Origin of the sequence: Coprococcus ammoniilyticus, assembly GCF_025567345.1 — a bacterium.
GTDB classification, from domain to species: Bacteria; Bacillota; Clostridia; order Lachnospirales; family Lachnospiraceae; genus Coprococcus; species Coprococcus ammoniilyticus.
In genome coordinates, this window is record NZ_JAOQJS010000007.1 from 57,672 (window position 1) to 115,342 (window position 57,671).

General features: G+C 40.5%; 43 protein-coding genes and 3 pseudogenes (2 of these 46 cut by a window edge). 4 read left to right on the forward strand and 42 right to left on the reverse strand.

What is annotated here, in order from left to right; all coding sequences use genetic code 11:
• From OCV60_RS11875 to OCV60_RS11925, 11 genes are all read right to left on the reverse strand, one after another.
• Nucleotides 1–1,190, reverse strand: partial view of a SulP family inorganic anion transporter gene (locus tag OCV60_RS11875; RefSeq protein ID WP_118662440.1) — the 5' portion only. 925 nt of this gene lie to the left of the window's left edge; only the first 1,190 of its 2,115 coding nucleotides appear in the window; the start codon lies at nucleotides 1,188–1,190; its stop codon lies off the left edge, out of view.
• 149 nt (nucleotides 1,191–1,339) lie between these two features.
• Nucleotides 1,340–2,683 (reverse strand): acetyl-CoA hydrolase/transferase family protein, encoded by a 1,344-nt coding sequence (locus tag OCV60_RS11880; protein ID WP_021943417.1) that lies wholly within the window; start codon nucleotides 2,681–2,683, stop codon nucleotides 1,340–1,342.
• A 36-nt stretch (nucleotides 2,684–2,719) separates the two neighbouring features.
• Nucleotides 2,720–3,787 (reverse strand): iron-containing alcohol dehydrogenase family protein, encoded by a 1,068-nt coding sequence (locus OCV60_RS11885; RefSeq protein WP_192919814.1) that lies wholly within the window; start codon nucleotides 3,785–3,787, stop codon nucleotides 2,720–2,722.
• 315 nt (nucleotides 3,788–4,102) lie between these two features.
• Nucleotides 4,103–5,836, reverse strand: coding sequence for an ABC transporter ATP-binding protein (locus tag OCV60_RS11890; protein WP_262530235.1), 1,734 nt, complete (start codon nucleotides 5,834–5,836; stop codon nucleotides 4,103–4,105).
• Nucleotides 5,833–7,623, reverse strand: coding sequence for an ABC transporter ATP-binding protein (locus tag OCV60_RS11895; RefSeq protein WP_262530236.1), 1,791 nt, complete (start codon nucleotides 7,621–7,623; stop codon nucleotides 5,833–5,835). Before OCV60_RS11895 ends, OCV60_RS11890 begins: the two co-directional genes overlap by 4 nt.
• 94 nt (nucleotides 7,624–7,717) lie before the next feature.
• Nucleotides 7,718–8,323: a TetR/AcrR family transcriptional regulator gene (locus tag OCV60_RS11900; protein WP_262530237.1), complete on the reverse strand. Its 606-nt coding sequence runs from the start codon at nucleotides 8,321–8,323 to the stop codon at nucleotides 7,718–7,720.
• Nucleotides 8,324–8,471: 148 nt separating this feature from the next.
• Complete coding sequence (locus OCV60_RS11905; RefSeq protein WP_262530238.1) at nucleotides 8,472–10,364, reverse strand: InlB B-repeat-containing protein; 1,893 nt, start codon at nucleotides 10,362–10,364, stop codon at nucleotides 8,472–8,474.
• Nucleotides 10,365–10,565: 201 nt separating this feature from the next.
• Complete coding sequence (locus OCV60_RS11910; protein WP_262530239.1) at nucleotides 10,566–11,045, reverse strand: GNAT family N-acetyltransferase; 480 nt, start codon at nucleotides 11,043–11,045, stop codon at nucleotides 10,566–10,568.
• A gap of 39 nt (nucleotides 11,046–11,084) precedes the next feature.
• Nucleotides 11,085–11,372 carry a hypothetical protein gene (locus OCV60_RS11915; protein WP_021943411.1) on the reverse strand — a complete coding sequence of 96 codons (288 nt, stop codon included), beginning with the start codon at nucleotides 11,370–11,372 and terminating at the stop codon, nucleotides 11,085–11,087.
• 156 nt (nucleotides 11,373–11,528) lie between these two features.
• Nucleotides 11,529–15,797, reverse strand: a complete 4,269-nt coding sequence (locus OCV60_RS11920; RefSeq protein WP_262530240.1) for a chitobiase/beta-hexosaminidase C-terminal domain-containing protein — start codon at nucleotides 15,795–15,797, stop codon at nucleotides 11,529–11,531.
• Nucleotides 15,798–16,058: a hypothetical protein gene (locus tag OCV60_RS11925; protein WP_262530241.1), complete on the reverse strand. Its 261-nt coding sequence runs from the start codon at nucleotides 16,056–16,058 to the stop codon at nucleotides 15,798–15,800.
• Nucleotides 16,059–16,178: 120 nt separating this feature from the next.
• Here OCV60_RS11925 and OCV60_RS11930 point away from each other — a divergent pair, with 120 nt between their 5' ends.
• Nucleotides 16,179–16,976, forward strand: a complete 798-nt coding sequence (locus OCV60_RS11930) for a MerR family transcriptional regulator (protein WP_262530242.1) — start codon at nucleotides 16,179–16,181, stop codon at nucleotides 16,974–16,976.
• On the opposite strand, the gene OCV60_RS11935 is transcribed toward OCV60_RS11930, so the two are convergent.
• The 13 genes and pseudogenes from OCV60_RS11935 to OCV60_RS11995 form a co-directional block, all read right to left on the reverse strand.
• Nucleotides 16,942–17,583: an ABC-2 transporter permease gene (locus OCV60_RS11935; RefSeq protein ID WP_262530243.1), complete on the reverse strand. Its 642-nt coding sequence runs from the start codon at nucleotides 17,581–17,583 to the stop codon at nucleotides 16,942–16,944. The genes OCV60_RS11930 and OCV60_RS11935 overlap by 35 nt on opposite strands.
• The gene (locus OCV60_RS11940) at nucleotides 17,584–18,441 is read right to left on the reverse strand and encodes an ABC transporter ATP-binding protein (protein WP_262530244.1); all 858 of its coding nucleotides are present in this window, start codon (nucleotides 18,439–18,441) and stop codon (nucleotides 17,584–17,586) included.
• A gap of 1 nt (nucleotide 18,442) precedes the next feature.
• On the reverse strand, nucleotides 18,443–19,207 hold the full coding sequence (locus tag OCV60_RS12990) for a GntR family transcriptional regulator (protein WP_330659752.1): 765 nt from the start codon (nucleotides 19,205–19,207) through the stop codon (nucleotides 18,443–18,445).
• A gap of 99 nt (nucleotides 19,208–19,306) precedes the next feature.
• On the reverse strand, nucleotides 19,307–20,356 hold the full coding sequence (locus OCV60_RS11950) for an ORF6N domain-containing protein (RefSeq protein ID WP_262530245.1): 1,050 nt from the start codon (nucleotides 20,354–20,356) through the stop codon (nucleotides 19,307–19,309).
• An 80-nt stretch (nucleotides 20,357–20,436) separates the two neighbouring features.
• Nucleotides 20,437–20,715 (reverse strand): helix-turn-helix domain-containing protein, encoded by a 279-nt coding sequence (locus OCV60_RS11955; protein WP_262530246.1) that lies wholly within the window; start codon nucleotides 20,713–20,715, stop codon nucleotides 20,437–20,439.
• Between the two features lie 160 nt (nucleotides 20,716–20,875).
• Nucleotides 20,876–21,088, reverse strand: coding sequence for a helix-turn-helix domain-containing protein (locus tag OCV60_RS11960; RefSeq protein ID WP_262530247.1), 213 nt, complete (start codon nucleotides 21,086–21,088; stop codon nucleotides 20,876–20,878).
• A gap of 170 nt (nucleotides 21,089–21,258) precedes the next feature.
• Nucleotides 21,259–21,663 carry a hypothetical protein gene (locus OCV60_RS11965; RefSeq protein WP_021943410.1) on the reverse strand — a complete coding sequence of 135 codons (405 nt, stop codon included), beginning with the start codon at nucleotides 21,661–21,663 and terminating at the stop codon, nucleotides 21,259–21,261.
• Nucleotides 21,664–21,842: 179 nt separating this feature from the next.
• Nucleotides 21,843–22,055, reverse strand: coding sequence for a helix-turn-helix domain-containing protein (locus tag OCV60_RS11970; protein WP_161117169.1), 213 nt, complete (start codon nucleotides 22,053–22,055; stop codon nucleotides 21,843–21,845).
• Nucleotides 22,056–22,218: 163 nt separating this feature from the next.
• Nucleotides 22,219–22,296 (reverse strand): annotated as a pseudogene (locus OCV60_RS11975) (CDP-alcohol phosphatidyltransferase family protein); the annotation flags it as partial.
• Nucleotides 22,286–23,350: an FUSC family protein gene (locus tag OCV60_RS11980; RefSeq protein WP_117785758.1), complete on the reverse strand. Its 1,065-nt coding sequence runs from the start codon at nucleotides 23,348–23,350 to the stop codon at nucleotides 22,286–22,288. The gene OCV60_RS11980 and the pseudogene OCV60_RS11975, both read right to left, overlap by 11 nt.
• A 33-nt stretch (nucleotides 23,351–23,383) precedes the next feature.
• Complete coding sequence (locus tag OCV60_RS11985; protein ID WP_117785757.1) at nucleotides 23,384–24,427, reverse strand: HAMP domain-containing sensor histidine kinase; 1,044 nt, start codon at nucleotides 24,425–24,427, stop codon at nucleotides 23,384–23,386.
• Nucleotides 24,427–25,137 (reverse strand): response regulator transcription factor, encoded by a 711-nt coding sequence (locus tag OCV60_RS11990; protein ID WP_005421560.1) that lies wholly within the window; start codon nucleotides 25,135–25,137, stop codon nucleotides 24,427–24,429. Before OCV60_RS11990 ends, OCV60_RS11985 begins: the two co-directional genes overlap by 1 nt.
• Nucleotides 25,116–26,549 carry a phospholipase D family protein gene (locus OCV60_RS11995; protein ID WP_008402112.1) on the reverse strand — a complete coding sequence of 478 codons (1,434 nt, stop codon included), beginning with the start codon at nucleotides 26,547–26,549 and terminating at the stop codon, nucleotides 25,116–25,118. The genes OCV60_RS11990 and OCV60_RS11995 overlap by 22 nt, the downstream gene beginning before the upstream one ends.
• Nucleotides 26,550–26,819: 270 nt before the next feature.
• On the opposite strand from OCV60_RS11995, the gene OCV60_RS12000 reads away from it, so the two are divergent.
• Nucleotides 26,820–27,140 (forward strand): hypothetical protein, encoded by a 321-nt coding sequence (locus OCV60_RS12000; protein ID WP_008402110.1) that lies wholly within the window; start codon nucleotides 26,820–26,822, stop codon nucleotides 27,138–27,140.
• A gap of 24 nt (nucleotides 27,141–27,164) precedes the next feature.
• Here OCV60_RS12000 and OCV60_RS12005 read toward each other — a convergent pair whose 3' ends face one another.
• The 14 genes and pseudogenes from OCV60_RS12005 to OCV60_RS12070 all read right to left on the reverse strand — a co-directional run bounded on the left by OCV60_RS12005 (nucleotide 27,165) and on the right by OCV60_RS12070 (nucleotide 43,090).
• Entirely contained in the window at nucleotides 27,165–27,866 is a 702-nt protein-coding gene (locus OCV60_RS12005) for a response regulator (RefSeq protein WP_008402109.1), read from the reverse strand.
• Nucleotides 27,859–30,552: a sensor histidine kinase gene (locus OCV60_RS12010; RefSeq protein WP_262530249.1), complete on the reverse strand. Its 2,694-nt coding sequence runs from the start codon at nucleotides 30,550–30,552 to the stop codon at nucleotides 27,859–27,861. The genes OCV60_RS12005 and OCV60_RS12010 overlap by 8 nt, the downstream gene beginning before the upstream one ends.
• Nucleotides 30,553–30,880: 328 nt before the next feature.
• The gene (locus OCV60_RS12015; RefSeq protein ID WP_117785753.1) at nucleotides 30,881–31,528 is read right to left on the reverse strand and encodes a potassium channel family protein; all 648 of its coding nucleotides are present in this window, start codon (nucleotides 31,526–31,528) and stop codon (nucleotides 30,881–30,883) included.
• Nucleotides 31,529–31,538: 10 nt separating this feature from the next.
• Complete coding sequence (locus tag OCV60_RS12020; RefSeq protein ID WP_262530250.1) at nucleotides 31,539–32,870, reverse strand: TrkH family potassium uptake protein; 1,332 nt, start codon at nucleotides 32,868–32,870, stop codon at nucleotides 31,539–31,541.
• A gap of 122 nt (nucleotides 32,871–32,992) precedes the next feature.
• Nucleotides 32,993–33,370: a CBS domain-containing protein gene (locus tag OCV60_RS12025; RefSeq protein WP_262530251.1), complete on the reverse strand. Its 378-nt coding sequence runs from the start codon at nucleotides 33,368–33,370 to the stop codon at nucleotides 32,993–32,995.
• 59 nt (nucleotides 33,371–33,429) lie between these two features.
• Nucleotides 33,430–33,726: pseudogene (locus OCV60_RS12030) on the reverse strand (DUF6075 family protein); the annotation flags it as partial.
• 772 nt (nucleotides 33,727–34,498) lie between these two features.
• Complete coding sequence (locus tag OCV60_RS13110; RefSeq protein ID WP_118483368.1) at nucleotides 34,499–34,975, reverse strand: GNAT family N-acetyltransferase; 477 nt, start codon at nucleotides 34,973–34,975, stop codon at nucleotides 34,499–34,501.
• An 821-nt stretch (nucleotides 34,976–35,796) separates the two neighbouring features.
• Nucleotides 35,797–37,320 carry a ribosomal protection-like ABC-F family protein gene (gene abc-f, locus OCV60_RS12040; protein ID WP_118483251.1) on the reverse strand — a complete coding sequence of 508 codons (1,524 nt, stop codon included), beginning with the start codon at nucleotides 37,318–37,320 and terminating at the stop codon, nucleotides 35,797–35,799.
• A 318-nt stretch (nucleotides 37,321–37,638) separates the two neighbouring features.
• Nucleotides 37,639–37,878, reverse strand: a complete 240-nt coding sequence (locus tag OCV60_RS12045; protein WP_021941110.1) for a DUF6061 family protein — start codon at nucleotides 37,876–37,878, stop codon at nucleotides 37,639–37,641.
• A 17-nt stretch (nucleotides 37,879–37,895) separates the two neighbouring features.
• Nucleotides 37,896–38,837, reverse strand: coding sequence for a DUF1848 domain-containing protein (locus OCV60_RS12050; protein WP_118483249.1), 942 nt, complete (start codon nucleotides 38,835–38,837; stop codon nucleotides 37,896–37,898).
• A gap of 15 nt (nucleotides 38,838–38,852) precedes the next feature.
• Entirely contained in the window at nucleotides 38,853–40,088 is a 1,236-nt protein-coding gene (locus tag OCV60_RS12055) for a hypothetical protein (RefSeq protein ID WP_147352422.1), read from the reverse strand.
• Nucleotides 40,028–40,345, reverse strand: a pseudogene (locus OCV60_RS12060) (23S rRNA (uracil-5-)-methyltransferase RumA); the annotation flags it as partial. The gene OCV60_RS12055 and the pseudogene OCV60_RS12060, both read right to left, overlap by 61 nt.
• Nucleotides 40,299–42,059, reverse strand: coding sequence for a recombinase family protein (locus tag OCV60_RS12065; RefSeq protein ID WP_262530252.1), 1,761 nt, complete (start codon nucleotides 42,057–42,059; stop codon nucleotides 40,299–40,301). The gene OCV60_RS12065 and the pseudogene OCV60_RS12060, both read right to left, overlap by 47 nt.
• Nucleotides 42,060–42,742: 683 nt before the next feature.
• The gene (locus tag OCV60_RS12070) at nucleotides 42,743–43,090 is read right to left on the reverse strand and encodes a hypothetical protein (protein ID WP_055146345.1); all 348 of its coding nucleotides are present in this window, start codon (nucleotides 43,088–43,090) and stop codon (nucleotides 42,743–42,745) included.
• Between the two features lie 476 nt (nucleotides 43,091–43,566).
• On the opposite strand from OCV60_RS12070, the gene mobC reads away from it, so the two are divergent.
• The gene (gene mobC, locus OCV60_RS12075; protein ID WP_082418079.1) at nucleotides 43,567–43,962 is read left to right on the forward strand and encodes a plasmid mobilization relaxosome protein MobC; all 396 of its coding nucleotides are present in this window, start codon (nucleotides 43,567–43,569) and stop codon (nucleotides 43,960–43,962) included.
• A complete protein-coding gene (locus tag OCV60_RS12080; protein WP_055146339.1) occupies nucleotides 43,934–45,376 on the forward strand; it encodes a relaxase/mobilization nuclease domain-containing protein in 1,443 nt (480 codons plus the stop codon). Before mobC ends, OCV60_RS12080 begins: the two co-directional genes overlap by 29 nt.
• Nucleotides 45,377–45,899: 523 nt before the next feature.
• Here the strand turns inward: OCV60_RS12080 and OCV60_RS12085 are convergent.
• The 4 genes in view from OCV60_RS12085 to OCV60_RS12105 are tightly spaced (at most 19 nt apart) and all read right to left on the reverse strand, a layout consistent with a single transcriptional unit that may run on beyond the window.
• Entirely contained in the window at nucleotides 45,900–46,724 is an 825-nt protein-coding gene (locus tag OCV60_RS12085) for a CPBP family intramembrane glutamic endopeptidase (protein WP_055146336.1), read from the reverse strand.
• A gap of 14 nt (nucleotides 46,725–46,738) precedes the next feature.
• Nucleotides 46,739–48,634: a zeta toxin family protein gene (locus OCV60_RS12090; protein WP_055146333.1), complete on the reverse strand. Its 1,896-nt coding sequence runs from the start codon at nucleotides 48,632–48,634 to the stop codon at nucleotides 46,739–46,741.
• Nucleotides 48,635–48,653: 19 nt separating this feature from the next.
• Nucleotides 48,654–56,546, reverse strand: a complete 7,893-nt coding sequence (locus tag OCV60_RS13115; protein ID WP_082418078.1) for a DEAD/DEAH box helicase family protein — start codon at nucleotides 56,544–56,546, stop codon at nucleotides 48,654–48,656.
• 9 nt (nucleotides 56,547–56,555) lie between these two features.
• Nucleotides 56,556–57,671: the 3' portion of a type IA DNA topoisomerase gene (locus OCV60_RS12105; RefSeq protein WP_055146330.1), read on the reverse strand. The gene runs 987 nt beyond the window's last position; 1,116 of the gene's 2,103 nt are visible here — the last part of the coding sequence; its start codon lies beyond the right edge, outside the window — the gene reads right to left on this strand; its stop codon occupies nucleotides 56,556–56,558.

Below are 57,671 nucleotides of genomic sequence, written 5' to 3' on the forward strand. Positions count from 1 at the left end.
CCGTTGATCGTGCCAAGTAACAGCACACCAAAGAATGCCCCGAAAAAGATCAGGCATTCTGTACGACTGACTTTAAAGAGTCTTGCCGCAAGATCAAATTCCGTTGCTCCAAGCAACGCTGATATCACAATAGCTGTAAGCACAGGAACTGGAAGATAACCGATAAATCCGGTCGCACAGACCAGAACAACGATCATGGAAAGACCTGCTATGATACCGGTAAGCTGTGTCTTTGCCTGATACTGTTCTCCCATTGCCGTTCTTGATACCGAGCCATTGATCGGACAACAGCCGGTAAATGCCGCAAGGAAATTCCCCATTGAAAATGCCAGAATCTCCTGGTTATCATTGATCCGGTAACCATTCTTCTGCGCAAAATTATTCTCCGCCAGAAGTGTCTCTGCCATTATAACGACTGCTACCGACAGGCTGATCGTTACAGCCTCGCGGATCGATATCACACTAAAATCCGGAACCGCCCAGTGTGGGAGTCCGGTATCAACAGATGCAAGTGTCTGCACACCCCAGTCCTCTATAGGAAGCAGATATGTCATGCCTGCCCCGGCTATCATCAAAAGAACCGCCATCGGGAATTTTGGGATCAGCTTCTTACATACCAGCAATAGCACAAGAGCCGCAAGTCCCAGTACCACCGACTGCCAATTGATATCTTTGGCTGTCTTTATAATATGTTCTGTCAGCTCAAAAAACTCTCCGGTTCCTGCCGATCCTCCCATCAGCTTCGGTACCTGCATTAGTATAATAGTCGTACAGATTCCGGTAATGAATCCGCCCATAACCGGTGCCGATATATAGTTGACCAGTTTTCCTGCTTTCATAATATAAAACGCCAGAAGCCACAATGCCACAAAGAAGGTCAGTACCGGAACAACCGCCATTGCCTCCTCTGATCCACTCTCTATATGAAGGCTTAACAATGCCGAACCAATAAGGGCTGCCGGAGCTGCATCCACTCCAAAAATAAACTGAGGCGATGTCGAGAACAGAGCAAATATCAAGATCGGAAATACCGAACCATACAGTCCATAGACCGCAGGAAGTCCGGCAATCTGCGCATATCCCATGGAGATCGGAATGGATACTGCCATGATAATAATACCTGCAAGAAGATCCTTTATGAAATTTTTCTTATCATAATGACGTAATGTAGCCGCTAATGTTATCTTCATCTCTGCCTCTTATATCTGTATATTCTTATACTGCAATTATAAAAGAAAAGTGGAGCTATGCACAACCATTATCTTCGCCTTTCTTCTAAGTTAGCCCCCTGTTATCAACCATCTGATATATGACATATATCAATTGCACCATCCATTGTCTATCTCCGATTGGATCTCCGCCAAATCTTTCTCGCTTCTGCTTCCCTGATCAATTCATCTCTGAAATCAGGGTGTGCGATCGATACCAGAGCCTCCGCCCGCTCCCATGTTGATCGACCTTCCAGATTCACAACCCCATATTCCGTTGCCAGAAAATAAACCTGACTTCTTGGAGAAGTAACGATATCTCCATTAAACTGTGGATGAATTCTTGAATGAACCACCCCTTTACTGTCCTTGTACACAGAACTCATGCAGATAAATGCTTTACCTCCCTTAGATGCAGATGCACCAACGAGGAAATCCAGCTGTCCACCGGTTCCGGATATCTGTCTGACACCTGCACTCTCCGCTGCCACCTGACCATACAGATCAACAGCAACACAGCTATTGATGGAAACCATGTTATCAATCTCACCGATCACTCCGGGACGATTCACGTACTCTAACGGATATGCCGCAACTCCCGGATTATCGTCAATCCAATCATATAGGTTCTTGCTTCCGACCGCACAACCAAATACTCCTTTTCCGCGATCGATCTGCTTGTATTTGTTCGTGAGTTTTCCCGCCAGATACATTTTCAGATATGCATCGCTGCAAAGCTCCGTATGCATACCAAGATCCTTCAGATCAGACTCCGCAATGATATCGCCCAATGCATTCGGCATACTTCCAATACCGATCTGTAAGGTAGCTCCATCCACAATATAGGGAATGATCAGTTCCGCAATCTTACGATCAACTGCAGTCGGCTCCGGCATCAGCATATCCGGATACGGTTCATGCTCTCCTTCCACGATATAATCAATATCCGAAATATGGATACACTCATCATAACCGCCGCGAACCTTCGGAAGATTCTCATTGATCTCTACGATCACGATATCTGCCGCACGCACGATCGGTGCTGCCACTCCGGTATTGACCGAATAATTAAAATATCCATGCCGATCCATCGGTGACACACTGAGCATAACTACATTTACCTTAAGGAAATACTCATAATATGCTGCATTATTATGAAATACCATCGGAATATAATAGCAGAGTCCACGATCGCATAACGACCGCTCATATGCTGAACAATGCCAGCTGTGATAAGTAAAATGCTCCTGGCTCTCATCACATTCTGCAACTGCGATCGGTCCTGAGATCAGATTACCACGGATCTTAACATCAAACAGCTCATCCCTGCGTTTTGCCAATGCACGATCCAGGATCTCCGGCTTTCCAAGTGAACAGGTATAATCCACCCAGTCACCATCTTTTACAACGGAAACCGCTTCCTCCGGTGTGCGGAGTTTTCGTCTGTATTCCTCTAAAAAATGTTCGTATGTCATACTGTTCCTCCTTCGCTTAGCCGTCCCTGACACAAATTATGCCTGTAAAACCTCCGACAGCTTCGTGTCTGACTGCAATACTTCTATCGCTTTCTTTCGGTACTGTTCTTCGTGAAGATAGGTATACCGGAATGGTTTTATAGCCGGTGCTTTTTCGATCGCACGGATGAAATCTTCCCGTTTCATGCCGACGGTCTTCACATAATCCCAGAATCCGGTGTCTGTAAATACCGTATTGATCCGCTCATATCTGTGATCCTGAACGACACTCATCAGGTATGTTGCAACTCCGACCTGAATACCATGAAGCTGCGGACGTTCCAACATCTGATCCAATGCATGTGATATCAGATGCTCACTTCCACTGGTCGGCGCACTGTCTCCTGCGATCTCATTTGCCACACCGCTCATGGCAAGAGAATCTAATAATTCTTTGATAAACCGTTCATCATGAATGTCTTTAAACGGTGTCCGCACAAAGCTGTTGACCGCCTTCTTCGATATCATCATCGCAAAGTCATTTACCGAACCATGTCCATGTGCTTCTTCAAAATTCCAATCATAAAGTGCCGTGATCTTCGATACCATATCGCCGATACCGGAAAACAGAAATGCCTCCGGTGCCCCCTTTATCACATCGATATCTGCAAAGATTCCATATGCGATCCCTGCCGGTACAGATTTGCGTCGTCCCTCCACGATCAGAGATGCGCTGGCACTGGAAAATCCATCACTGGATGCCGACGTCGGCACGCTGATAAATGGCAGTTTTCTTAAGAAGCCACAATATTTGGCCGCATCAACCACCTTACCGCCTCCGATACCAAGCACCGCCTGTGCAGTATTCGGGAATGAAAATGCAAGCTGCACCAGATCGTCGATCCGAACGGTATCCATCTCCATATATTGGAGCACCTCAACACCGCTGTCTGACATACCCTCCATCACCGTATGTCCAAACATATCGATCAACCCATTGCCAAACAGGATCACAACCTTGTAGATTCCCTCATCTGCAAGATAACCCCCAATCCGTCTGAGCAGATCTTTCTCCACCTTTAATATCGATGGTATCTGTATCTCCCTGGTATCAATCTTCGCCATAAACGCCAACCTCCTGTAGCCCTGTAATTAATTATATACTCAACATACTCTATTTTAACCCAAACTGCAACTTATTCCATTCAAACTTAAATTAATATAGAGCAGTGGAAATACCAAGGATTAGTATGATGAACGAAAGACTAAAAAATTTGAAGCCGGAGGGATATATATTTTATGAAGCAGACCTATTCTAACGTCGGTTCTTAACGAATCACCATCGGGTGATGAGTTTAGTACCGCTACGTTAGAATCGAACGAAAGTGCTCTGCGTAATAAAGATATATATCTCCCCGGCTTCGAATTTTTTACACAGCCTTAATTGTATTTCCACTGCTCAGACTGTAACTGGAGGTCAACCATATGCTTGTAGATGCCGTTCCCGGCTTTCAGGTCCGCAGGTGTCCCCTGCTCCGCAACTACGCCATCCTTCAACACAACGATCTTATCAACACCATCTACCGTACGCATTCTATGTGCAATGATAAGTACCGTCTTATTCCGAATCAGCTTGGAGATAGATTCCTGAATAACCGACTCATTATCTACATCCAGAGATGCGGTTGCTTCATCCATCAGAATGATCGGTGCATCCTTTAAGAACGCTCTTGCGATCGAGACTCTCTGACGTTCGCCACCGGACAACTCGGAACCGTTTTCACCGATCATGGTATCCCATTTATCCGGAAGCTTCTCGATGAAGTCTGTACAGTTTGCAAGCTTTGCTGCTGCCATAACTTCTTCATCGGTCGCATCCTTTTTACCGATCCGGATGTTCTCCATAATTGTATTATTGAACAATGTAACATCCTGAAATACGATCGAATACAAGGACAATAACTGCTCCGGATCAATTTCCAGAACATTCATGCCGCCGACTGTGATCGTACCGGCATCGTTATCCCAGAATCTTGCCGCCAGTCTGGAAACTGTCGTCTTACCCCCGCCGGATGGTCCGATCAGGGCTGTGACCTCACCCTGCTTTGCCGTAAAGCTGACATCGGAAAGCACCTGTTCTCCGGCCTTATAGGAGAATGCCACATGATCAAATACGATGTCATATCCCTTATTATCCGGATTCTCCCTTCCTGTCTGCTCATCATGAGACAGGATCTCATCCATACGCTCACAGTTCTTATTGATACTGATAACGGCAGCCAGATTTTGAAGCGAGATCTGAAGCGGCTCATACATTCTGGTTACAACCAACAGAAATGCAAAGAACGTCAGTACACTGATCTTGCCATCAACGAGAAGAATACTTCCAACAAGTGCTACTGTCCCGATACCAAGCTTTAAGATCATCTGTGCGGAGCAGACAAATGCTGCATTTGCAAATTCGGATACGATCGCATGATGCTCGACATCCTTGATCTTTTTATTCAGGCCCTCCATATAAGAATCAGCCATATTATTGGAACGAAGATCACGGATCGTTTCCAGGCCTTCCTGTATCCCGTCCAGACATACAAGCTTATAGGTTATTGTCTTCTCATGAACCTTACCCATAACCGTCTTTGAATAACCAACGATGGCAAATGCTACCGGCATAACCCATACAGCTGCCAGCGCCATTCTCCAGTCGAAGAAAAACAGCCCGACCACGATCAGCGTTGTAGATATAAATGCACCTACAAGCTCCGGAATCCAGTGTGAGCTTGCTGTCTCGATCAATGCACAGTCAGACATGATCGTATTGGTCAGATCTGCAAGATCTTTCTTGCCAAAGAACGAAAGCGGAAGCTTTCTCAGCTTTTCTGCAAGTGTTCTTCGACGGACTCCACTCTCTACATAGGTCGAATAGAAAGTCGAATTATATTGAAAACTTGTTGATATTACAATTAACAATAACGTTACAATGATTCCAATAATAAAGAATGCCAGTTTATCCTTTGGAACACGGTTCTCCAACAGGTAGGAAGCTAATTGATATAACAGTCCCACCGGGAGCATCAGCACCAGATTAGAGATCGTAACTGCTGCAAAGGCGCGAACCATAGCATTTGCACCCTTTTCGGACAGAGCATATTTGTGCTTTAATTTTTCTATCATGCTGTTTCACCTTTCCTTCCTACCTGCCAGTTAACAGATTTGTTATATTCTTTCCACATATGAGTATAGATTCCGTTCTTTGCAGCCAGCTCCTCATGTGTTCCGTTCTCTGCGATCTTACCATCCTTAAGCACATAGATGCAGTCCGCATCCGTTACGGTTGACAGGCGATGTGCGATCATGATAACCGTCTTATCCTTTGCCAGATTCTCAAATGCTTTCTGAACCAGACGCTCGTTATCCGGATCGGCAAATGCTGTTGCTTCGTCTAAGATCAGGATCGGTGCATTCTTAAGAAATGCTCTTGCGATCGATAACCGCTGTGCTTCACCACCGGATACATAGATTCCCTTGGAGCCGATCATCGTATGTACCCCCTCCGGGAACTTCTCGATGATATCCATACACTGAGCAGCGGAAAGTGCCTGCATAACTTTCTCGTCAGTCGCATCCGGCCTGCCCATTCTTATATTTTCCAATATACTGATCTTTAACAGCTTGCTGTCCTGAAATACATACGATACTTCTTCCATCAGTTTCTTAGTGTCAATATTTTTAACATCCACACCACCGATCTTTATGCTGCCATCCTTTACATCCCAAAATCTTGCAACCAGAGATGCCAATGTCGTCTTACCACCACCGGATGGTCCAACGAAAGCGATATGTGCACCGGCCGGAATCTTCATGGATATATCGTCGATCGCATTTTTCTTTGCTTCGTCATAGGCAAATGTAACATGCTCCATCGTGATCGATGCATCCTTTGGAGTCTCCTGCTTTCCTGTATTTACCAGAGGTTTTGCATTCAGGATATCATCCATTCTCTGTAATGCATCCTCCACCAGCATCTTGGATTCGCCCGCATAAGCAATCTTCATCAGCGTAGTTGTAAGAACCGAAGTGATCAGAATATAGAAGATCAGGTTTAATACAAATGTATTGCTTACATGATTGCCGCCCAGAATGTAAGCAACAATGATAAGCGCTGCAAAGATTCCATTTGCTGACATTGTAAACAGAACCATCGGCTTCATCATACCCTTGGTGTAATCAAGCGTCCATTTCTCATAATCATCGATCGCTGCTTTGAACTTCTTGAATGAGAACACCGTCTGTCCAAAGGTCTTAACAACCGGAATACCTCTTACATACTCAACTGCCTCGGAAGACATGATCTCAAGTGCATTCTGATACTGTTTCATATCCTCTGCCATCTTTGGTCCCATCATCAATGTTCCCATCATGATAAATGCCAGAACCGCAGGGATCAGACTGGCAATTCCCAGTCTCCAGTCAAATACGAACATCACCACTAACAATCCAACCGGCGTTGCAACAGAAACTACTTTATCCGGAAGATTATGTGCGAGGAAAGTCTCTGTTGCTGCACTGGAATCATTTACAACCTTACGGAGCTTTCCGGTTCCTTCTTTCTCAACGTAGCCAAGCGGCAGCTTCATGATATGCTCCATCATAGCGGTTCTCATATTTGCCTGTACACGAAAGGCCGCAATATGGGAGCACATCAGTGCGGCAATATAGACAACCATTGCAAACAGAGCAAATCCAACAGCCTGCCAGCCATAGGTTTTGATATGTGTTGCATCTGCGAAATCCGGTCGAACCTCAAGGATCTCTTTCATAATACGCCAGATATCATAAAATGGTATCAATGCGATCCAAGCAGAAAGGATCGCAAGAACACAGGACGCATAGGTAAAATACTTATGCCCGCCTGCTATGTCCATGAGTCTGGACAATGCACTTTGTTTCTTTTCTTTCATAGTTGCCCTCCTGTTACTAAAGTTAGTATTTACTAACCCATATTTATTTTTATAGGACTGATGCATGTTGTATTTCATGCAACAGTCCCTATTATCAGAACTTCATTCCGATCACCGCCTGCCAGCCCGCATAGTTAAATGCTCTGACATTTGCCATAAATTCTTTTGCCTCTTCATAGCTCTTATCATGTGTGATGAGTTCATACACATACTGCCATCCGTTCCTGCAATATACATGGATAAAAAAATCATCTACCGGATGTCCGCCATCCGAAAACTGCTTCGCAAACTGTTTATAATAGTATTCTTCCTTTGCCGCAAGCCTGTCAAAATATGTCTCATATTCCGTTCCCGCCGAACAGCAGAAGATCAGTTTGAATTCTTCCGGATGTCTGTAAATATATTCCAGTACAAGATCCGTTCCTTCATCTCCGGCATCCTCCGCCCGGCTGATATCTGTCGCATCTCCTGCTTTCTTTATACTGTCAGAATAAATCGCCATTAACTCGTCTGCAGCTTCTTTTACAATTGCCGTAAACAATCCGTCCTTATCACCAAATCTTGTATAGATCGAATTCGTGCTGACACCACTGTCTGCCGATATTCTCCGCAGACTTGCATCATGGAATCCGTATTCTAAGAATTCCTTTCTGGCACTGGCCAGTAAATTTTCAGTTACACCTTCTGATTCTTTTCTCATAAACACACCTTAATCATTTATATCCAATATAAAATAACAGCGTTATTATAACACTGTTATTTTATAAAACTCAAGATTATTTACACAATTTGTTCTACATTATTTTTCAAATAAGAGAACTACTCCTATATCTGTTACCAATACCAGATTACCGTTTTCGAATCGTATACAGACATCCCATTCCAGACACCGCCAACAGAATATAAAGCACAGCCAGATTCATATCATCTCCTGTCTTGGGTGATGCTGTCTTATCATCTTTTTTCACTTCTGTTGTATCACCATCACCACTCTGTGTCGTGCTGCCTGTTCCATCTTCTGTACGGTCTGTTGTTGTGGCCTCTGAAGAATCTTCCGTCGTAACTTCTGTTGTCTCTCCGGTTGTGGTCTCTGTTTCCGGTTCTGTTGTTTCTTCTGTTGAAGCTTCTGTTACATCCCCGGTCGTATCCTCCGATGGATCCTCAGTCGTTGCTCCTGTCTGATCCTCTGTTGTCGTCTCAACCTTCTTATATGCGATCGCATAATTAGAAAATCCATCCGTCTGGAACATCACCATTTTAGTTGCCACATCAAAAGAAGCAGGAATAATCTCATAGGTTCCATCCTTTTTCTCATGAATAACTGCCAGCTCACTGTTTTCAGATTCCCAGTCGGCTTCTATCTGAAGGGATACCTTTGCCGTTTTCTTCAAAGTCTCTATATTATTTACCCACAGATTTGCTGCTGTATTCTTATACAGGATCTGTGCCAGCTTGATATCAAAATACCCGGTGATCTGATAATCACCTGCTGCCTTTTTAAAAGCCTCAAGCTGTTGCTGTGTGAGGACTGCATCCTTTATCGTCAGTCTGCTGTTTCCTGATGTGATCTCATTTTCCGCAAGCTGGATCAATGCTCTTTTCACTTTATCTGTTTTAAGCTCTACCTGATCTTCTGCCTTTGTAAATATGCTGCTGATATGTACATTTTCATCCGGCATTGTATATGAAAATGTAGATGCATCTGACAAAGGCGTTAAAGACTGACCATTTATCGTTATCGATTCAAGCTGATATCCATATTCCGGTACTGCCCGGAGAATAATTTCTGAACCCGGTATAACACTTGCCCATCCATAATTGGTGTCCTGCTTAACACCATCTAAACCGATCGATGTTCCATCCGGGTTTTTGATCTCAAGGATCTCAAGCGTTCCATTCTTTAACAGCTCATAATCTTTCAATCCATTATTACCTGTTTTATCTTTGGCCCATATAATAGTTCTTGGTATGATCGTCGGCTTCTTTGTAACTTCGATCACATATTCACTGGCAGGCGCAATCGTGAATTCCACTGTATCCTTCGTTCCTTCCGGCAATGTGATCGTCTTTCCATTTACTGTGACCGTTCCGATATCTCCATCTCCAAATGCCAACTGAATCCTGAGCAGATTATAGATTTCGCCGGACGCATATCCCTTTCCAGTTCCCTGTATATGACTGCGCTCATCTCCGATCTTCTCTGAATTCAGATAAATTTTCATTCCAAATCCATCATAGGTTCCCATGATCTGAATATCATCCGGGTAACCGGGGTTCGGAGGCGTTGATACTTTTTCTATTCTGAAATTCAGATTACCGCTAAAACGGTTTGTATCCAATTTTACATAAGGATTCGAGCTGATATCATACGATTCATCATTGATATATAACTGAAGTTTCACACTTGAGATTCCAAGCAGGTCATCTGGCGAGGAAACATCCAAAACAGTAGTTGCTTTCAGATAATATTCTTTATCTGACAGATCGATCTGCATGTTATTTCCATTGATCGGACAATTTGTGTAACTGTCCATAACAATATCTCTCGTACATAATGTCAGCCTTACTTTATAGGCATCATCAACAGCAAAGGTCGCTTTTCCATTTTCAATAGATGCCCCGATAAAATTCAATGTTGCCATGTTGGTTTCTGCAGCCCTTACCTGTGTGCTGGCAAATGGCAACCATATCATACTGATACACAGCCATAAACTTAGAAAAATCCCTAATTTTTTCCTCATAATTTTGTCCTCCATCTGCTTCCCTCCCCAGGGAAGTTATTTGCAGTCATTCTATCAAAAAGCACCTGATTCCACAAGCGTTTCAGACAAGAAAAATCATGAAAAAAGTCAGGAAAATAGCGGGTTTGAGGCGTTGCGGCAAGCACCGGAACGCAGTGCTATATTTCCTGACTGATATAATTTTTATGTCTATAATTTTCCTTAGAATTTCTTCTCCATACAAATGAAATGCTTGTCAAACAGATCACATTCACCGACGGTTTTAAATCCAATCTTTGCATATGTCGAAAGTGCCACCACATGGCCTTCCCGAACCAGAATATGGATCCCTTTCATACCCCGGTTTTTCAACACATCACCGGCATAATTCATCATCTGCTTTGCGATTCCCTGACCCTGCATATCCTTTCTTACACAGAGTCTGGACAATTCTCCTGACGGTGCCTGATCTTCATGCCAGCAGGTCAGTGCCTCCACTGCATCGTCATGGTCGATCGAGATCGTCGCGATGATCTCTCCTGCATTATTCTTCATAACAAACAGATCTCCATTTTTAAGGTCAAATGCGATCGTGTTCTCATCCGGGTATGTCTCACTCCATTCACATGGTCCCCCGATCATCGCATGGTATAAAGCCAGCAGTTCATCTTTATCTTCTTCTGTTGCATTCATTATCTGCATGGTAAGTCCTCTCTTTTCTGTCTTTCTTCGTTTACTTATTCACTCTGCATCAAACAGGTCTTCCATTTCCTCTACGGCTTCGTAATATTTATTCATCCACTCGCTCATCCGGTCAATTTGTTCTCTGTCCGCTTCCACCTGTTCAATATCCTCCGGCCATTCATCACCCTCATCTATGCCCTGTTGCAGGAGCCAGTTCTCAGCACACTCAAACCGGCACATTCTGCCATCGTCACTTTCGATTGTTACCAGCACCAGAAGCGGTTCCCCGGGCATCCGCTCCTCGCAGCCATAATCTGCTTCATCTATTCTGGTCACAGACCACATGTTATGCATCTCCTTTTTCTTTTGCAACTATAAATAAATTAATATTCATTATAACACAGGTCATCCCAAAACTGAAAACAGGTTCTACCAACATTGCATTGTCGATAAAACCTGTTTAAATTTATTCTGTAGTATCCTTTATATTAACAGATATTTTTACTTGTTATGTTTTCTTTTCCTGTCCAAAGTTACCACAGCCCCTGTAAGTGATGCCATCAGGAGAGTTATACAAAGCGTCAGATTAAACTCATCCCCTGTCTTTGTCAGCTTATCATCTATATCCGATGCATTCTTGGCTATTGTAAAACTTGTACTTGCTGATCCATCTGTCCAGATAATCTCAAATGTATGGCTACCAACCGATAATGTCTTAAGGTAATCTGCCTTAAATGTAATGATCGTCGACCCTTCTGTAACTGTATAATTCTTTTTATCTACAACCACACCGTCTACTTTCACATTCCGAAACTTCGAAATCTCTCCATCACCTTTGATCACAAGACTTCCATCTGAATTCTGTATCCAGGAGCTGTCTGCTCCTTCAATAATCTTGTACTGAACCGGTACCGGATCCGGCTCTGTTATCGGTTCTGTCGTTGGCTCTGTCGTCGGTTCCTCTGTTGTCGGTTCCTCTGTCGGCTCTGTTGTTGGTTCTGTCGTCGGCTCCGTTGTTGGTTCTGTCATTGGTTCCTCTGTCGGCTCTGTCGTCGGTTCTGTCGTCGGTTCCGTTGTCGGTTTCTCTGTAACGGTCAGTGTTACCGTATCTGTTGTAACAGCACCGGCTAAATTGCTTACCACACATTGATACTGGAATCCGTTACAAGTCTTATCTGTCACACCTGTTATATAACTTGCATTATTTGCTCCGCTAATATCTACAAAACCATTTCCATCGTTTCTGTCTATTTTCCACTGATATGTAACATCAGTACCGGTTGCCGTAATTGTAAATGTTGCTTTTTCTCCGGCTTTCACAGAGGCTGACTGCGGCTGTACACTGATTATCGGAGCTTCTACAACCGGTGTTGGGTTCGGAATTGCGATCGTATAAGTAAATGCTTTTGCTTCACTGTTCTGCATATCAGATTTTACTGCAATCGCTGTAATCGTCATTGTAATACTCTGCCCTTCCACTCCTGTAACGGATATTGGATCTGTATATTCCAATGTTGTTCCAATCGGTGCCTCATTCTCGATTGCCGGTGTACTTCCGTCTGTTGTATAGTAAATCTTTGCCCCATCTGTCGTAGATGTAAGTGCTACACTCTGATTCTTTGTATAAGTTCCGACTTCTACCGATGCCACAGGCGCTCCAACGATACCGGCCGCACTGATCGTAATCGTAATACCGGTTGTAAGATCCATACCATTCGGATCCACTTTATCCGGACAGGTAACCACACCCCTTAATGTTACGGTCTGCTCTGTCAGAACTGAAGGGTCATAGCTTCCATCTACAGGCGATTCAGTATCCCATGTAACAACTGCCTGATCGGCTGTTCCCTTCTCTGTCACTATATTGACATATGCCGGGAGCTGCATATCTGCATATGCAGTACCATTTGCAACTGCAATCGAGCCCGGTGCGGTAATGCTTATAAGTTTATCTTTTGCTTCCGGTTCTGTCTGCACGGTTAATCCTGCCTCTTCTGTCATTACCGATCCGGCAGAATTACTGATCACACACCGATACCGGAATCCATTACAATCCTTATCCGTCTCGCCTGTTGTATAACTTGTGTTTGCAGCTTCGGCAATGTCTACAAATCCATTTCCATCGTTCCTGTCGATCTGCCACTGATATACTAATTCCTCGCCTGTTGCTTCCACAGTAAAGGTTGCTGTCTGACCTGCTTTTACAACGGCTGTCTGCGGCTGTGTAGTGATCACAGGTACCGATATCGGAGCAGCATTAGGTTTCAGAAGCAGTCTGGTCATGTCACTGTTGTCATGTATAATGCTGTAATCCTCATTATCACTCATAATAATTCCGCTGTAATCCTTGTCTGCGTCTACACCAGTGACCACAAGAACCGGCATATCTGCATCAGAAACCCCTTTATACGTTATACCAATCTTCCCGGTCATATTACCTCGAACATCGATTACCGAATTAGCCGTTTTTCCGTCATCTGCCGCATTTACCAGACAGATATTATCAGCCTTGCCATTATTTTTATTATCAATAATCGTTGCTGTTCCGGAGACATCCGTTTTCGCCGATGCTGATCCGGCATAATAAGCATAAGCACCGGCATACACGCCTGCTCCTGTATTATCAGATGTGTTTCCGGTTATGGTTCCTCCGGTCATATGGAACGTATCACCCGCACTGACATATACTCCGCCGCCATGTCCGAGGTCACTACCCAGACCAAACGTACTGTCGGCAATATTTTTCGTAATACTTCCACCATATACATTAAATGTTCCACCGAAGACACTTACACCGCCACCGATTTTACATTTATTTACACTGATCTCGCCCCCATACAGATTAAAGGTACCATCTGTACTGTGGTTTCTGCCTGTACGAATAACTACACCACTTCCACCAATATCATATTCAGATGCATTTTCGGATATCTTTCCACCGTACATATCAAATGTACCGCCCCGAACATCAATCGCTCTTCCCATCTTGTTACTTGCATGGGCGATTTTACCCTGTGCATCTCCTGCCTTACAGTCTGTAAGCGTGAAATGATGTTCAACATCTATCGTATCTACATAACCATCATAATATTTATTGACTTCCTGTGTTTTATCAACAGCACTTTCCTCCGGATTCTTCATTGTAATGCTGTGTCCGTTCAGACAGAGTACTGCATTATCCGGAGCAACCCATCCATAACATGTGTAACTGTTATCATCTGTAATATATCGATCTAATACAATATCTTCTGTCAGATAATAGTATCCACTGCCCGTAATCTCAGACAGATCAGAAACACCAGTCCAGATCTGGGCCGTATCACAGGTATGATCACCCACGGTCGTATTATTTGTTCCGCACACACAGTGCTTATGTTCCGGTTCAGATGGTGTCTGCGCAGCGGTTTTCGGAAATGTATATGTCAATGTCAGTGTTCCGTCGGAATTCTTTTTCACTTTGGCCTTATTTCCATTGGCCCTTCCCGTCACAGATTCCGAAAAATTATAATGCTTCTTTGCAGCAAGCGTTATACTTGCTGTATAACTTGTGTTATATCCTGCCGTCGTATCATTCGGTGTCCATATAACAGCCGGCGTCGTCGTGCTTACTCCTGACGAGCTGCATGTGGCTGAAGTATCTAACAGCACTCCCGCTTTCGGTTCATCAATGTCTCTGACGCTTGCAAATACAATCTCGGAATCCAGATTTTCTTCCGTCTCGGTTGCTGCAACAGCATATGTCATGTTATAAAACCAGCCGGTTGTTTCCAGCCAGATCTTGCAATCCTTTAAATCGATATCACCTGTCTCAACACCTCTTTTTGCCAGTTCGGATTGGATATCTGCTGTATCTATATATTCCAGTCCTGTGATATATTCTCCGTAACTCCATGGATCAGTGTCATCTCCACCCTGTATAACCAGATATACATGATAGTAGGAATCTCCATAGTCAACGCCCCCATAATACAGATCACCATATCCATCATACTGGTTTCCGATGGTTCCTTTCTCTGCTTTTATCACACCCTGATCAGGATTGTATTCAACGGTACCAATATCCATTCCTTTCGATTTTCCATCTAATCTGAGTGTCATTGCATCATAATCTTTTAAATCTAATGCTGCTCCATAGCCCGCCGGAACCGATGATGCAAAGAAGACATCGGACATATCCAGATTCACCGCCGGACGTATCGCATATGAGCTGCTGTACAAAGCTGTAATATTCTGGCTGTAACTAACCTGCGATCCCATGCTTGCAACACTTACCGCCACCGGTATTTTATCTGTACTGTAAGCGGAACGCAGCCAGAAACTGCTATAGCGACCATATTGCCAATACGGATCCATCGCCAGTACTTTATCATCATTACTTCCGACCCGAAGTGTTGTATCGCCGACTTCCCCTTTTAATGCATAAAGCTCGTCCGAAGTTGTATAATCTTTATTATTCTTTATATCCTTTGTCGTTACCGTAGTTTTCTGTAATAATTTTCTCTCTTCTCTGGTAAAATATGATTTTTCATCACTGTAACTATCTTCGCTCATTTCCTGTAGGACTTCCCGCAATAAGCTTGCCCCATAGTGGCTGGCAGATACCGTCCTTGGGTTTCCTCCGGTATAGGTGCCATCTGTTGCATAATAGCTTCTATCCTGCTTATCTCTGTTAAATTGAGATCCAACAAGCATCGGTTCTGCAGCAAAAACAACTGTATTATCCCCCTCTATACTGCTGTCGGCACCAAGAACATACCATGTCTGTGGCATTCAGCTTTTTCCTTCTTTTCGGTTGCCAAACTCCAGTTTTCCGATATTTTTGGGTTTTCCATCAGCATCCGGTGCAAATGTGTCATCCATCAACTGTTCCTTTGTCGCATAATATGCCACAGCCGGTTTACTGTCAGCTGTATCATTCTCTGCCTGTACACGCGATACTCTTCCCGGTATCATTCCTGCCGCCATACTAAATGTCAATGCTCCGGAGAGCATAACGGCAATTCCTTTTTTCATTCTATTTTTCATCCTCATACGCATTCTCCTTGTAAAGCTCCGAACAATTTGTTATGATTATTCTAAATCGTACCCTGGGGGACGAGTCAAGCAAAGGAATATTATCACAAGTCAGATTTGCAGAAAATGGGGTTATATGTGAAAAAGCAAGACGAAAATTTATTTAAAATAGGGGAAATCGTAAAGATTTTAGGAGTAACCAGAAAAACTATCTTAGGCTATGAAGAAATGGGTCTGCTGGAACCGGCCATCAAGGATGAAAGCAGCGGATACCGCTATTATACTGCGGATAACATGACACAGATCCGCTCCATCCGTTCCTTGCAGACCCTTGGACTTTCCCTTGCCGAGATCCGGGAATATTATTATGATACGGAAAATCTTGATCATCAATTGGAACGTCTGATGGACCTGCGTGCCACATTAGACCGAAATATACATCTGCTTCAATTACGGGCAGCTAAGCCGGGGGATCTGAGCATCCATCAGGTACGTCTTCCGCAGCAGGTCTGTTTCTGTCGCAGATATCAATGTGCAGACGTCAGGGATGCCGCAGTCAAACTGCGTGATACATACATCGCTGCAGCCCGAACCGGAAAGATGTCCATGTCTGCCCGTATGTTCACCGTGCGAATGAATGAGGCAGCTACCGGTCTGGATCTGCTGTGCTGTATTCCTGTCGAAGAAGATTTCATCGGAGAAGAACGCACAGAATTTGCCGAGACCTCTGCTCTGTGCATCTATTACCGTGGTGCTTATGAAGGAATCGGCTCTGCTATCACGATCCTAAATGAATATGTGCAGGCAAATGCCATTGAAACCACCGGTAAATTCCGTAGTATCTATTTAGAAGGGCCTCCAAACCGTGGTACACATATGTCAGACTATATCACACAGGTCGTTATACCAATTCTGCCTTGCTGTAAATCTTTATAGAAATAATGGAAGATATTATTAAGATTACCGCACTTATAGTGAAGCTTCCAATCAGCAGAAGTGCCGGAGTGATATTTGACAGAAATTCTATATTCAGATTTTCTGTCATTTTCAAAAATTGAGCAAATCCGATTGGAGATGCCATGATGACCACTACGAAAAACATCTTTGTTCTTTCATAACCTAACTTGAATTGTATCGGGAAATAAATACCTAAACAAATAGAAAGAATCAAAAATAGTATAACAGGTATCTTATAGCTTACCGTTTGAAGCGTCGGAAATATAAGGGCTTCAAGCCAGAAAATAAGACTACAGCCAGCATATATCACGATGCAAAAGATATATTTGGATAACACAACACTCTTTCTTGAAAATGGCAGCGCACACAGCAATGTTAACGCTTTCGGATATTGTGTTTCTTTTATAGAGACATACTGCAGCAGCATGAAGATTGAAACAACCGTTACTAAAACATAACCTAATATACCGGCATATTCTGTTAAACGTGACATTAAAAATATTGGAAACAGGATGCATACCGCAACCATAAGCAGTACATATTTTTTTACGATCAAAAAGTCCTTTTTCACTAATTGAAATAACATTTATTTGCCTCCTTTCACATTGCAGAGCATGATATCTTCTATCGATGGCCGTTCAAGTATGCTATCCGGCATGATCTTTCTGATTTCATCAGCATTTCTTGTAATAGCAGTAAATCCAAAAGGTGTCTGATCTATATTCATAAGCAGTTTTTCTGCATCGGCACTCAGATCTTTTCTGTCACCTTTTACAATTCTGTAACTATCCAGTAAAATATCTTTCTCCTCCTGAAAAATAATCTGTCCCCTGTCGATCATGATCAACATATCTGCAATCTTGTCCAGATCAGATGTTATATGTGTGGAGAAGAATACGCCACGTCCCCCATTATCCATAAATTCTTTCAGGATCACTAACAATTGATTTCGAATAAGTGGATCAAGACCACTGGTTGGCTCATCCATGATCAACACTTCTGCTTCATGTGACAAAGCAAGCGCCAGAGCATATTTCATCCGCATACCCTTTGACAAGGTGTTGATCTTCTGTTTTGGATTGAGTGAGAAGCGCTCAAGATACATTTTGTATTCCTTTTCATTCCATGATTTATACGCGGACGCTATAATACTCTTCATTTCTGACAAGGTTAATTCATCATAAAAGCCCCCATTATCAAGAACGATCCCTATGCGTTCTTTTATCTCTTTTGCATTTGTATATAGATCCATTCCAAACCATTTGATACTGCCGGATGTCCTGGGAACTAAATCTAAAATAGATTTGAGTGTGGTTGTTTTTCCCGCTCCGTTTTTTCCGATGAATCCGGTAATGCATCCATCCGGCAGTGCAAATGAAACATCTTTCAGGGAAAAATTCGGATAGTTTTTATTCAATCCCGTAACTTCTAAAATATTTTCCATCTTACGCCTCCTCATATAGAATATTCATCATGTCATTTAATTCCTCTTGCGTGATCCCAAGGGATTTTGCAGTCTGTATCATATCTGCCATTTTCTGTTCTACAAGCCTCCGCTTCGAATCTCTTAAAAGATCTACATTCCTTGTAGACACAAAAGTTCCGATACCTACCTGACTATTCACAAAACCCTCTTTTTCTAAATCGTCGTAAACTCGCCGAATTGTTAAAACGCTTACTTTCAAATCATTTGCAAATGTCCGAATCGACGGCAGTGCCTCTCCCTCAACCAGTTCGCCTTTTAAAATAGCGTCAATAATCTGTTCCTTGATCTGCTGATAAAGCGGAGAATCTGATGTATTTGAAATAAGGATTTTCATATCGCGCCTCCTTTTTAAGTGTGCTGTTGTTATATACACACTATATACTATATGCACTTTTGTGTCAAGGAAGAATATAAAACCGCCGTTTAGCTCTATTTTATAGAGGTAAACGGCGGTTATGGGGGTGGGGTATTTAGATTGTCTTATTTTTGATTTTACTTCCTTTCGCGCAAACAGAATTCGTTCCTTTATATTCTCCGCCTGTTCAAATCCCTGGCTCACAAGTGTTTCACAAGCCTTATCCAACGCTTCATCTATTCTATCTGCCAACCGGTCATAATGTTGCATAGCGACTCTCTCTCCCAGTCCAACCCGCGCTGCTTCCTGTCTGAAGCTTTCCCGGTTAATCTTATGAATATCGTACTCATGTCCAATAGAAAATGCCATATCTGATGTACTGCCCGCGTATATCACTGTACTCACAATATCATATGCCGGAGCTATAAATGTAACAATTTATTTTCTTTTTCAATTCATTCACTCCCTCTACTGTGGTAAAATCAAAGTTGGATTTTTCAACAGCGTTGCAATCACCGGAGTATATTTAGATACTCCATAGTCTTCAACAATACTGGTTATTCTAGCGCCTGCATCCTTTGATGAAGCACCACATAAAAAAACTCTTTCATCAGCAGTTCCGTAATCCAACACTATAAATCGATCATGAAATATGCCACCAGTCTTTTTCATTGACAATTTTACTGTTGGATACTCCTTGCAGAAATCTATAAATTCTATGTTGTGAAGTTTATTATTTCCAACATTATCACTGAATAAAATAATAGCTACTCCGGTCGGAGAATTCTTAAGGTGTACCAGCGTCCTTAAGCCAATATAATTGTCAACGACATATATTGACGACTTTGCCTGTTTATAAATGGACTCATATACCTCATCTGCACTACTGAATTTTGCATTAAACATGAGCCATTTTTCATCATCATCTGAAACAAAGCTGTTCATCATATCAGCCAACTCAGATTTTGTCACAACATCCTTCAAGCCTTCTGCAACATCTGAAATCTGCTTTTCAAGAGATATCATATCTGAGTTGATTTTATTAATTTCTATTCTGTTGTTAGCAGTTTCCATGCTTAACTGAAGTAGTTCCCGCTGACCTATTAAATCACGATTTTCTAATATGTAATCTTTCATTTTCTTAAAGGTTCTTATTAACGCCTTGCTCTGCTTAACAGCCAACGGTCCTTTCAAAACAGTCATCAGCATATATAATCCTTGCTCTGTAAATACATGAGGATTATAACGACTTTTTGAACTTATATTTGCGGTACAATTTTTGTACCGCAAATCTTCTAATTCCGCATCTGTCAATTCAAACATAAAATCTTCATCAAATTTTTCAATATTATTTTTTACCTGTCTATTAAATCCCTTCGTATCATAGCCATATATCTCTGCTAAATCAGCATCAAGCAATACCCTTTTACCCCTAATTTTATACAGTTTTTCTTTTAGATATTCTTCTGTTACTTCTATTACTGTAACATCGATTTCTTTCTTTTTATCTTCTGTCATAGAATTTCTCCATCTATTTTGCAGTCAAAAAAACATCAACAATTCTCATATGAATATATGTCCGGTATCAGCAATATAGTCTAATCCTCTTTTTCCTTCGTTTTGTCATAATATGCTTTATACCTATAGATCGTTCTTTCACTGACATTATTCCGCTTCGCAATTTCTACCATTGTCTTACCACTCTCATACCCAATGACGAAATCATTATAAATAGCCATCCATTTGGCGTTATGTTTCTGTCGCCCGCTTAATTTTCGATTTCTGTAATACTCCAATTCCTCGCGAAGTTCTGCATTCTCTTTTTCCAACTCCTCAATTCTTTTTAATGCCTCCTCAAGTGTTACAGATTTTTTCATCTTTATATCCTCCATACATGTCATTCTCGTTTTGTCAATATTATAAGTGTCTACACTTATTTTTGTCAATCTGATTGTGTCATGTTGTATCTCAAATTAGCACGACATATCTCTGTTTTCCCTGTATTTCAATATACACATGTAATCTTCTCATAAACTATTATCCTCTATTTTCCATACACAAATCCATTTCCAATAGCTTTGCGAGATATATTGATTTGCCAATCTCCGCCGTTGCCTTGCCTCGTTCCAGATCTGATATAAAACTCACACTGAATCCGGTAAATTCAGCCAGATAAGCCTGAGTATATCCTAGTTCTTTCCTGCGTTTTCGAATTGCTTCACCATATGACTTTGCATCCGTTATCTTCATTCTGCCTCCATATTGTATAGCCATTCATCTAATATACACTTTCACAAATATAAAATAGCCGTACGGCTAATTTTTGATATACTTATTATATATCAAGCCGTACGGCTAAATCATTTGTATGTTGTGTCTTTCCCCAGTTAAAATAATACTAACACGTCCCGTCGCAATGCTCATTTTATCATATACTGTTCAAGCATAGTCGGTGCCATATCCATGAATACAAAAAACTCTTCTGGCAACATGCAAAGCTCTCGGCTTATAAAATCTTCCGCATCAATATACTTATGATCATTTTCCGGATCATAACATTTCTCATGATTCGCAAAAATAACTATTCCCTTAAAGCTCTTCTCAATCTCATAAACAGCCTCTCCCGGTACATCATAATTTAGGATAGCGACATGTAATCTATCCTTTACATCAAGACTGTCAGCAATATAAAATTCATCACAAAATGGCAACTTATTCTCGACAGCAAAATTAATTGTATACTGGAGATATTCCCTTAAAATCTCTCTGTCCAGCTTATACTTAAAGCTCGAAAAAAAATTTTTCATTTTATTAAATAGACCCATATATCAAATCTGCCCCTTCCTATAATTTCAAGCCCTAAATCATTGATTTTTGGACTTTTTCTTTAACCAATTACCTCACAACATGTGCTAAAGATAACTTTTAGAAATTTACCTCTTAATTCTTTTCACACTATGTACCCTGCTCTCCGAATATACACATGTAATCTTCTCATAAACTATTATCCTCTATTTTCCATATACAAATCCATTCCCAATAGATTTGCGAGGTAAATTGATTTGCCAATCTCCGCTGTTGCCTTGCCTCGTTCCAGATCTGATATAAAGCTCACACTGAATCCGGTAAATTCAGCCAGATAAGCCTGAGTATATCCTAGTTCTTTCCTGCGTTTTCGAATTGCTTTACCATATGACTTTGCATCCGTTATCTTCATTCTGCCTCCATATTATATAGTCATTCAGCTAATATACACTTTAACAAATATAAAATAGCCGTGCGGCTAATTTTTGATATATTTATTATATATCAAGCCGTACGGCTAAATCAATTGTATGTTGCGTCTTTCTATTTCACCGCACTACCATATTTTTCGGTCAAAGCCGAAAAAAACAAAGAAGATTAGGAACCGTAATAATTCTATTCAAATTTTCTTCCTGATTCACTTCACTCTGCATGTACGGTCACCTCACTTTCCTTTTTTTTAGACATAAACCAATAAAATATAACACAAAATGCTAAAGCAAACACAACACCAAAAACATTTTGAATCACTCTAAGACTAACCGCTCCTTGTAGTCCATAAGTCTCTGCAGCAATGGCTAAAGCACCAAATGTGTTAAATACTGCCTGCCAGCCATATTGTGCTGAAAATCCTACACCGATTCCACCAAGAATTCCTATATATGCATAGATTGACGAAGGAAGCAGAAAATATAATACTGTAAAACATATAACACCTGCAATATTTCCGACAATCCTTTTACGGACTCTGTAGTGCATATCTTCCATAAACGGCAAAATCACGGACATGGCCGCAATACCAGCCCACATTGCACGTGGCATATTACAAAGTTCTGCAATGCAAAGGACAATCGGTACGCATAAAATCTGACATATCTGCCATTTTGTTCTGGAAGAAGTGATATCAAATTCTTGTATCAGATCTTTCAGATTTCTTTTATAAGTTCTGTTTTTATGATTTCGATAAAATACGAAGCAGGTAAGTGCTGCACCTAAAGCCATTCCGACTAATCGCATCTGATAGCTTTTTCCCGTAACATCATAACCATATAGCAGCAGATACCCAAGAACCAATGTAGATTGATTAAACATGAGTGGATTATGGCATCCGAACAAAATCAACACAGCCAGTGCCGCAATATTTAACAGCATTCCCAATACCGGTGAAAACTGATTTGCTAAATGCGGACATACAGTCATAATTACAAAGAACAAAGCCAAAAGCATCGTAGATTGTCCGGTGTGGATCCCCAAATCCGCATTTCTAAACACCATGAGACATAATAAGACTACTACACCTACAATGCTATTCTCATTTCCAAATAGGGTGCTGAAAATACTAACAAAGAAAAAACAAAATGCCATTGTAACAGCTATCTTCACCAGATATACCCACATATGATATAATTTTTCTTTTAGTGTTTCACTCTTTTTCAACAGTTTTTTAGAACCTGCCTGATTTAACTGCAACTCCTGATAAAATGTCATATAAATCCTCCTATCTTCTAATTTATCTTAAAACTATATAATCTCATCTTTCTGCTTTGGCAGCTCTATAACAAATCTGCATCCACCATATTCACGATTTTCTGCTTTGATTGTTCCTCCGGCACTATCTACAATCCGTTTTACAAGTGCGAGACCTAGGCCATTTCCTTCTGCTTTATGAGATCCATCTACCTGATAGAACTTGTCAAATATTCTGGATTTTACATCATCCTCTATTCCTGGTCCTTCATCTTCCAGAATGAACTTAACAGAATCCTGTTCTTGTTTCAGAAACATCGTAATTGTTCCCTTTGAAGGGCTGAACTTAATCGCATTATCTAAAAGATTTATCCAGATATGCATAAAAAGTCCTTCATTCCCAGTATATTTAACTTCCTCCAATTCTACCTGAAAACCAATTTCTTTTTCTGTCCATTTTGTTTCCAATGTAAGAAATGCCTGGCGGATCTGTTCATCCAGACGATATTCTGTTTTTTTCATTGGTATATTCTGATTCTCTAACTTGGATAACAGCAAAATATTACCAACCAATCCGGAAAGCCTTTGGGTGTTAAATAAGATTTTTTCTACATATTCCTCTTGATCCGGAGACAGTTCTTCTCCCTGAAGCAGCATTGTATATCCTTCAATGGCATTAATCGGGGTCTTAAACTCATGAGAAACATTAGATACAAAATCCATCTGCAGCACCTCTGTTGCACGAAGTTCTTTTGTCATAACGTTAAAACTTTGATAAGATTCTCCAACTTCTGCTATACGGCTGTTCGTTTCCAAATGCTGTTCAAAATCTCCCTGAGAAACTTCCTTCATTGCTTTACTAAGTCTGGTAATTGGTTCCAGTAACTTTGCATTGATAAAGGAAGTGATCAGCCCTGCAATCAATGTATTGAAAATCAAAAGCCAGCCAAGCACAGGTATGCTGCCCGGCAGATTAAAAAAATGATTCAAAAAAGCAAATAATAAAGCAGATATGACTGTTGAAAATACAAGTGCCAGCCAGATTGCACCAGTCAGACAGGATCGGATCCGCAATCCTTTTTTTTTCTTTTGTTCCATTATTTTTTCACCACCTTGTATCCAATTCCACGCATTGTTACGATTTCAAAATCCGGGTTATCTTTAAAACGCTCTCTGAGTCTTCCTATATGTACCTCTATTGTATGTGGGTCTGCCTCCGTCTCGTACCCCCATACTTCATCCATCAACTGTTGTTTTGTAAATGTTCTGCCTGGCGAAGCTGCAAGCTTATATAAAAGCAGGAATTGTTTTTTAGGTAAAACAAGACTTTCCTTATCAGTTGTAACCGTCATTGCATCATAATCAAACTCTGTTGAACCGATCACAATTTTGTGTTCATTCAATATCTGTGCACGGCGAAGCAGTGCTCCGACTCTTAAAACCATTTCATTCACATTTACCGGTTTTACCATATAATCATCACTTCCCGAAAAAAATCCCTGACGCATATCATCAAAGGAACCTTTCGCAGTGATCATAAGCACTGGTATCTGATATCCTGCTGAACGAAGTTCTGACACCAGTTCATAGCCATCCATAACCGGCATCATAATATCAGAAATGATCAGATCAATATATTCCTTATCCAATACTTCTAATGCCTGTGCTCCATCCGATGCACTTTTGACTTGATATCCATTCTTCTCAAGCACTTTTTGGAATAGCTGGCTTAATTCTTTATCATCTTCTACAATCAATATTTGAAACACGTTTTCCTTCCTCCTTATTAAAACAGATACCTTGCCCATCCAAGCAGATGCTGTACCAAAAATATTTTTCTCTGACGTTTCTTTGTTAATTCGATTGGCTCTACATGATATGGATCATTATAAGTTCCGCCTTCTAATATCTGGCGGGACACTTTTTCATATTCCATCATGCCCTCTTCCAACTGTTTATTAATATCTTTACTGCGTATTACAAGCATCAGTTCCGTATCCAGATATACACTTCTCATGTCCATATTAAAGGAACCGATTACAGACAGATCATCGTCAATCAGAATACTTTTTCCGTGGTATGAATAACCGCCTTCATATTCCCAGATATTAATTCCTGTACTTAAGATTCTATTTCTGTTTTTCGCATAATCGGCAGACCCAAATGGATTCCTATTATTCGCAACTGAATTTGTCATGATAGAAAAATCTGAAACGTTCTCTGCAATCTCCTCCCATGTATTATACATCATATCATTACAGATAATATATGGCGTGTGGATCTTCACACGATTTTTTGCATTTTTCATCAATTCTCCCAACTGATACCACACTACTGGTTCTTTGGAACCTGTGTGAATAGGATTTGACACTAATGTAATCTTTTCTGTCTCAAAAGTTTCGTCCGTATAATCGGTCTCGCAGATTCTTTCCTTATTCTCCTCAAAATATTTCTGATAGCTGTTCTGCAGCTCTAAAACTGCGTTCTTTACAGATTTTCTATTTGCCAGTTTTTTATTGTTATGAAAATAACCACTGTCTTCCTGATTCCATATGGTTTCAAAATACTCTGACAACTGGTTAACTGAATTTTCTTTCTCAGGTTCATCGCAAACCACTAACACGTCTCTGTCATAGTTCTTATGTCCCGGAAAATCACCCAGGAAATAATTGTGTATATTTCTTCCCCCAAGAATATATCTCTTTCCATCTGCAATCAAATATTTATCATGCATTCTACCCATCATTTTCCACGGTTTCAACGGATTGGCCTTATTATACAGTTTAATTTCAACATTCTCATGGGAAGATAATCCATAGAAATACGGATTTCCTTCCATATCAATCCAGCTCTCCATTCCATCTACTAACAGACGAATATGTACACCTCTGTCTGCCGCATCATGCAGTGCTCCTAAAATCAATTTTCCACTTTCATCGGATTGAAATGCAAAAGTAGAAAGAATAATTTCCTTTTTTGCATTCTTAATCAAACGCACTCTTTGTAAAAGCGCTTCTGGATTCTTTTCTATGATTACTGCCCGTTCTGTATTTTCACTGCATTCGTTCCATGACCCATTTATTGTTTCTTTTTTGGTTGTATTGGACACTTCCGGCTGCTTTTTATATGCAACGCAGATTCCGAGCAATTCATAAAAAACCACACATAAAAAAATTGCCAGTATAACAAGAAGGATTTTACATATTTTATGCTTTATCATTGTACATCACCTGATTCCTTTTTATTTCATACTTATACAATACAAAGTCAATCTCAATTTAACCTCAACAAAATTTATTTTTCATGCGTCATTTCATCTGTTATGATTAGATATGGCGTCATAAACCAACAATATTTTTCAGCTTTATTTATCATACTGATATAAACTTCTTCTCCTACTTGTATAAACTTCAGGATAAAGTTCCCGAAGGTTAATTTTCTTCATTATGTACCTCCATTTCGATTCACGGATGATTGACGGGTGAATCGAATGGAGGCGGAGACCGACACCGGCAGGCAACCGGGTCACCTCCGAAAAAATGGCAACAAAAAACGCCAGATTTCCGTGAGGGAAAACTGGCGCGCCAAGAACAGCCATTATTATACTGAATTACATGGAACGATAATGCCGATGCAATGTTATACTTGCCCGGAGGAGGAGGGCGGCAGAAATGTTTGGTTTCAACCGCCGCGACATCTCAAGCGCAAATCATCGCTGTTAAATAGCAACGGTTTTGTGTTTGGAGTGCTTATTCCTAAAAATCAAAAAATGATTAGGGCAATCCGAAACTCAATCGTCTATTTTTCATAGAGAACACTGGCCGTCCTTATAGCGTTATTCTATTTTCATCATACGGTAGCCCACACCAATATGTGTTTGAATATATTGTGGAGACTCCTCTGTTGGCTCCAGTTTTTTTCGCAATGTTGCCATAAATACCCGCAGCGAAGCCACATCGTTATCCCAACTGCGGCCCCAGATATTTTGTGTGATAAAGGTATGGGTCAGTACCTTGCCGACATTCTTGGACAGCAGACACAACAGCTTATACTCAATGGGTGTCAGATGAAGTTCGTTTTCGTCCAGATAAGCGCATCCCCCGGCATAATCCACTTTCAACTTACCATTCACAAATACAGAACTGGCAGTAAACATCTCTGCCGTCATCAGAGAGAGTCTTCGCTGCGTCACCCGAAGTCGTGCCAGCAGTTCTTCTACCGAAAAGGGCTTTGTCAAATAATCGTCCGCTCCGGCATCCAGCGCCTTGATTTTATCGTTATCCTCGCTTCGGGCGCTGATTACAATAATCGGAACATTGGACCAAGAGCGAACCGTTTGAATGACTTGAATGCCATCCATATCCGGCAAGCCCAAATCCAGTAAGATGATTTCAGGATTGTGCGATGTGGCCTCCATAATGGCTGCCGAGCCATTAGGTGCTACCACATAACGATAATCATTTGTTTTTAAAGTGGTCGTAATGAGATTTCGTACAGACGGGTCATCCTCAACCACTAATATCAAAGGTTTATTCATGAAGTTCTACCTCCTCTGCAGGTAATGTAAATTTAAAAACAGTGCCATTTGGCTGATTGTCTGATACGGAAATCGTGCCGCCGTGGGCGGTCACAATGGACTTACAGAGGGACAGCCCCAATCCAAGGCTTCTGCGGCTGTCGACCACTTTATTGGCCCCACTATAAAACATATCGAAAATACGGGGTTTCTGCTCATCGGGAATCCCAGGGCCGTTGTCGGAAACGGAAACCGTGACCCATTGCTCTTTTTGATCGGTGTGTATTTCAATTACTGAACCGACAGGGGTATATTTGATGGCGTTGTCAACCAAATTGATAATCACCTGAACGATCAGCTTCGCGTCAATGTGGGCAAGGATAAAGTCTTTACCGCTGGTCACACGAATGGTGTGTTCTTTACTTTTTCTGTTGATGTGCTTCAGCGCTTCAGAAACGACCTCATCCATGAGTTCGATACTCCAAGTTAGATTGACCTGTCCGCCCTCAATTCGTGTGACTGCTAACAAATTTTCAACCAGATTGATTAGCCACATGGAATCGTCATAAATATCAGTAAAGGTCTGCTCCCGTAGTGCATCGTCCATTTTTTTATAATTTGCAAGCAAATTGTCTGCGCTGCCGGAAATCGCTGTCAAAGGCGTCCGAAGATCATGGGAGATTGCCCGCAGCAGGTTGGCACGAAGTTGTTCATTTTGTGCCAGGACAGCCGCTTCCTCCTTCTCCTTGGCATTTTTGATGTTTTCCAGCGCCAATGCGCACTCGCCAAGAATGGAAAGAAGCACGCTATTTTCAAAAGAGTCCAATGGAGTACCGTTCACAGCAATACCAGCTACTCCATATACATTCTGGTTAACCCGAATCGCAAGGTATAAACACTTTGCACTGGATAATGTATCTGTTGTGGCACCGGCGTGTTTATTGTTTCGGAAGGCCCAATCGGCGACTGCTTTCTCGTTCTCAGAAATTAAATCTTCCTGAATGCTATTAACAGCACGAAAAACGTTAGGGGTGGCAAGTTCTTTACCATCAGACAGGTAGACGACAATATCTTTTTTCAGCAGCTTCATGAGCTGCCCTGCCGTAGCGGTGATTACCGCATTCTCATCCTGCTCTTTTTGCAGAAGCTGGTTGGTTTCAAAAAGAATCTTTGTACGGTAAGCTGTATGGGCAGATTGTTTCGCATTTTCTTTCAGCCGGGTAGCGAGAGATCCGGAAAGCAGTGTTACTATAAACATAATGGTAAAGGTAATAATATAGTTCGGATCGTCAAAATGGAATGTCAGTCTCGGAGTGGTAAAAAAGAAATTGAAAACCAGCACACTGACAATCGAGGTCAGAATCCCGCACAGTCGGTTGGTTGTGATTACAGCGGTCACAAGTACGCCTAATATATAAACTGCGATAATATTACTCTCCGTGAACCCAAGAGCGTCAAAGCCACAGCCAATTAGTGTAGCTACCAGCAATACAGCTATACTCTTCAGAACATCACGCAGGGGCATCGCATCTACCTGCGCCTTACTCTTTTTTTCCTGATAGCTGGTTCCTGTGCTGGCATCCGGTATCACATGAATATCCAGATTAGGTACGCTGGAAATCAGGCGTTCCGTCAAGGTGGGCTTGCTGAAAATATTCTTTCGTGCAATGGTACTTCGTCCAATTACGATTTTTGAGATGCCGGAAAGACGGGCAAATTCCGCAATCTGATAAGGCACGTCATCGCCATAACTTGTCTCAATCGCAGCGCCAAGTTGCTGGGCCAGACGCTTATTATCCTGCAAACGCTTTTTATCATCGTCACTCATCGCCGCTGTATTTGACGTTTCCACATAAAGAGCGGTAAATGTTCCCCGAAAGGCTCTTGCCATCCTTGCAGCAGTCCGAATAATTTTTGCGTTGGATGGCGACGAGGAAAGACATGCCAGAATGCGCTCGTCTGTATGGTAATCGCCTCGGCTCTGTACTCTGGCGCTTTCCGTCAGCAAGTTCACCCGGTCAGCGCACCGACGGAGGGCGATTTCCCGCAATGCGGTGAGATTTTCCAGCGTGAAAAAATTAACTGTTGCCCGCTGCGCCTGATCTTCCCGGTACACATTTCCACTTGCCAGTCGTTCCAGCAACTCCGCAGGCTCAATATCCACCAGTTCTACCTGATCTGCTTGATCAAAGGTGGAATCCGGAATGCGCTCCCGCACAAGAATTCCGGTGATAGAGGCTACTGTATCGTTGAGACTCTCAATATGTTGGACATTTACAGTCGTATAGACATCAATTCCAGTATTTAGCAGTTCCTGAACATCCTGATACCGCTTCGTGTGCCGACTGCTTTCGGCGTTGGTATGGGCCAACTCATCCACCAATATGAGTTGGGGATTTCGCTTGAGCGCAGCATCAATATCAAATTCACGAAGGGTCATTCCTTCGTAAGCAACTTGTTTTACAGGAAGCTGCTCCAAGCCGTCCAGAAGTGCCATCGTCTGGGGTCGGGCATGGGGTTCTATGTATCCAGCAACCACATCGATGCCACGCTCCTTAGCCTGATGAGCCGCCTGAAGCATGGCATAGGTCTTTCCGACACCTGCGGCATAACCGAAAAAGATTTTGAGTTTTCCGCTTTTCTTAGTGGATGCATCGTTACGGATCGCACGAAGAAGCTGATCCGGATCTTGTCTTGGCAGTTCCATTTTAACCCTCCTATCTGTCACTCAAGTAAAAGCGATTCCATTTTTCAATATTATAACACACAACGTCAAAACCTACATCTGCGACTGATCCACGGCAAATTTGTTCAGGCATCCAATGAAAAAATCGACGACAGGTGATTTTGGGGAATCCCTCCATAGTGCTATTTGTGTGATTTGATTCTGGGTAATCGGCTCAAAATTGTTTTCCAGAAAAACATCCAGTTTATTCATCAGAAAATACCCAAAAATAAATATGGCTGATGTACTTACAAGTAAAATAACATCCTGCATGGATTCATCCCCCCAATTCCTTTGATTTCTCTTAAAATCAAGTATGAAAGCACTTTTGCAAATTTCTGTTACTTCCCAACGCCAACATGGTATCTCCTGCTTTCAACACTGTGTCTGAAGAAATAGATAACTCCAGCTTGCCGCTTTTCTTGATTCCCATAATGTTAATATTGAATTTTTTACGAATATCAAGCTCTCCAATCGAATGGTCCGCCCAATCTTTGGGAATGGGAATCTCAAACATGGCATGATTTTCATCCAGTTCTATGTAATCGAGAATGTGATCCGCACTGTAACGGATTGCTGTCCACTTTGCGAGCTGTTTTTCCGGGTAGACTACTTCATTTGCACCGTTACGCAGCAAAAATTTTTCCTGAACATCAGTTGCAGCTCTGGAAACTACAAACCTCGCTCCCAATTCACTGAGCAGAGAAGTTGTTTCCAGTGAACTTTGAAAGTTGTTGCCGATGGCCACAATGCATACATCATAGTTGCGAACACCGAGAGATTCCAAGAAATCGGCATTCGTACTGTCTCCAATCTGTGCATTGGTAACAAGGGGCAGAACAGCCTCTACACGTTCCTCCGAAGTATCTACCGCCATCACTTGATGGCCCAAATGATTTAAGTGCAGGGCAATATGCTTTCCAAATCGCCCCAGACCAATTAGAAGAATTGATTTCATAATGTCTCCTTTATCCTACTGTTATTTTTTCCTTTGGTAGTTTTGAAACTTTCTTTTGTGCACTGGACAAGGCCGCAAAAATTAATGTAAGGCCACCGACTCGTCCAAAAAACATCAGCAGAATCAAAACACTCCGTGAGAGCAGATTCAGTTCCGGCGTAATTCCCAGGGACAGGCCGACTGTGCCAACAGCTGAGGCAGTTTCAAAAAGGCAGGTAAGCATGGGAAGTCCTTCGGAAACGCTGATGATAAGCCCACCGGTACAACATAGCGTGATATACATAAGCGAAATTGTCGCTGCATTTTTTACGACATCATCATCAATGCGACGTCCAAAGAGGTTGGCATTTTCTCTGCGCCGAAAGGTAGAAATCGCAGTAGTAAGCAAAACAGCAATGGTTGTTGTTTTCAAACCGCCTGCGGTAGACCCGGGACTACCGCCGATCAGCATCAGCGCAATGGTGATAAATTGTCCCGCCTCACTCAAATCAGTTAATTCCACCGTATTAAAGCCAGCTGTTCGTGGTGTTACAGCTTGAAAAAGAGAAGATAAAAGCCGTTCCTTTCGGGTAAAATCAGCAAACTCAAAAAAATAAAAGTACATTGCCGGAACGATCAATAAAACCGCTGTGGTACAAAGAATCACCTTACTCTGCATCCGATATTTGTGCAAATGCAATCGATTTGTCCGAATATCATCCCAAGTCAGAAAGCCAATGCCTCCAAACACAATTAAGAACATAATAGTAAAGTTTATGACTGGATTTGCTGCATAGCTGGTCAGGGAGGAAAAGGGAGTGCGCACACCCAATAGATCAAAGCCTGCGTTACAAAAAGCGGACACGGAATGAAACAGTGCCATCCAAAGTCCCTTTTTCCCGAAATCACGGCAAAACACCGGCGCCATCACGGCTGCACACAGCAGTTCCATCACCAGTGTCACCCTGACGATAAAGCCAGTCAAGCGAACGATTCCCCCTACCTTTGGCGCTGAAATCGCCTCCTGCATGGTACAGCGCTGCATCAAAGAAATCTTCCGACCGGAAATCATTGCAAAAGATGCGGCTATGGTAATAACCCCCATGCCTCCAATCTGAATCAGCAGTAAAATTACAAACTGGCCGAAGGTCGACCAGTATGTTGCCGTATCATGTATAATGAGTCCGGTTACACAAACTGCTGAGGTAGAAGTAAACAATGCATCCGGGAAAGGCGTTGCCAGTCCGCTTCGGCTGGAAAACGGCAACATTAAAAGGAAGGTGCCGAAAAGGATCACACCGGAAAACCCGAGGATGATAATTTGAAACGAAGTCAACTTCCTTTTTAACAACACTGTCCTCATAACTGCAATCCTCCTTTATACTTCTTTATACTCCTTTACGTGTCCTTAATCATAAATCAAAAGGAGTAAAGAAGGTAAAAGAGAATGCGTATCTGTATTAAGACCGTCTAAAGATGCAGGACTTATTCTTTTTTATCATGAGCTTGTGCCAGAAATTCAATCAGCCGTTTCCTTGTCAGAATCCCGCATAGAACATTCCGGCCATCAACGATGGGGACAAAATTCTGATTCAGCATTGAAGTTACAACCTGCTCGGAATCTGCATCTATTTGTAACGCAGGGCAAAAATCTCTGCGAACAATGCTGCCAAGTCGGTATCCCTCCTGTATTTTCAAGTCTGTTGTCTGGCAAACAAGAAGGTGGCGGAGGAAATCTCCCTCCGTCACGCTTCCAATATACTGTTCCTGATCATTCAGTACCGGGACAGCGGTATAGCCATGTACCATAAACCGTTCCAATCCCTGACGAATCGTATCCTTTTCCGGACAATAAAAAAGCATCTGTCTCTCCAGTCATGGATAACAAATGCTCCTTAAAGTTCCATATTCTTTTTTCTCATAGGTGTGCCGTTGCAATACAGGTTAAGTGCCATTCTCACCACCTTCATACTACCACTGGTCTGCCAGCCTTCATGCAAGCACTCAGTTTTTACACATCCCGTCTTAAAATCATAGATGCTATTGATATTTCTTCTCGTATCATCGCTGATACCAAGGCAATAGCAAAGTGCCTTGTGGTACACATCCTGATAGCGTACCTCTTTTAATTTTTCATAGTAGAATTTTTCATGTGCTTCGCTGATAAAATTGATTATCTGTTCCTTTTTGTTTTCTGCTCCTAACGCTGTGTTGTTCATAGTGAACCTCCTTTTAAATTGAATTGAAAAAGGCACTCCTAATGGAATGCCCTAATATAAAAAATAGGGACACTCTTTCAAGTATCCCTACGTTCTATCATCATATCTGATAGTTCTCTATTTACTTTCATATTCAGAATTATTTGTGTTCCCACAACCGAGGTCTAATGCCACAACAACCGTTACCTTCCTCACAAGCTCTTTTTCCTTGTGATTTTCAGCAATCCTGTTGAAGCTGAAAAGCTCTGCAAAAGTGCGTAAATTCAAGGATTTCTATATATTCTTTCTGTGTAGTCCTACCACAGTCTCCACATGCGGAATCGTTTTTCACCGCTTTAACAGTACGCGAACCCGCATAGTTACTGAGTTTTTACACTCTTTGACAGGTTGCTAATATCTGCAATCATAAGGTTAGGACATGGCGTACAGACCGTTTGACTTTGTAAACGTGTGGCGGGTACGCCGATATTTTGTAACACTTTTATAATACAAAATTATTCTAAATACTGCTACCAAATTTGGTAATATATCAGTACGCCGATTTGTTTTGGGCATTTTTGCGAATGGCATTAACACCCTTTCAATGTTCACTTTTATTGAAACCTATATTTTCCTTTTCCATGTCCTGTTACAGGTACGATTACCTCACTATCGACCAACAGTTTTATTAACTTGGAAGCTCCTGATGGCTTTAATCCAGTAATTTCTTCAACTATCGTTCTTCCGAAACAATTTTCTTTTCCACATTTTGAAAATATTTCTACTGTATGTATTACCGAAACACGTACATCATAATATATTCTTCTTCGTTTTCATCAATAATCTCGAAGCCAACATTTTTGTACATCTTCACTGCATAGTTTGCTTTCTGTACTGCCAAGGAAGTTTTCTGATACCCTCTTTCTTTTAACTCTTCCAACATCCGTTTCATCAGCATAGTTCCAATCCCAAGACCTCGATACTCTTTATATAACGATATGGCAAAAGACGGAACACCATCTTCTACATGTCCATAATCATCCATATTACGAACCCAGACAGCGCCGACTATCTTTTTGTCAACTTCAGCAACAAAACAAATATCTCCTTCCTGCTTGCCAAAATCCTGCACATAAATCTGTAATTCTGGTGCATTTATAATCTCTTTTGGCGGTGCATCTACACCTTCTGGAATGAAAATTGCTTCATACAGGAAATCATCCAGCAATGCTATTTCCTTGTTATTCATATGCCTTATATTATAACTGATTTTATTATGAAAACCAATCAAAGTTCTAATTTGATTTACATCATATTCTTTAGCTGGAAGAATAACTGCATTTTTACCTATTATTTCTTTTACTATACGTAATTCTAACTCTTGCCTGTGTTTAAAATGACTGATCATATCCTCAAAAGCACTACATTCATGTTTCCTCCCATAAGGAGAGTTCACCAAATATTCTAACATCATCTGATACCATAACTCATTTCCATTCTCATCACAGCGTTCTTTTTGAATTATTTTAATATTCTCTTCCAACTTATCACTATAGAGATAAAATAATATAAACTTCTTTGCATCAATGCACCTAAACAAATTGCGATAGAACTCTATAATTTCTTCATCACTAAGCATATGAAACAAAATTAAATCCTCTATTACATTTTGAAAGAAAGAACATTCAAATAAATATCCTGTATCTGTAAAATTTTTAAACCTTGTTACTATAATTTCCTTTAGCTCCGCCAAAGTTTTTCGCCCATTATAGACTTCATAATTCTCCAAATCTTTATAAAATCCCGGAATATCCGTAATTATCTTAGTGTAAGTAATGATATAATTCTCTTGTTCCCTAACTGTATTTTTTATAATTTCATCCCTTATCGAATTGTATTTTTGCAAAACAGCCTCATATTCCTTCTTCGACATTAAAGCACACCAAGCCAATTCTATCGGAGAATAATCTCCTTCCCTACATACATGTAACTCAGGATTAAACTTCACAATATTATTTATCAGCGTGCTTTTTCCTGATCCTTGAATACCTTCTACAAATATATTTTTCATAAAGCAAATCTCCTTTCAAATTATAATTCAATTACCTTAGTTGCTATTTTTTCGCAAAATTTCCTGTCATGTTCAACAAATAGCATGGTTGGCTCATACTTTAAAATTAATCTTTCTAACTGCATCCGCGAAAAAATATCAATGTAATTTAATGGTTCATCCCAAATATAAAGGTGTGCCGGTGTAAGTAAACTAGTCGCCAACAAAACTTTCTTTTTCTGGCCTTCCGAGTAAGTTTCCATATTTTTAGTAAACTGCTCTCGTCCAAAATCAAGCTGCCGAAGTATGGCACAAAATAAACTCCTATCCAAATCATGCGTTTTACAATAATTTGTAACATTACCTTTAATTCCAATTGTCTCCTGACCAACATATGAAATAACAAGACCACTTGCCACCTCACATAGTCCTTCTTCAATTATACAAACACCTATATTGGAATTACATTTTTCTAGGATTTTTCTAATAATTGTTGTCTTTCCACTTCCATTTTTTCCGGATAATACAACACGATCACCCTTTTTAATGTCAAAAGACAGCCCTTGAAACACTGGTTTATCTGAGTCTTTATATTGCAAACTATACTCTTTTACATTAACAAGACTATTTTTGTAATGAACAAGCTGAAACAACTTTAAATCTTTAAGATATTCTATATCTTCTAAAAGACCCTCCTTTTCCTCAATCTCTCTTTCAATTCGTTTTTCCATCTGCTTTACACGCCTCTGCATCTTTTTTGTTTTGGCTCCTATAAAACTTCTTGTGCTTAAGCATCTGTCATGTTCTTTTATCGGATCAAATCCTATTTTGGTGCGTTCATTTTTATCTGCCCACTTAGCAACCTGTTCTGCCGCATGGTTCAACTTTTGAATCTCCTTTCGGTGTTTCTCATTTTGTGCTATCGCAAATTTATCTTTACGTTGCTTATTCTCCCACCAGACCGAAAAATTACCATTTTGTACTTCGATACTGCAACGATTCAATACCAGACAATGATCTGTGCATGCATCCAACAAATCTCTGTCATGAGAAACCAGTATAAAACCCTTTTTAGAAGCTAAATACACCTTCACACACTCCCTTGCATTTTGGTCAAGATGATTCGTCGGTTCATCAATTAATAAAAACTCATTTTCCTGTGAAAACAAAACTGCAAGTAATATCTTTGTACACTCTCCGGGACTTAAGGTACAATAAGGTCTATACAAAATCTCTGAACTTTCCGATAGCTCTTCCAACTCACAAATTACTCTCCATATTTCACACCCCGGCTTCAAATCTTCCATAAATTCTGCCACAGGCATTTGCTTTTGGTATTCTGCAATTTCATAAGGAAAATAATCAAACTTCGTTGATGCACTTATGGAACCTGTAAACTGATATTTTCCAAGTAATAAATTTAAAAAAGTTGTCTTCCCTTTTCCATTTCTACCAATAAAACCTAGTTTCCAATTTGTATCAATCGAAAATGAAACATTCTCAAAAACATAATCAAAACTCCCTTCATATCCAAAGGTGAGATTATTTATACTAATTTGTGCCATATACATTCCTCCTCTCATGGTTACAATAAAAAAAGAACCATTCGTTGCCAAACAGTTCCATTACATACTATAACCTCATATGGTTCATCAAAAGAAGGAAATACACCCAACATTGTAATCATTTTTATGCACACAAAAAGAGAGGTTATGAGAACATAATCCACTTTTGGCAACATGACAAGTAGTATGGGCGATATCGCTCATACTGCATAAACATTCATGTAATCAAAAGTAAATTATCTTCTCATCTTTTCACCTCTCTCCTTAAGATAAAGCCATTCTAACACTCCGACTTTCCTTTGTCAACAAAGGAATATACTAATTCAACTCATTCCACACATCCACATAATCCTGCAATCCGCCCGGACGCATTGCAATACTCACATAATTTGCCGGTTCTTTCCTTGCAAGTCTGGCAAGAATCCCCGCATCCGCCGGCTCATCAAATACGACCTGCTCCTCTACTTTATCACAGTCAATCACAAGTTGCTTGCCATCCATATCTGTCATAATCACTGCATTTCTGGTATCATCATAAAAGTACAAATTATATTTCATATAATCCCTCTTTTTCCCTAAAGATCAAACAAATTCATCTGATTATTAATAAGTGACTTTACCTTTCTTTCCTTGATTACATCTGTGCTATCTATTTCACCAAACAACAAAGGTGATTTGGGATTGTGCATACCAAAATTCTTTTCTACAGTATTTGAACTATAATTTGCATAACAATACAAACATCCATTTTTGCATGTATTATAGGCTCCTATATCAATACTTGCCACACATCCACATTCTGCTCTTTGATTTGTGTCTTTATCAACATTAAGTTTAAATCCGCCAATTCTCTCTATTCGTTCCCTATCAATACAATGAGCATGCTCAACTCCTATATTATGAAAATCTCCAATTTCAGCACAGGTATCAATATACAAACCATACTCCTTTGCTATTTCTACAAATCTTTGCAATAATTCTACCTGCATTTCATATGTATCTTTGACAATACTTAAGAGCTTTACATTTCGCTCTGTATTTCTATACATATCCATAAAGCTCACAGTACACTTCTCCGTATAATCACCCAATTTTGAAGCTAATACTTCAAAATACTTACAATGATACTCTATTGAGTACTGCTCATTAAAGAATATCGGATCATATCTCCATATAACCTTTTCTTTTCCAATTTCTTTGGATAACTGTTGAAATGTCGGAATAATAATTTTATTTTTTGATGGTAAATTCCTTTCTACATCAGGACCATACGCACTTAATGTAAATTGAAAATAATATGTATAATCATTAATTTGATCCAAGTATGACAACATTGGAGTTGAATTTTTTGTCCAAAATACGATTGCATCAACAACATCTGGAGATAAATCTATCTTACTTACCTGATGTATATTCATCGGATTTCTAACCAATACATATTTCTCTTTTAATCTATTAACCAACCATTCCGAATAGTAAGACGGTATATCTGTACGTCTACTTGCACTAATAATCATTTCTATCATCTCCTGCTATAATACTTCAATCAAAAGCTGCGCACTTGAACACACTTCCCATGGCTGATATGTAGAAAGTCTATCAGGAATATTATATACAATACGATTTGATTCGTGTTTTATACCATACCTCTGAAATTCGTTCCTTATATTGTAATCAAAATAATATCCTTGACTATTTTCTATCAGACCCTCACCATCTAACTTTTCAACCAATTTCTCAAAATAATCGCGACCTCTATTATTGCTATTTACATCATTAATGAGAACCACTAATGGCTTTCCTTGTTCCTTATGTAAAATAATATTCTGAACCAATTTTTCAAAAAAACTCTCTATCTCACCTATTTGCCCTGAATTATAGAAATGTGATATAACATATTGCAATACAATAACGTTTGCATTTGAAATGTTATATTCTTCCGTTACGGCATCCATATATTTAAATTGGGTTCTTCTTAAAGTTTTTGTTTTATATGATTTAATTTGCTCATGTATTGGTTTCCATTTTTCATTAACATCTATACCGATATAACTTACAGATTTATCATATGATTTTTCATGGCAATATCGTTCAAATGCCATTAAATCTGGACAACCACCGCAACCAATAGACAAAACATGGTAATCATTAATTTCTTCAAGTGCTTGGCTCTTTCTCATCAGATACAAAAGTTCAGAAGCATATTTGGCCGAGTAATCACACACGTAAAAATTAAGCATTCTACTACAGTCGTAATCTTTCTTTCCATTTGGATATCTCCCTGGGTAATGTACCTCCTCCAAACAATTTTTGCAGTTACCTTCGCATTCTCCTGGACAACCATTTTGATGATCACAAACAAAACAATCTGTTTGTTTGTATTGCTTGTCGCAGTATCCTATTATAGTTTTTATCAATGCTTTTTTTCTTAACTTTGATAATTCTACTTCCGTTAATCGAGAATTATAGAAATCAACTTGCATACTACTATCATTTTCTTCACCACACAAAGGACAAATATCATATTCTCTTTCACGCATTCCTTCTAGTTGTTGTTCAACCCTTTGCTTGTAAATATGGTGACATGAATCACATACTTTTAAAAAATTTGTTTCTTCATACTCTGTCAATTTACCATTTTCATTAAAAGCAAGCATGATATTTCCTCCTTTGCATGACCAATTTTTGCAACATAATTTCTTAATATCTAAACCATCCCAAAATGCTCCAGCGCATCCTTTATCGCTTTTTCCTTCTCCTCCGGACACTGAGGTTGTCTGCTATCCTCTGATTTCGGAAGATTATAATTCTCCCCAACTTCTATTCCACACTTTCTTTTTACCTGTGAAATATATAGGTTAGAAACCTTCAACCCATGCTCCTTCAGCACATATTTCTGAATTTCCTTATAAGTTGCCTTACTCTCTGCTGAAGTCAAATCCAGCTCATCCAACTCTAATTCCACTTCAATGTAATCATCAGCCTTTTGTTGGGACAAAAGAACAACCGTCTCCACATGTGTCGTCACTACAGTTAGAACACACTGCTTTTACCTCGTCACTACTATTGGAACACTTTTTATTTGTCGAGGTATTACTATAACGAGTCTTACATCCATACAAATCATCTTTATATCCTGTTCTATAAATAAAAGTTACTTTGTAGGGATCTGAATTACCATCTTCATCGTATCCACCAAGGATTACTTTCTCTATCAAGCTTTCAAATACAGATCTGTCAAACTTTTCAAGATATCGATTTTCCTCCAAAACTTTTCTGAATTCTTTTAATCTGATACGATGAACTTTTTCTATATTTACACTGTTTTTCAGACTTTCAATAGCTGCATCATTTGCTGCTAACTTACGAACTAATTCTAAGTCCTTTGTTTCATATATATCTTGTGCAACACTTCCATCTAGATATTTTTCCAACAGAATGCTTCTCTTGGATCTCAAATTTGTGTCAGTATTCTTCGCTTTCACAAGTTTTGATTCCACACTATCTTCAGATAATGCTTTATCAACTCTTTTTATGAACTCATCTATTACATCATTGTTATTATCACATAACATGCGGTATGATTCAAGAAACGCTTTTTCCAAAACTTCTTCTGGAACACCCTTGCTTTCTGGGCAATTCTGTTTTCCATTTTTTGTACTGTTAGAACACTGCCATATTGTTTTTGTATGATTCGTATTACTATGCCAACTACGTCTGGAAACTATCTTGCCGCAATAACCACACTCAATCAAACTACTAAATGCATACTGGCGACTGTACTTTATTCGGGAACCAGATTCAACAGATGGCTTACATCTATTTCCATTCCTTTTATTTCTGATTTCCTGTGCCTTATCAAAAATATCTTCTGACACAATCGCAGGATGATGATTTTTAATATAGTATTTATCTTCCTGACCCATATTTTGAAGTCTACGTTTTGATATAGCATCTACTGTATAGGTTTTTCCCATCAATAGATCACCCTTGTACTTCTCATTTTTTACTATACCCATAACCGAAGAGACCGTCCATTTATTTCCTTTAATGGTTCTTTTTCCCATCTCATTCAGTTCTCTTGCAATCATACATCCACCAGCTCCGGCAATATATCTATCAAAGATATACTTCACATCTTCGGCACCCTCTTCGTTTATGGAAAGCGTTTTTGTAACAGGATCATAATCATATCCCAAGCATCCTTGAAATCCGACCATTTCCCCACGTTCCATTTTCATCTTCAATCCTTTTCTCACATAAGCCGAAGTATTTTCAACCTCCTGCTGTGCTACAGAGCTTAGAATCGTCAATAAAAATTCTCCATCTTTCAGACTATGTATTTTTTCCACCTCAAAGTATACATCTATATTTCTCTCTTTTAGCATTCTGACATACTTTAATGTGTCCAGTGTATTTCTTGCAAATCTCGGTATGCTTTTAGCAATAACCATATCAATTTTTCCATCCAGGCAGTCATCAATAAGTCTTTGAAAATTCTCTCGCTTATCTACCTTTGTTCCTGTAATAGCTTTATCCGCATATACCCCCGCCATGTCCCACTCTTTATTGCTTTTAATCAAATCTGTGTAATATCTGACCATCGAATTGTAGCTTTTTATCTGATCCTCATCATCGGTACTCACACGGCAATATGCTGCAACACGCTTTCTACTACTCCTATCCACACACGCATCTCCTGGTATAACAGGATTTGCTTTTATTATTTCTACCTCCATTTTGCCCTCCACTGTGTGTTCCTATAGTAGTGTACACATCAATTATACAGGAACACGAACTTTTTTTCAACAAAAACGATTAGAAATTACTTTATAGTCTTTTTTCAAACTATCTAATATTTTTTTATATTCCTCTTCCGTTATCAGTGATTTATCTCTTAATTGAGCAAGATATGATAATTGAAGATTGTATCTTACCAAGGATTTATTATTCATATAAACATCCACCCTTTCTCTATATTTACGCACAAAAATATCTGACAATAACAATCCACCAATAAACTGATAGACTCTTATTGCCAGATATTAAAATAAAACATACAGGTGACAGGTCATTACTCTGTCCACATCGGTCTTGCACCGTCATATCTATGACTGGATTTTCCAGAAGTATCATTATTTAAAATATGTATCATCGCCCGTACAACTGCTGCACATTTTGCCAAACATCAATCGCTCCATACCTTAGTTTCAATATTTTCAGTATTACATCACTTTGACTTTTTGTTAAAAGCAGGTATCTCATGGCGTGTCTGCATAGTGGCTCCACATATTCCGCACGTCCTGTACGTCTTTATATTTAATTGTCAAAGTACCCGTTGACCTATCGGTCTGATAAACACACAAACCACCTTCTGTTGTTATCCCGGCTTGTTATGTGCTTAGCCAGAACGACATAAATGCTATATATCATTTTCATAAGAACTTGGAGAACAATATTTTATAAGGATGCCTAAATATATATTTTTCAGTTCTGGATCCTCTTCCTTTTTATATGCAATCAAAATTGCCTTCTCCTCGTCTGGACGCATAGGACATTTTCTTTTTCTCCAGGATTGTGCTACTCTTACATATCCCCCAACTCCCGGTTTTCGTTCCAATGTAATTCCCTCTACATCTTCTATGTACTCCAGATCACCAACAATAACCTTATCGCATACATCTAGCATTTCTCGCAGCTCTCTATAAGAAGTTGAGTGTACCCGAATTAAGTGCTTTTTTAGCTTAAATCTTCGGAACTCTTTTTTCATAGAATTCGCACCCAATCCATAGCCACCTCCCTCTTAATCAAGATTAACAGTAATTACTTGACAAACAGGCAAGTAATTAAAAACTTCTAATCAAGACAGACTGAAAAAAGCATAAAAAACAGATCGATATACCCCAATTTTCTATATTATTTTCCTAAATCACCCATCATTCATACTTTCTCCAATCAATCAATAAATGTTTAGCAATACAATCTTGCACTACATTCTCTATTGACATATAATTGTTGTAAATAATTCTGTTGTTATCCGTGGGAGAAGTGTGCCCATAGTAACAGCAGTTTTTTTATGCCCTGTTATGCCACCCGTGGCATAACCAAGTACAGCAAGCATTGGTTTTATATCCACAAAACCGCATTTTTTCAAATTTGTCGCCATAGACAAATCAGAAAAAATACAAAAAAGGAAATGGGGCACATCCCCAAACCCCTAAATAAAAGAAAGGAACAAAAAAGAAAATGAGTAAAAAATCAAAAGAAATACATCTAAAAATATCAGAAGAGGAATACAGCATGCTGAAACAACAACAAGATTTTTTAAAATACAGTTCTGTCTCACAGGTAATTAGAGCCTATATACATTCCGGACATTGTTACAGATTTGATATGTCTGGCTTATATGATTTTTCCACGCAAATTTCCCGTGTAGGAAATAACATCAACCAAATTGCAGCAGCCGTAAATGAAACATATTCCGTAACTCCTTATCAAATAAAACTGCTCCAAAGTCAAATGACTGAGATACAAGAAATTGTAAAAAAGACAACTAAGGAAAAATTTAAATTTATCAAATTTAAAGAAAAAGAGAATTGGGTAGGTGATATAGATGGCGATTACCAAAATCATAAAAGTTAAAGCAAATATAAGGGCAACTATCAATTATGTGCGTAATCCTGATAAGACTAACGAGCGACTTCTTGTATCTTACGATGGTTGTACTGATTCAAATATTGAATTATGTTTCAAAATGGCACTAACCAATAAAATACAAAACCGTAACTCTGAGGGGATTTTAGCATATCATTTCATACAATCGTTTGCCCCTACGGATGAGGTATCTCCAGAACAGGCACATGAAATTGGAATGAAATTTATGCACAATACCTTCGGAGAAAATTACTCTTTCATCTGTGCTACTCACGTCGATAAGGGACATATTCACAATCATTTTGTTATGTGTTCTGCAGAACGTGGTATGACGGGGAGAAGGTTGGATGATAATCTCTCACTACTTCACACATTGCAAAAAAATAACGATGCCCTATGCCGTGAATATGGCCTCAGTGTAATCGACAAAAAAAGAGGAAAAGGAAAAAATTACAAGGAGTGGCTAGAAGATAAGTCAAATCCATCAGGCTCAAAGAAAACCCAACTTAGAAAATTGATTGATAGATCGATTATGAAAGCCTCATCTTTCGGAAATTTTATTGAATTATTAGAAGCTGAAAACATAATAATCGAACAGGGTAATTCCCGAAAATACGGAATTGTAACCAAGTACAAATTTCCAGATGAAGACCGTTTTCACAGAGGTTACTCTCTTGGCACATTCTATACCGATGAAAACATTAGAAAGAGAATTTCTCGAAGATTATCATATCTCGAATCGCAGAAAGAAAGAGCGAAAGAAAAAATAGCAAAAAAGAAAGCTTTATACGAATCCATGACTCCTTTGGAAAAAACTCTTGATAAAAATAGTCTGAAGATTAAATCCATAAGAGATGTTTCTACTCCTGTTACATCTGATAATTATCTATTACACAGATGGACAAATGTGCAAAATGCAAGAAGAATGCAACAAATAGAAAAGGAGCTTATGGATAATTATGGTATCCGGTATACTGATATAAGTGGACATATAAAATCCTTGAAAGCGACAAATAATTATCTTGCATCATCCATATCCAAAAATAGAGACGAAATTTCTGAATTGCGCCATTTTATTGATGATTGTGTATTATATAAAAAGTTAAAAATTTATTCTATAAACGAAGCTAAAGCGCCTGATAAGGAGATGTATTACCAGGAGCACGACACACAATTAAATGCCTTTCACGATGCAGAATTTGCTCTTAAAAACCGTAATATAGATTTATCGCAAATCAACAGTTCCAGCATTAAGATACTTCAAAAAAGATTGCTGCAGGCAGAACAGGAAATTCGAGAGCTTGAAGATCAGCAACGACAGAACGAGCGAGAAATAAATGAATTACAAAATTACCAAAAAGAGATAAATACCTATTTGGGAAGAAATCATGAAGATATATAAAAGCGATACATTGATAAAATAGCGTTTTATTGTTATAATTGTTTATGGGTGCTACCATATCACGGTAGGCGGTTAGTCCTTCACTACGGAGGGACTGTGACCCTCCGATTACATAGAAACCAGATTTCTGGAAGCAAAGGAAAGGAGGGCTAAGCCATATGAGTATTGTCGATTTTATTGCAGTAGTAAGCTTCGGCTTAACCTGCTTTGGAATAGGATATTCCTTTGGTAAGGATAATAATAAGACACAAAAATAGCCGCCCTGTCTGGTAAACTGAAGCGGCATTTTTGTCATTTCTTTAATTACTAGGGACTAACCGTCTATCGGTAGCACCTTTTCTATAATCATATTATCACGGCTCATCTAATATGTCAAAGTTTTTACATCAATCAGGCATATATTTCATTCCCTTTTAATAACTTTCAAAAACTACTATTGTAATGTATAGTAATCGTGACCATTGTTACATACGATAGAATTTCAACAAAAAAGGGCTTCCCGGTCTCCCGGAAAGCCCCCTATTTACATCATAAGTAGCATAACTGTAACACACAGGCAAATTATTAATGTTATATACCCTTCTCTTGTTATTAGTTGTCTACGTTTAAAACTACTCTTGGAAAGTGACACAGGATTTTTTTTGAAAAACACGATAAGTAATATAATAAATCCAGCAAGTCCTGCAGAAAATGCCAGGAGCACGATCCAACCAGGCACCATTGTTATACCGATATAAGCCATTGCTACATTCACCATATTAAATACACCATGCATCGCTACAGAATATATCAAATTGCCTGTAGCAACCCTTACAAGCGCAAATATGCAACCATACATAAATCCATACATAACTGATCCTAGAGAAAAATGCAACATTGCAAAAAATAAGCTACTTATAAATACCGCAGCTCGCTCTTCAATTTGAAGATATGCTCCTAAGATTACACCTCGGAATACATATTCCTCAACAATTGCCGGCACAACAGCAAATGCTATAAGAGACAGCCAAATAGGATATATCGTTACATCTTCAGATGTATCCACGCCTGCCGATGACATAAATGCTGCCAATGCACTAAGCACCAATGCTACCGGAATTCCACAAATTGTAATTCCAATCCCCTGAAGAAACGTGCTTATATTTGGTTTTTTTACAACTATACTCAGTCCATTCTTTCTTGCAAGAAATACTGCAAATACGAATGTCATAAAGTATATAGCCATTTCTGCTCCTAATGTTCCCCAGAACATTACAGTCATAATTCCAACGACCTCGAAGACGATGCAAAACAAAAACACTATATTTGCTGTTCGCATCAATTTATACTCGACTGATCTTTTGTCCATGTTTCATTACCTCTCTAATCTCCTATGCCTCTCCCTGGCTTCCTTTCATTTCTATCTGGAGATATCTTACCTTTCTGATTTGCAAGTTGCTTCTTATGCTTAATAACACTATCCAAGTTTCCAGTAACATCCTCACACTGTAAACCACGTTTTTCACAAAATCTTTGCGCAAGAGATTTGTTGTCAAACTGTGCAATACACTTATGTCTATCTATCTCTCCACTTGGATGTTGAACATCTGCATATAAGTTATACTTTTCACTATTCTCCTTCTTCTGCATAGAAAAATTAGCGAACTTCCCACCTCTTTTCTGATCAGGATGCTGCCGTTTCTTTTCATCACTACTCTTAAGCTCTGCTTCCGCATCCTGTTCTATAGACATATCAGCCACCATATTTTTTGATGCCGCAGTCTGTTCCATTGCTGCAGCTTTCTCAGCCAGGTATTTTTCTTCTTCTGGAAGAAACGTCTCAAGTGTTCCAGTTCTATCCTTAGTTATTGTATTGATATCTATAGTTTTTCCTGCAATTGAAAGCCCCTCCTCATTAAGAATATCAGAAAGTGCATCTTCCCTTTCAGAACCATAGAATTCTACTACAACATTTACATCTGACTCCTCATGCTCTATCCCTCGTGATCTACTTCCAACCAACACAACATCAACAACTTTTGCGTCTAAGCCAAATGTCTCTATCGCATCTTCGATGTGTCCTCTCACCATTGTTTCGATGCTCTCAGAATTTTCTCCATCAAGCTCATGAAATTTATCTCTCGTATTTGCCCGAAATTCTTCAACTATACCAGATACTTGTCGTAAATCTTCCTCTGGAACTGATATTTCTCCACTGGCGTCAGGTTCTCCATCTCGCTCATTCTCGCCCGGATTTCGTCCTCCGCTATGCTCATGCGTTCCTCTGTCTCCAGCACTGTCTCCGCTGATACATAAGTCATCTTCGCTGCCTCTGTTAAATTGTCCATGTTTACGTTCTTCATTCTCCATGTCTCCTTTCATTCTTGCATTCTTTATAAAGTCATCATCTAAATTAGCTGCCTCTAAAAGTATCGGTTTTTCTCCTCTTCCTACATCATTATCCCACTTAGAATATCCATCAATCACATCCATCATCTTAAGCTCCTCGTATGCTTGTGCGATGCGATTTCCATCACGCTCATTTGCATACTTATCTATAAGCTTAGGCGACAAATATCTTCCAGTATGGATGAATCTGCCCATCATTCTCCCAAGTGCCTTATTTCTATCCAGGTCAACAAAATGAACGTTGATTTTATATCCTGCATCCTTGGCATATGATATATAGGATTTCACAAGTTTTCCTGCATCACTTCCGACTTTAGGAAGAACAATATTCCGACCTTCACTTAAAGCCTGCTTAAATACCGCCTGTTCCACAATCTGCGATTCCTTGTGTACCGTATTTGCACCCCATCCTTTGTTAAATTCCGGAAACTGTCGTTTGGCTTCATCGTTATCAATTAGCATGGAATGATGCTCATATGAAATTGTATCTACTATGGCTGATGATTTCCCAGAAGCGGGAAGACCGATTACGATATCAAGGCGTCTGCCTCTTTCTACATCATTATTATATATTGTATTTCCATGACTGTCAACAAGCGGCTTACCACTCTCATCAAGACTGATGGATCCATAATTCATGAGCGTCTCAAATACATGATTCTGAATCGGCTCTCTGTCCTTTAAATTAATAGTTGGTGTTGAATTAGATACACAACTTTCCGCAGCTTTCATCTCAGGCGTTGCATTCACCTCATCAATATCCACATACTCTCCTGCGCTACATTTATCAAGCACATCCTGCATTTCATCACTAACTGGAAGCCCCGTCAGCAACACAATATCCCTATCTTTCTTATCTTCTATTGCCATCTGTACATCCTCCTTTCAATTACAGTTCTTCGCCTTTTTCTCTTGTCTTTGTATGTCCTATTATTCCTGAACGATTAGCTACTTGTTGATGTTTGTCTGATATTCTATCGAAGATAGATTTTTCACCTTTTTCATGCTTACACCCGCCCTCTTCACACAGCCTCTTCTCAGCCTTTTCCTTTTCAGAGCTGCCTCTTGCCATGCCATCGTGCACGGGTGCTTCTGGTGTTGATATGGTATCTCCCTCTCTGTCTCTCGGCACTTCCCCATATCCATCTCCTTCGATATCCTCCACCTCTTCGGAACCTAAATCCTCCTCTTTCTCGGAATCACCTTTTTCATCCATGTTGAGAAGTGCATTTAACTCATTTAAGCGGTCAAGTTTCTCCGCAAGCTCCTGTTCCTTCTCAAACGGCTTCTTTACTTCTTCCCTGGCACTTTCAAGCTGTTCCTTGACTGCAGAAAGCTGATCTTCTACCTTGGCGAGTTTTGTTTCCATACCGGATAAGGCATTTGCAATTCTTGTCATATTACCGACTGCATCTGCTCCAACATCTATGTGGTGACTGATTGCTCCTTTGATATTTAGGTCAAAGGTTTTCTGGAATGGTTCAAAGGTCACAGCAAGCGAAAATCCCATATAGTCTCCGACCTTAACCGGAGTGGATATGGAATGAACATTCCTGCACATCTCGATCAGGGCGGTTCCTGCTTCCTTACGGTCTGTAAACACACGCTTTCCTATCCGTATCTCAAAAGGTTCTTTCTCTTTGCCATCCTCTGCGACTGCCGCCACACTTCTTGCCGCAAGCTCTGCTTTTTCGGTTTTGAGTGTCTTTATATCCGCCTTATATCCGGCTATCTTCTCGGAAAGAGCCGCTATCTGTTTCGGGTATGTCTGCGTGATGTTGTCCTCCAGTCTGTACCTCTGGCTTGTGTGGTTGGCTTTAAGCAGCTTTAACTTCGATACTTGGATATCTAAGTCCATCTTCTCTTTTATGTACGGATTTCCTGTACAGAGAGCCTTAACCTCGGCATAGGTAAGTGCCGCTTCATCCACGTCCTCACAGCTCCTGACCGGTGACTTGCTTGTCATGATCTGTCCAATGAACTTCTGCTTATTTTCAATTACCTGCCACGAATAACTGTCGAATGTACCTTCCGTTACATAACGGAATATCTTAACCGGCTTTCCAAGTTCCTTGTACATATTTCCCTGCCTTATGATACGTCCCTCCTGCTGCTCAATATCCGATGGTCTCCATGGCACATCCAGATGGTGAAGTGCAATCAACCTGTCCTGCACGTTTGTACCGGCTCCCATCTTTGCTGTTGAACCAAGCAAAAAGCGGACATCGCCGCTTCTAACTTTGGCAAATAAGTCCGCTTTCTTTGTTTCCGTATTGGCATCATGTATGAATGCTATCTCGTTTTCCGGAACACCCTTCTGCATGAGTTTCTGTTTGATATCATCATAGACATTGAAGTTTCCGTCATTCTTCGGTGTGGAAAGGTCACAGAAGATAAGCTGTGCCCCCTTTGTCTCTTTTTCCTCTTCGTATATGGCAAATGCTTTCTCCACACATACACTTGTTTTTGAATTTTCATCATCCGGCAGCATAGGATTTATTAGTCTCTGGTCAAGTGCCAGTTTCCTTCCGTCATTCGTGATCTTCAGCATGTTATCAACGGTTGAATCCACACCTCCGTTTCGCACCATCTCTGCACGATCGGCAAGAGAAGCAACCACATCTTTCTGAAACTCTGATGGTTTTAACACAACATTCTCATATACCGCTTCCGGCACATCGAGCTTTAACATATCTGGTGTCTTGATATCAGCACTCTCCTTGAACAGACTGATAAGCTCCGGCAGATTAAAGAACTTTGCAAATCTCGTCTTGGCCCGGTATCCTGTTCCCTCCGGTGCAAGCTCGATCGCAGTCTGTGTCTCGCCAAACGATGAAGCCCATGCGTCAAACTGTGTCAGTCCCATCCGCTCCAAGGTGCCGTACTGAAGGTATCTCATATTCGTGTAAAGCTCCGTCATGGAGTTGGATATCGGTGTACCTGTCGCAAATGTCACGCCCTTGCCGCCTGTTAATTCATCCATATATCTGCACTTGGCAAACATGTCCGACGATTTCTGTGCATCCGTCTGTGCAATACCGGCTACATTACGCATTTTTGTATAAAGAAATAAGTTCTTATAGTTATGGCTCTCATCTACGAATAGCCGGTCTACACCTAACTGCTCAAACGTCACTACACTGTCTTTCTTCGATGAATCCATCAGCTTCTCCAGTTTCACTGTCAGATTCTTCTTTGATTTCTCCATCTCCTTGATCGTATAACGTTCTCCACGCTCTGCCTTTGCCTGGGCAATGGCTTCCGTGATGGAATCAATCTGTTCCTGGATAGTTGCCGCCTGCCGTTCCTTTGACAGTGGAATCTTCTCGAACTGTGTATGACCGATGATGACTGCATCATAGTCACCCGTTGCAATTCTGGAACAGAACTTCTTTCTGTTTGCCGGCTCAAAGTCTTTCTTGCTTGCAACAAGGATATTGGCTCCCGGATATAACTGTAAGAAATCAGATCCCCACTGCTCGGTCAGATGGTTCGGCACGACGAAAAGACTTTTTCTGCATAGTCCAAGCCTCTTGCTCTCCATGGCTGCCGCCGCCATCTCCCAGGTCTTTCCTGCACCTACACAATGTGCAAGGAGCGTATTATCGCCATATAACTGATGTGCTACTGCATTTTTCTGGTGCGGTCTGAGTGTAACCTCCGGTGACATTCCGGGGAATGTCAGGTGTGCTCCTTCATACTCTCTTGGTCTGATCGAATTAAACAGCTTATTGTATGTCTCAACAAGATCTGCACGACGCTCCGGTGCAGCAAATATCCAGTCTTTGAACGCTTCCCTTATGGCTTCCTGTTTCTGACTTGCAAGTGTCGTTTCCTGTTTATTTAATACACGCTTTTCCCTACCATCTTCAAGCACGGTATCATACACCCGGCTGTCCTTTAAGTTTAAGGAATCCTCAAGAATCTTGTATGCATTTGCCCGCATGGTTCCATATGTCGAATTAGCAATCGGATTAGCTCTGTCTGCATTTTTACCCTTTACGTTCCACACACCTGTCACTGCCGAATACTGCACTCCAACAGTCGCACCACCTAATCCATAGCTTCTTGTCAGATATTCTGGTGTCTTGAATGTTTCCCGCATGAACTGATCTATATACTCCGGCTTTATCCATGTAGCTCCAATACGGACTTCTATCTCTGAAGCTTCAAGATCTTTCGGCATAACCGCTACAAGTGCCTTTACATTTACCTCATATTCCGGACTTTTCTCTGCCGCCATCTTTGCCACAGACAGTTTTTCTCTCACATTGCCTGACAGATACTCATCTGCAGTCTGCCATTCCTCACTTAAAGGCTCTTTGAATATAACTCCCACAAGGTCATCCGTTATCTCCGTGTCACTCTTTCCTGTAAGTTCCATCATATACGGGATATCTACCTTTGCTTTTTCCGAAAGGGAAACCGCAAGTGCTTCGCTTGCTGTATCAACGCTTGTGACTACCTCTGCACGCTTTATGGTGCGCTTCGTGAACATATCTGCTTTTTCTTTGAAATTGCCATCAGAATCAAATTTCTCCAATGAGCATAGCAGACTGTAGCTTGCGTCCTGGCTAAATACACTCTTGTTCGTTCTGGAATTGATACGACCGAATTTCTTCTCAAAATCATCATAGCAGGCATTCAATTCCTTCATCTTTGCTTCAATGTCATCATCCCAGGCTTCGTCCATCTGCATGTCGATAAGTGTTCTCGTCACATCTCTGATCGCAACAAGTCCCTTTATGCGCTCCGCTTTACTTTCCGGAAGCTCCACTGGTTTCATAACTGAATTTTCTCTGTAGTAGACCTCGTTATCAACAACTGTATAGGAGAAGTTCTTCACATTCGGATCTGCAGGTAGCACTCTGTCCTCATCTGCCACATCAAACTCATCAAGCTCTCTTGTCACTGCCCCTATCTCACCTTTGATATTTGCAAGTGCTTCATTAAGCTGTTCCTTAAATGGTCTGTCCGTGTCTGCTATACATGCACTTTCCATGCCATGCGGACCGGATACCATCTCCATATGTCCGACTATCTGTTCCGGATGTTCCGCAAAATAACTGTTTATGCGGATACCTTTTTCATCTTCCGAAGTATGCACCCAGTCCGGCATCTCCTTGACCATCCTGTCACGCTTTTGAAGGAATATGATATCTGATGTAACTTCTGTACCGGCATTTGCCTTAAATGCAGTGTTTGGAAGTCTGACCGCACCTAAAAGCTCTGCACGTTCTGCCAGATACTTTCTGACATTCTCATTTAACTTATCCATGGTTCCCTTGGATGTAACAAAAGCCACTACACCGCCTGGACGAACTTTATCGAGTGTCTTTGCAAAGAAGTAATCATGTATCAGGAAGTTGTGTTTATCATAATCTCTGTCTGCCACCTTATACTGACCAAACGGAACATTGCCGACTACCACATCAAAGAAATCCCCTGGAAACTTTGTCTCTTCAAATCCCTTTATCTGTATATCTGCCTTTGGATATAACTGCTTTGCAATCCGCCCGGTAAGGCTGTCAAGCTCCACTCCATAAAGTCTGCTCTTTGCCATACCTTCCGGCAATCTTCCAAAGAAATTTCCGACACCCATTGCCGGCTCTAATACATTTCCCTTTTCAAATCCCATACGAGATAATGTGTCATAAATCCCGTCTATGATAGCAGGACTCGTATAATGGGCATTAAGTGTGGATTCTCTTGCAGAAGCATATTCCTCTGGTGTAAGAAGATTCTTTAACTCCTGATACTCTGCACTCCATCCCGTCTTATTCTCGTCGAAAGCGTCAGCAAGTCCGCCCCATCCGACATAACCGGACAGTATATTCTGCTCCTCCGGTGTGGCAGCACGTTTCTCATCTTCAAGTGAATGCAGCGTTTTTATCGCCTGCATATTTCGAGTAAACTTCTCTTTTGGCGATCCGTTTCCAAGTGCTTCATCCTCGATATGGAAGTTCTCTTCCGGGAACTTCTGGACAGTTTGTCCTAAAGTGTCCGGTTTGATATCATCCCATGCAACCGTATTAAGTGGTGCCTGCACAAGCTCCTCATTGTCACGAACTTTCTCTATATCTTCATCCGAAAGATATACCAGATCGTTAAATGAAAGATATTGCAGTTCCGTCTCATAAATATCATCCAGGGATTCGTACTGTTTCTTGTCGATCAGAAGGTCATCCACATACGTGCTTATAGAAAATTCCTTTAGGTTAAGTGTCACCTGTACCGGATGTTCTACGTTCGTTTCTTCATCAAGGAAATCCGTATAGGCAAGTGATATGTTTGTAAGATCATCAAAATCATCGTCTACACTTCCATATTCATTTTCCAGAAACTCACTGACGATTTCTATCGCATCCTCCATCGTCTTTTCAGACGTCTCATATAGTTCTGCCTGTGCCTTGGCAAGCTGTATCTTCTCATACTCTTCCTGCTCCTTTGGAGTAAGGTACTTTCCCTCGGTAATAAGTTCACCGATTCTCTTTTCTACCACTTTCCATGTAAGGACGACTTTGGCATAAGGATTCATAAGGCTTCCTTTTGTGATGGAAAGTCCTCTGGCATCGTGATCCTGATTGCTCCGGTCACTGCCGACGATGGCGTGGGAGCTTCCTCCCGTTCCATATTCACATTTCAGAAAGTCAGCAGCTTCCTTATGGTCGTGTCCTTCAAGGAAATACTGATGTATCCGGAACTTTCCACCGGCAAACCCGCTTCCTCCGGTAATTACAGAATCTATTTCATCCTGTGTGATAAAACTTTCTTTCAGTGTTTCCGTATCAAATCTCTGTGGCAGTTCTTTCCTCTTATCACAATAACCAAATACTCTGTCAGACAGTTCCTGAGGTTTTGGATTCAGTCTCCACCGGAAACTCTTCTCTCCACGTTCCACTGCCGCTATCTCGTTATCAACCGCCGTCTTTATCTTCTGTGCTTCTTCCGGATTATTAAGTCGTTCAAATAAAATCTCTGTTGTTTTCTGATAATCAAGTCCATCAATCCCATCTACAACAGACATATCACCAACACTGTCACGGAAGAAAAAATACAGGTTATCGGCTACTCCACGCCGCACGGTTTCATCTGCAAGATAGGCTCTGTTTTCATCAAGGAATGTCCCCTGTTCCACCATTCCTGCAATGATCTGCTCACAATCAGCCCAGCTTTTCTTCATGAAAAAGTCATCACTTGCACTTCGTCCATATCCAAGCTTCATGCCATCCCGGTCAAACCATGCAGATATCTCATGTCCGGCAATCTCAAAGCCTTTTCCGCACGTTCCGTATTCTCCAGCAAGGAACTCAGCCATATAAGATGAAGTCCTGTTTTCTCTGTACTTCTCGTAGATACGCTCTCTGCTGTTACTGTTTCCACCACCTGTACGCAGGATATCCTCTATGTCACTTTCCTTTAACGAAAAAGCAGCCGGAGCGATACTTTTCATACCTGCCTCGGCTGCTGCTATAGTTCCCATCTGTTCATCCAGATAAAAGAAAATAGAAAACTGCTTATATTCAACTTCTACTACAGACTGTAGACTATCTCCGACAGAACGATCTCGTCCGCTCTGTTCGCTATCGAGTTCATCTGGCGAACCCACTCCATCTGATCTCTGCTCTTTAGCTCCTCTGTCACTTCCTCGCTCTCCATCATCTGATTTTTCAGTCTCTCGAATCTCTCCTCTGCCTGTTTCTGTACCATCAGACAATGCTCCGTCAGTGTCCCAGACAGGAGTTTCCCGGTGTAAATCCCCTTGTGATGTTCCTTCAGAAATGTCTCCCGGAGCATTCCGTACTTCGTCAGGCTCTCCTCCGGCTCCTCGTTCGCTTCGATGTTTGGAATCAGATAATCCCCTTCCTTGCTGTATGTCAGTTCCATAATCTGTACCTCCTTCTTCATCGTATCTATCCAGCGTTTCACTTTCACGCTTTAAAGTATTATATTGTCCTTTATTGCCATTGGCAAGTGTTTTTTCATCTTTTTCTACAGTACCGGATTCCCGCTCCACTCTACGGGCATTTTCCCGGTCAATATCCTCAACTACCTGACATATTTCACGAAGCACCGGCTCACACATACTGCTTGTCGCCTCTCCAAGAACACTTAGACTATCAAGTGTAGAAAACTCACGGATATAGGAAAAATCCAATTCATCCTTATATGTATCCGTATCAAGACCGCACCTTGCCATGAGCGTATAGGCAATACTGGAAGCCATCGTCTCTTTCAGTCTAAGCGAAAGATTGTATTCATCAAGTCCGTAAAGCAAGCTATCGTCCTGCACATTCACTAGTTCCTGCATCACATCCGGAGTATAGTCCTCTGCGATATGCTCCGCTATCTGTATCATCCGGCTCTCAATCAGACGTTTTTCATCTGTCTTACCATATATATCCTCAAGTCGCTTCATGACTGCTTCATGGTGCTGCTCCTTCATCTCCCAAAGATGTGGGAAAATACCGATACGCTTCGACTTGTGGACATCTGATATATCAAACACATAACGGAGCTTCTTTTTTCTTGTATCGTCAAGCAGTGCTATACCTTTTGCTCCCTGATTAACCCAGCAGTGCATCCGGGTATTCCACACCTCAATGGAAGCTACCGCTGTCGCATCCGGTCGCTGTGCATGAATAAGAAGCTGATCCTTGAATCCGTACCGATAAAGTCTTGCCGCAGTTTCCAAATATTCCGTCCAGGTATCCGCATTTTGCGTAATACGTTCGGCTACGCTACTTGCCATATCTGCAACTTTATAATATTTATCTGCCATCTGTACCTCCTACTTTTTCTTTGGAAAGTCCATATCGTATTCATACTGAAAACCATTTTTCTCATTCCCTTTGGAATCTGTATAAGAATATGGTGCGATTCCTGTTGGTGTTAGATAAGCATCGTATACAGAACCTTTTTTACTCTTTATTCCTTTCACAAGTATTTTTTTACCGGCAAGCAAATTTTTTACCTGAGCGTCGCTTAGAGTTACTCCTAAAGCCCTACCAAAGCCCATTCCACACTTGCCTACACAATACGCCCCATATTTACCCTTAACTACATTCTTCCCGCATTTTGGGCATTCTCCGAAAACTTCCTGATCTTTCTTAAACAGACTCTTATCTTCTTCACTTACACTACTGTATGTGGCTACCAGATTACCAACCATCTGGGTAATTTCCTCCATAAAAGATTCTTCCGCAACTTCACCTTTTGATACCTGTGCAAGTTCATTTTCCCAGTCCGCAGTTAATTTTGGGGATTTAACCACATCAGGTAGAATAGTAATCAGTTTTATACCATCATCTGTTGGTATCATCTGCTTTTTTTCTCGCTTCACAAATCCATCTTTAACAAGTTTCTCTATAATATCTGCTCTAGTTGCCGGAGTCCCCAGACCTTTGCGTTCAACATCATCTGACATATCCTCACTTCCAGCTTTATCCATTGCAGCCAATAAGCTATCCTCGGTATAATGCTTTGGGGGCTGTGTATAATGCTCAGAGACTCTTGTATCTTCAACTAGAATATTCATACCTTCTGTAAGATCTGGCAGTTTATTTACATCATCTGTCTCCGTTTTTTCCTCAGTTGTCTTATATTTCTTTTTGAAAATATCATCAAAATCTTTCCATCCGTTCGAGATCACTTCCTTACCAGATACCTTAAATATATTTCCCTTGCAGTTAAACTCCGCCTTTGTTGAGTTATAAATATGTCTTGATGCTGTAGCGCACAATAGCCTGTTAGCACATAACGATAATACTTTTATTTCACCAACAGGAACCTCTTTTAAATCCTGTTTTACAATCTCAACCGTTGGAATAATGGCATGGTGGTCTGTAACTTTTTTGCTATTTAAGACTTGATCAACAGCCGGATTAAACATAATGTCCTGATCAAA

Excerpts from the sequence above, each read along its gene's own strand:
- OCV60_RS11880 (WP_021943417.1), bottom strand. The coding sequence starts at position 2,683 with ATGACATACGAACATTTTTTAGAGGAATACAGACGAAAACTCCGCACA.
- OCV60_RS11885 (WP_192919814.1), bottom strand. The coding sequence starts at position 3,787 with ATGGCGAAGATTGATACCAGGGAGATACAGATACCATCGATATTAAAG.
- OCV60_RS11890 (WP_262530235.1), bottom strand. The coding sequence starts at position 5,836 with ATGATAGAAAAATTAAAGCACAAATATGCTCTGTCCGAAAAGGGTGCA.
- OCV60_RS11895 (WP_262530236.1), bottom strand. The coding sequence starts at position 7,623 with ATGAAAGAAAAGAAACAAAGTGCATTGTCCAGACTCATGGACATAGCA.
- OCV60_RS11900 (WP_262530237.1), bottom strand. The coding sequence starts at position 8,323 with ATGAGAAAAGAATCAGAAGGTGTAACTGAAAATTTACTGGCCAGTGCC.
- OCV60_RS11905 (WP_262530238.1), bottom strand. The coding sequence starts at position 10,364 with ATGAGGAAAAAATTAGGGATTTTTCTAAGTTTATGGCTGTGTATCAGT.
- OCV60_RS11910 (WP_262530239.1), bottom strand. The coding sequence starts at position 11,045 with ATGCAGATAATGAATGCAACAGAAGAAGATAAAGATGAACTGCTGGCT.
- OCV60_RS11915 (WP_021943411.1), bottom strand. The coding sequence starts at position 11,372 with ATGTGGTCTGTGACCAGAATAGATGAAGCAGATTATGGCTGCGAGGAG.
- OCV60_RS11920 (WP_262530240.1), bottom strand. The coding sequence starts at position 15,797 with ATGCCACAGACATGGTATGTTCTTGGTGCCGACAGCAGTATAGAGGGG.
- OCV60_RS11925 (WP_262530241.1), bottom strand. The coding sequence starts at position 16,058 with ATGAGGATGAAAAATAGAATGAAAAAAGGAATTGCCGTTATGCTCTCC.
- OCV60_RS11935 (WP_262530243.1), bottom strand. The coding sequence starts at position 17,583 with ATGTTATTTCAATTAGTGAAAAAGGACTTTTTGATCGTAAAAAAATAT.
- OCV60_RS11940 (WP_262530244.1), bottom strand. The coding sequence starts at position 18,441 with ATGGAAAATATTTTAGAAGTTACGGGATTGAATAAAAACTATCCGAAT.
- OCV60_RS12990 (WP_330659752.1), bottom strand. The coding sequence starts at position 19,207 with ATGGCATTTTCTATTGGACATGAGTACGATATTCATAAGATTAACCGG.
- OCV60_RS11950 (WP_262530245.1), bottom strand. The coding sequence starts at position 20,356 with ATGACAGAAGATAAAAAGAAAGAAATCGATGTTACAGTAATAGAAGTA.
- OCV60_RS11955 (WP_262530246.1), bottom strand. The coding sequence starts at position 20,715 with ATGAAAAAATCTGTAACACTTGAGGAGGCATTAAAAAGAATTGAGGAG.
- OCV60_RS11960 (WP_262530247.1), bottom strand. The coding sequence starts at position 21,088 with ATGAAGATAACGGATGCAAAGTCATATGGTGAAGCAATTCGAAAACGC.
- OCV60_RS11965 (WP_021943410.1), bottom strand. The coding sequence starts at position 21,663 with ATGGGTCTATTTAATAAAATGAAAAATTTTTTTTCGAGCTTTAAGTAT.
- OCV60_RS11970 (WP_161117169.1), bottom strand. The coding sequence starts at position 22,055 with ATGAAGATAACGGATGCAAAGTCATATGGTAAAGCAATTCGAAAACGC.
- OCV60_RS11980 (WP_117785758.1), bottom strand. The coding sequence starts at position 23,350 with ATGACATTTTATCAGGAGTTGCAGTTAAATCAGGCAGGTTCTAAAAAA.
- OCV60_RS11985 (WP_117785757.1), bottom strand. The coding sequence starts at position 24,427 with ATGGAACAAAAGAAAAAAAAAGGATTGCGGATCCGATCCTGTCTGACT.
- OCV60_RS11990 (WP_005421560.1), bottom strand. The coding sequence starts at position 25,137 with ATGGGCAAGGTATCTGTTTTAATAAGGAGGAAGGAAAACGTGTTTCAA.
- OCV60_RS11995 (WP_008402112.1), bottom strand. The coding sequence starts at position 26,549 with ATGATAAAGCATAAAATATGTAAAATCCTTCTTGTTATACTGGCAATT.
- OCV60_RS12000 (WP_008402110.1), top strand. The coding sequence starts at position 26,820 with ATGGAGGCGGAGACCGACACCGGCAGGCAACCGGGTCACCTCCGAAAA.
- OCV60_RS12005 (WP_008402109.1), bottom strand. The coding sequence starts at position 27,866 with ATGAATAAACCTTTGATATTAGTGGTTGAGGATGACCCGTCTGTACGA.
- OCV60_RS12010 (WP_262530249.1), bottom strand. The coding sequence starts at position 30,552 with ATGGAACTGCCAAGACAAGATCCGGATCAGCTTCTTCGTGCGATCCGT.
- OCV60_RS12015 (WP_117785753.1), bottom strand. The coding sequence starts at position 31,528 with ATGAAATCAATTCTTCTAATTGGTCTGGGGCGATTTGGAAAGCATATT.
- OCV60_RS12020 (WP_262530250.1), bottom strand. The coding sequence starts at position 32,870 with ATGAGGACAGTGTTGTTAAAAAGGAAGTTGACTTCGTTTCAAATTATC.
- OCV60_RS12025 (WP_262530251.1), bottom strand. The coding sequence starts at position 33,370 with ATGCTTTTTTATTGTCCGGAAAAGGATACGATTCGTCAGGGATTGGAA.
- abc-f (WP_118483251.1), bottom strand. The coding sequence starts at position 37,320 with ATGGCACAAATTAGTATAAATAATCTCACCTTTGGATATGAAGGGAGT.
- OCV60_RS12045 (WP_021941110.1), bottom strand. The coding sequence starts at position 37,878 with ATGAAATATAATTTGTACTTTTATGATGATACCAGAAATGCAGTGATT.
- OCV60_RS12050 (WP_118483249.1), bottom strand. The coding sequence starts at position 38,837 with ATGATTATTAGTGCAAGTAGACGTACAGATATACCGTCTTACTATTCG.
- OCV60_RS12065 (WP_262530252.1), bottom strand. The coding sequence starts at position 42,059 with ATGGAGGTAGAAATAATAAAAGCAAATCCTGTTATACCAGGAGATGCG.
- OCV60_RS12070 (WP_055146345.1), bottom strand. The coding sequence starts at position 43,090 with ATGAAAAAAGAGTTCCGAAGATTTAAGCTAAAAAAGCACTTAATTCGG.
- mobC (WP_082418079.1), top strand. The coding sequence starts at position 43,567 with ATGAGTAAAAAATCAAAAGAAATACATCTAAAAATATCAGAAGAGGAA.
- OCV60_RS12080 (WP_055146339.1), top strand. The coding sequence starts at position 43,934 with ATGGCGATTACCAAAATCATAAAAGTTAAAGCAAATATAAGGGCAACT.
- OCV60_RS12085 (WP_055146336.1), bottom strand. The coding sequence starts at position 46,724 with ATGGACAAAAGATCAGTCGAGTATAAATTGATGCGAACAGCAAATATA.
- OCV60_RS12090 (WP_055146333.1), bottom strand. The coding sequence starts at position 48,634 with ATGGCAATAGAAGATAAGAAAGATAGGGATATTGTGTTGCTGACGGGG.
- OCV60_RS13115 (WP_082418078.1), bottom strand. The coding sequence starts at position 56,546 with ATGGCAGATAAATATTATAAAGTTGCAGATATGGCAAGTAGCGTAGCC.